Here is a 56,387-nt window from a genome sequence, read left to right as displayed (position 1 = left end):
TTTACTGGATGCCTTGCAGCTGGAATCCATTCTTCTCATGGGCCATAGCATGGGCGGCAAGGCAGCGATGCAGCTTGCCATGCAGCATTCCGAACGCATTGCGCGCCTGATTGTGGTCGACATCGCGCCTGTGGATTACCCACGTCATCACGACGATGTATTCTCCGGCCTGAACAGTCTCAATCTCTCTGAACTTAAGAGCAGGAGCGCGGCTGATAAAGCACTTACTCCCTTCATTGACGACATGAGTGTGCGCCAGTTCCTGCTTCGCAGCCTCTATAAAAACGATGAGGGCAAGTTCGCCTGGCGTTTCAACCTTCAACAGCTTGAGAGTGATTACCGCTTCATCAGCAAAGCACCTGAAGGTGAGAACTATGCAGGCCCGGCGCTATTCATTAAGGGAGCCAACTCACATTACCTGAAGCAAGAGTACGCCTCGGCAGTTACCCGCCGCTTCCCTGATGCAAGCTATAAGATTATTCAGGATACCGGACACTGGCCCCATGCTGAAAAGCCAGAGCTGTTTCTGAGTGTAGTAGAGAGATTTCTTGCGATGACAAGCGAGCAGAAATGACCGAACAGAGACCGTGATCAGCTGCCCTCAAGCGGAAACATTGACGAAGCCACCAGGTGGATAGAGACGGGTGTAAATCCCCATCTCAACCATTTTACGATTGGCCTCACGCAGCTGAGACTCAACCTGCTCACGCTGATAATCCGAAGGCGAGCGAATCGCGCCGGAGTCAGAAGCTGAGGACTCTGTACTGGCCAAACTCGCTGTCGTGATAGAAAACGCTTCAGTACGCGGGCTCGGATTAGCAGAAACCGAAGAGCCTGCAGCGGCAGTAGCACTATAGGCCTTTGCCGACGCAGAAGTCGCAGCTGAAATGACCGAGCCCTGAGTGTCCACAGGCGATGAGTTATCACCCGCATTACTGGCGACAAGTCGCTCCTGAGTCTGCTCCAGCGAGCGCACTTCATCAGACATAGCAGCCTTGCTGCTGGCATCACTTTCACGGGTTGTTTTGGACTGATCCCGGGCAAGCTCTGCCTGCGCTTCAGCCATCATGCGCTGAGCTTCCATCGCCACCTTGTTATCCTGCGAAGAAGGCTCCGAAGGAGCCCGTGCAGCCTTCAGAATTGCCTGCGCTTTCTCAATCGTTTCCTGTGGATCATTGGGAATGGGCGAGGTATCCACGGAAACCTCCCCGCTTGTGGCATAAAGCCGGCCATCGGGGCCGCGGGTATATTCAAACTGTGGAGAGCCGCCATATTTTCCGGCAGCGCTCGCGTGAGCCTGCTCGTGGGCACGAACTTCCTGATCACGCTTCTTGAGATCTTCAACGGATTGCTCTTCGCCAGAGCTCACCAGTTTGGATTCTGCGTCAGAGTCTGCTGATGCCTGACTGGCGGAAGAGGATGATGAAGAAGAGTTACGCGCCTGATTACGCTCGGAGGATCGAATCTGACCTTCCTGGTCACGCATAAACGCTGAGGAATTACCGGAGGTATCCTGCCGGCCATTATTGGCAGGATTTTCGTTTTCGTTGGTCGCACGAACCTGCTGACTGACAGAGACGTCAGTCAAACTCGCGGCAGCCGGTGTTGCCGCTGTCTGGGTCGTGTAGGGCTGATAGCTCAGCCCGTTAGTGATTAACACCCCATGCCTCCAGGAGTATCACACCCGTATGTCGAGCAACGTTCCCAACATACTGTCTGCAACATCCATGACTCTCGCGCTGGCCTGCACCTGGATCTTTCCTTGTGGCAAGCCGAGCAGCCCATCCTGGACATCACCCTCGGGAGTCGTGGATGCAGATGCGATCGACTGAGCGGACTGATCCAGCTGGGAAAACCCACGTTGCATTCCGACCATGCCGGAATCAAATGAACTACCTATCTGCATAAGCCACCTCCATTGGTTAATTTTTATCCAACAAAGGAAGAAAGTAAAGGCGCCAGTGAGAGGTAGGCCGATGCCGTTTCCGGATCAGCTGAAGCCAGAAATGGTACTTCTCCAAGACAAGGCTCTGGCAGCAGCGTATGCAACGTACGAAGATTCTCCTGCTGATAAGGCATCTCTTTATCGACCGTGTTCGCCACCCAACCGGCAATCGTGACTCCCGCCGAGAGTAGTGCCTCCCGCGTAAGGCGCGCATGGTTAAGACAACCGAGCTTGACTCCAATGACCAGAATCACAGGCCACTTTTTACTGATAACCCATTGAGAAAGAGACTCGCCCTGATCATTCAGGGGCAGAAACCAGCCACCAGCCCCCTCGATCAGTCGAAAGTCAGCCTCATGGATCAGCGACGATGATAATGCCTCGCTAACGCCCGCAAGACTTAATGTCAGACCCGCTTCAACCGCCGCAATGTGCGGGGCAATCGCAGGCTTAAAGCACACGGGGTTGTGAAGCTCATAGGCAAGGACAGGATCGCTCTGCCGCTGCAATGCCAGCGCATCGCTATTACGCAGCCCTGACTCTGTTTCCACAGAGCCAGAGGCAATCGGTTTGATGCCCAGGGTACTTAGTCCTTGCTGACGAGCCATGAAGAGCAGCGTTTGCCCGATCAGTGTCTTGCCGGCATCCGTATCGGTACCTGTAACAAAAAAGGTCGCCATCCGGAGCACCTCCTGTAAAAAATCGTTCGGAAGGGAAATAACGTCAGAGGGGCTTTTGCAGGTGGCCGTAGATCACATCATAGCTGGCGATGAGTCGACCGGACGCTCGCGCCTGAGTGGGATAGGCCAGCGCCAGCGCATTCAGCCAGCCACGACCACGCAGATTTTTCTGTACTGGCGCCTTATGTCTGGCACCTATCTGCTTGAGCGCGCGCATTACAGCACCCACGTTTTCAAACTCGCACTCACAGGGTTGCTGCCAGAGTCCGGCTTGCGCCCATTCGCTGCTTTCTCTATGGATGGCGTCGCGCCACTCATTTAGCCCTGCAAACTCATAGAGGCTGTGATGACCGTCCACCGTAACCATTGCCTGACGCAATTCATGCAGCGTGTCCGGCCCCAGCGTGGAGAACAAAAAGGTACCGCCGGGCTTAAGCACGCGCTGCACTTCGGCAAAGACCCGAGCAGGTTCATGACACCACTGAATAGCCAGACTGGAGATCACCCAATCGAACTGCGCACTCGCCAGCGGCAAGGCTTCGGCATCCGCTTGCAGATAATGTGAAGCGACCTGCCGACTCCGAGCGTTCTGCAACATGCCAGTAGCAATGTCCAAAGCAACAACAGGCAGCCCGCGCTGGCTCATTGCTGCAGAGAGCTGGCCGGTACCACAGCCAAGATCTAACCCCACTCCCATGAACTTATGACTGTGCACCAGAAGCTCAGCAGCAATTTTTTTCTGAAAGCTGGCCGCCTGATCATAACTGTTGGCCGCCTGCCCAAAATCCTGAGCAAGTCTCACTTTATCAACAGCGATCATTCCACAGACGCCTCAAGCAGCTGACAGCCCGCCAGCAACACTGCAGCATCCGGCCAGTGCAGCACATGCCCGGCAGCTTCATGAATCGCCACCTGCCCCATGCCGACAAACTCCTGCTGATAGCGGCTGACAGGCACTAATGCATCTTTACCGCCCGCCAGATGCAGGCACGGACAATAGGCTGCCGCTTGCTGCCAAAGGGCTTCATGATCTGGTGCCAACCAGTGCAACTGTTGGGAAAGCAGATCAAAGGAATAAGGCAAAGGTTCGCCAGCAATCGCCTTCAAGGTTGTGGCACGGTCATCCGCCCCTTTGACGACGAGACGTTGAAATTGTCTGAGCGTCAGCTCCGGCTGCGCAGACATACCGTGAATAAAGTGCTGCAAGGTCTCCGCTGACAAACCCAGCGTTGACTGATTCGCAACAAAGGTCGGGGTTGCCGCCATTGTCAGTACACCCGCTACTTTACGCTCGCTCACCTTGTGAGCATCCACCTGGCTCGCCTCCCGAGCAGCAGCAGCCATCGCCAATCGACCACCCAGACTCCAGCCCAGCCACAAAGAGTCAGCAGGGGCCTGCGCCAGCAGCAGATCAACACACTCCTCGAAAGAGGCCACATCGGGTAACGTCAGCGAAATGACCGGATTGGGGTTCGCCTCCTGAATGGGCTGCCAAAGGCAGTCAGGCATACTCCAGCCATTGATCAACACCCAAGTGCGCTTACTCACAGAGTGGCCTCCTGCGCCAGGCGCTGCCATTCAATGGAGAGCTGGCTGACCAGTCTCTCGATCTCGTGAGATTGGTGCTCTGCCGTCAGCGTGACACGCAAGCGGGAGGTCCCCGCAGGTACCGTTGGTGGGCGAATCGCCGTAATCCAGAACCCGGCTTCACGCAGGTTAGTCGCCATTTGCATGGCTAAGGCTTCATCACCAATCAGCAAGGGCTGAATCGGCGTCTCAGACAGCATCAGCGGCAACCCTGCCTCCTGCGCAAGCTGACGGAAGTAGCGCACATTACTCAGCACCTGATCGCGTCGCCATGACTCTTCACTCAACAAGGACAGTGCAGTTAGCGCCGCCGCTGCCATCGCCGGTGGCATGGCGGTGGTATAAATGTACGGACGGGCAAACTGGATCAGAGCTTCAATCAGCGTCTCACTGCCGGCGACAAAAGCCCCCGCACAACCCAACGCCTTACCCAGTGTTGCCATCATTACCGGCACCTGAGCCGGTGAAAGGTTCTGCGCTTCAATCAGACCTGCGCCGGTTTTACCCAGCACACCAAAGCCATGAGCATCATCCACCATTAACCAGGCGGGATAATCCGCACAAACACTGGCAAGCTCGGCCAAGGGGGCACAGTCACCATCCATGCTGAACACGCCATCCGTCACGACCAGCGAGGGCAACTCAGGCTGTTTACCAAGAAGTCGGGCGAGATCATCCACATCATTGTGGCGGTAGCGCTTGAACCGGGCACCGGAGTGTAGACCGCCATCCAGCAGTGAAGCGTGATTCAGTCGGTCTTCCAGCACCTGAGACTCATTGGAAAGTAAAGCTCCGAGCACACCCGTATTGGCCATGTACCCCGTAGAAAAGAGCAGCGCTCGCTCGCGTCCGGTAAATTCAGCCAGCGCCTCTTCCAATGCGTGATGCGCAGAAGAATGCCCACAGACAAGATGAGAAGCGCCGCTCCCCGTGCCGAATCGACGAAGCGCGGCACCGGCACTTTCGATGAGCTTCGGATGATTGGCCAATCCAAGATAATCATTACTGCAAAAGTTCAGCAGCGTTTTGCCCTGCAATTGCACATGCGCTTGCTGTGGGCTCTCAAGGGTCTGACGTTGACGATAGCGGTGCTGCGCCTGCTGCTTTAACAGGCGCTCCTGCAGATCAAAAGGATCAGCTTGCCGCATCATGGAAGAGTGATGCCTGTTGCTGGAGACGCACCTGATTCATCAGCGCACCTTCATGGGCTTCATCAGACAGACCCTCGCGCTCTTCAGGCTGAATGCCCAGTTTGCGGAACAGTTGGCGGTCAGCGTGCGCTTCAGGATTAGAGGTTGTCAGCAGCTTCTCGCCATAGAAAATGGAGTTAGCTCCCGCCATAAAACACAGCGCCTGAATTTGCTCATTCATCTTCTCGCGGCCTGCAGAGAGGCGCACATGAGACTTCGGCATCAGGATGCGTGCGACCGCGATGGTACGAATGAAGTCGAAAGGATCGAGATCCGGCGCATCCGCCAGCGGCGTACCTTCAACCTTGACCAGCATATTAATGGGCACACTTTCAGGATGGTCCGGCATATTCGCCAACTGACGCAGCAGACCGATGCGGTCACGCAGGCTCTCGCCCAGCCCCATGATGCCGCCACAGCAGACCTTCATACCGGCGCTGCGAACGTGCTTCAGGGTATCCAGACGCTCCTGATAGGAACGCGTCGTAATGATGCTGTCGTAGAACTCAGGTGAGGTGTCGAGGTTGTGGTTGTAGTAATCCAGACCCGCTCCCGCCAGCTCATGGGCCTGATCAGGGCTCAGGGTACCAAGGGTCATACAGGTTTCCAGCCCCATGGCCTTAACACCTTTCACCATCTCCAGCACATAAGGTATGTCGCGCGCGTGAGGATTCTTCCAGGCGGCGCCCATGCAAAAGCGTGTGGCGCCTGCGGACTTCGCCTGTTCCGCCTCTTCCAGCACCTTCTTCACTTCCATCAGTTTCTGCTTTTCAAGGCCCGTATCGTAATGGGCACTCTGAGGACAGTATTTACAGTCTTCCGGGCAGGAACCGGTCTTGATACTCAGGAGCGTACTGACCTGCACCTGATTTGGGTCGAAGTTCTGACGATGGGTGCTTTGCGCCTGAAACATCAGATCGTTAAAGGGCAACTCAAACAGGGCCTGAACATCGGCCTCAGTCCAGTCGTGACGAAGGGGGCTGGTTTGGTTCATGATGCTTTCCTGATCACTCGTGCAGCACAGATGCCGGGTCGAGAAGTCCCTACGGAATAAAGGGGCAATCATAGTGAGCTCAAGGAACGAGTCAACTCATGAAAATAAATAAGGTTTACAGAAGATCGTTATTTAAACAGAATTGCACGTTATGCGATCAGACCCTGCCTGCAATACCGCAACTACCCTTTGTGGATCTCTGCGAGGTCTGCCAGCAAGCCCTGCCCCGTAATCTGAACGCCTGCCGACGCTGCGCTCTGCCTTTGAAGGCACAAAGTGAGCTGGAACTGTGCGGTCAATGCCTCTCAGGCCAATCCAGTGCCGACCGGGCTTGGAGCCCCTTTCTTTACGAGCTACCTTTCCCGGCGCTGATCAGTGACTGGAAATACCGCGCCAACCGTGGACAGGGCCGTATCCTCAGCCGACTGTTCTTACAGGCGCTGGCGCTAGAAGCCTGGCCGATGCCGGAGCTGTTAATCCCCGTCCCCTTGCACCCGACCCGTCTACGTGAGCGCGGCTTTAACCAAAGCCAGTGGCTTGCCCGCCGGATCAGCAAAGCCACCGGCATTCCTGTCGCCACGCAGTTGATAGAGCGCAGCCGGGTGACATTGCCTCAGCAGGGTCAATCCGCCAAGGCTCGACGCGCCAATCTTCGTCATGCTTTCCGGCTCACCCGCACACCGGATGTCGCTCATATAGCCATTATTGATGATGTCATGACGACCGGCGCGACAGCGGAAAGCCTGATCCGGATTCTGCGCCGTGCCGGCGTGCAACAAATTGATCTTTGGACTCTGGCCAGAACGCCCTTACCTTCAGAGCACTAGGGTTTGCAATGGCATTGTCATTGCTTAAGCTAGCCAGACCCCTTTCGATTACACAGGATGAGTCAGTGAAGCCAGCTGCCGCGAGCCAGGACCGTACCGTCAGACACCATCGCTTGCTCTCTCCTGCCGTTCGGCTTTGGAGCCTGCTGCTCTTTGTTCTGTGCCTGATCAGCACCAGCGTTCAGGCTCAGCCTGTCTATGCCTGGCAGGTGCGCTCATCGACCGCCACGCTCTATCTTCTGGGCTCGCTGCATGCCTTTCCGCCCAATAGTTATCCGCTTCCCGCGCCGATTGAGGCGGCCTTTGATCTCTCAGATTATCTGGTGGTCGAGATCAACCCGACGGATATGAGCATTCCTGAACAGCAAAAGCTGATTGATCACTACGGGCTTTTACCCCAGGGCCAGACTCTTAAATCCGTATTGCCCAATGCGGTCTGGCTGCATTTGCAAAGTGCCTGTGCGCAACTGCGCCTGCGCTGCGCCCTGATGGAAGACTGGCAACCCTGGCGTGCGGGCACACAAATCGTGCTCTCCAGCGCCAAGGATCAGGGTTTTGACACGGAGTCCGGCATTGATCACTACTTCATGAAGCGTGCGGGCAGCCGCAAGATTCTGGCGCTGGAGACTCTGGAAAGTCAGTTAAAGGCGATCTCATCGCCGGGAATGGACATGCAGATCGAGAATTTGTCATCAACGCTGGATCAGCTCGACAATGAGCCGGACTTCCTGCCTGACCTCTACAGCTACTGGGCAACCGGTGACGGTCCTGGGCTTTATCAGCTGATGCAGAAAGAGACGGTGGAGTCCAAGACACTCAAAGAGTACATGGACATTCTCAATGCCAGGCGCAATATCGCCATGACCGATCAGCTGGAGCGTTTGCTGAAAACCAAGGGTACCTACTTTGTGGTAGTGGGCGCCCTGCATCTGCCTGGCCCTGATGGCATTCTGGAACGACTCAAAGCCCGCCATTATCCCTCACAGCAGCTACAGGCTCCGCGCCTGAAAAGCCGACAGTGAACTGACCCGGAGTCCTGATGCGGTTACACCAGCGGTATCTTCGTCCACTTCGTCTGTTGATTTTGTGCCTGCCACTGTTTCTCGCAGCCTGTGGCAGCAATCCGCCGTTGCCGACCAATACCGGTTACTACTATGTCGTCTCCGGCGATACCTTCTACAGCATCGCCCGGCGTTACGGCACCACTGTGAAAATACTGAGCCGGCTTAACCCCTCGGTAACGCCATCGCGCATAGAGGTGGGCCAGCGCCTGGTCGTCCCCGGCGAAGAAGTGATAGGTAACTTTTCCTTCCCGGTACGCCACGTCGAAGTCTCTTCGCCTTTCGGAGAGCGCAACGGCAGGATGCATAAAGGTGTGGATTTCAGAAGCCCCAGCGGTGCACCGATTCTGGCGGCAGCAGACGGACGAGTCAGCTTCAGCGGCTCCATGCGCGGTTATGGCCGCCTCGTTATCATTGATCACGCCAACGACGTGCAGACCGTTTATGCTCACAACAGTGCGAATCTGGTCCACAAAGGAGAAACCGTTGTCCGCGGACAAACGGTGGCCCGTATTGGCAGCACCGGCAACTCCTCCGGCAACCATGTACATTTTGAGTTACGCATTCATGGCCGCGCTGTGAATCCGATGAGTTATCTGAAGTGAGTTTTCTGAGTGACTGACACCCCATTCAGCTTCCGCTCTATTGGCACCATCCGGTCGCCCTATACCGAAAAATTTGGCATCCCCCGCCAGCCTGGACTGGCGTCAGCGGCACGCCTTGAGCTTTGGCTCAGCCCGGATTTGGGCATGGCCGCCGTAGAAGGGCTCTCTGGCTTCTCACACCTGTGGATACATTTTATTTTCCATGAGCATCTGGAGCGCGGCTGGCAGCCACGGGTCCGGCCTCCGCGTCTTGGCGGCAACCAAAAGCTGGGAGTTCTGGCGACACGCAGCCCGTTTCGCCCCAATCCGCTCGGACTGTCCGTCGTCCCCTTACTGGGCATTGAGGAACATCAGGGTCAGGTCTGTCTGATTCTGGGTGCGGCCGATCTGCTCGATGGCACGCCGGTGGTCGATATCAAACCCTATATCCCCTTTGTGGACAGCATCGCCGATGCGGTGGGAGGTTTTGCCGAAACGCCACCGCCGGCACAAGCAGTGAGCTGGTCTGCCGCAGCGCGCCAGCAAATGGCCGCACTGGAAAATGACTATCCCACACTGCAACCACTGATTGAGCAGGTGCTGGCGCAAGACCCTCGCCCCGCTTACCAGAAGCAAACGGGGCGGGAGTACGGCATCCGGCTGTACGATATCAATATTCGCTTTGTCGCCACGGCAGAGGGGTTTGAGATTATTGAATGCGCAAAGGCGACACCGTGACCTTAGGGTGGCGTCTGCTAAGACGAGTGAGAAGCTGAATAAGTCAGGCGTGGGGAAACCTTCCCCACTCTGCGCCAAAGACTAACGCCGCACCGCCACACCGCCTGAAGGCAGCCAGCGTGATAGCAGCAATCCATCCACGGAAAGCTTGCCCGCTCCCGTCAGCGCCAGTACCGCCAGCATGAAGCCCCAGTGAATGTGCATCCCCAGCAACGCCGGATCATCCCTTACCACCTGATACGACAGCACTGCCATGATGTTCACCAGCAGCATCCCAAAGGCTGAGAAGCGCCCGAACACACCAAGAATCAGTAACACCGAAAACCCAAGCTCACCCGCTGTGCCCATAATCGCCGCCAGCCAGGGGGCCAGTACCGGCACGTGATACTCTTCCTGAAACAGAAACAGGGTGACATCCCAGTTCTGGATCTTGGTTAACCCCGAAAGCAGAAACACCTTGGCGACAAATAGCCGCATAGCCAGCAGCAACAGCGGCCAGAGCCAGACCGTGAGCCGGTCAACCTGTCGGTAAATTCCCGTCAGGGGGGTATGGAATGTTTGCATGACGACATCCTCACTTCACTGTCATGAACGCTGGCATCAGCCAGCCTCGCCCAATGCCATTTGCATAATCGCACGCTGCTGAATTAGCCAGCCAAGCAGTGCCTGAAAGTCCAGATCATCACCGGAACGATGCTCAAGAGCATCACTCAGGGTATGCCCTCTTTGTAACGCGGCCAGCACCTGCGCCTCATCGGAGGACAATGTACGCATGTCCACCTGACCATAGGGCCGGGTTACCGCCACGGCCTGAGCCCCCTGATCAAGATCAGTAAAGGCACCCGAGAATTCCGGCTGGTTAAACTGCCAGATCGACATAATCGGATAGGCCGACTGGATCAAACGAATGGCAGGAGCAAAACGCAGCACCAGCAAACCCAATTGCTCAGGGTCGACCGCTTCGAGACGGCTTAAATCAAAGTCCCGGCTGTCCGGGGCGTAATAGCAGTAATGGCGCGCCCATTCGAGGGAAGCCACATCAATCAGGTAAGGGAGCTGTTCAGCCAGTGGCGTGGTGGCGATAAAGTCCGGCAGCGACACGCCAAAGAGATGCAGGTTGCCACTGATCGAGGCGACATCCGCCAGATAGTGATGACAAAGCAAGCCAAAGGCCTCATCGCCCACAATTCGCTTCACCACCGGATAGGCCGCAGCAAGACTGCTTTTCAGCACCACACGCCGGTTATTGCTGTACACCTCAAGACCATGCCCGGGCATCGGCTTAATGTTCGCTTGCCTCGGTGCTTCTTCCTTAAGAATCGCATCGCGAAGCGCCTGCAGGGTTTCCCGATAAATCAGCATCAGGCGCTCTCCTGCACTTTCGTCATCAGCCGTCTGGCCTTGTCCGCCTCACCTAACAACACTTCCAGCGGCGGCAAATCAAGATCCCACTCAATCAGGGTCGGGCGTGGTCCTAGCGTTGTCAGCGCGTACTGATACAAGTCCCAGACCTCGTCCGAAACTGGCTGACTATGACTATCAATCAAACCGGTATCCGTAGCGGTAAAGCCCGCCAGGTGATACTCACCAATAGCGTTTCTGGGCAACGCATCCATAAACGCCCGCGCATCCTGTCCAAGGTTGCACTGGTTAACGTAGAGATTGTTGATATCGAGCAGGATGCCGCAGTCCGTCGCCTGCACCAGCTGGTGCAGAAACTCGGACTCACTCATCACCGAATCATCAAACTGCAGATAGCTCGAAAGATTCTCCAGCAGAATCGGACGTTTCAGCCGCTCCTGCAGCATCAGGACACGCTCTGTCACCAATGCCAGTGCCGGTCGACTGTAAGGGAATGGCAGCAGATCATTAATCACCTGGCCATCGACCCGGTTCCAACACAAATGCTCTGAAACAGCGGACGGCTCCACTGAGCGGATCAGACTCGCCAGCGCCTGAACGTGATCGCCGTCCAGCGGATCAGGCGAAGCAATACCCAGACCCACCCCGTGCAGGCTTAGCGGGTAATGCTCACGAATTCGTTTAAGAGTATGAAGTGGCGCGCCGCCACCAAAGAAGTTCTCGCTGTGTACTTCCACCCAGTCGATGCTGGGTTGGCCTGCGAGAAAGGCCGAATAGTAGGGGCTTCTAAGCCCGATGCCGACTGCGGTCGGTAGCGTTGTCAAGGACATGGCATCAATCCACCGTCATTGGCAGAGACTGGAAACAGCAGAGTCAGGGCAGAGACCGGGCCACTTTAGGAAGAGACCCGACTCCGCTGCCGGTCTGAATTACTTCAGCATGCCGCCCATGTCTTCGCAGCTGCCTTTGGCAACGTATTTCCAATCACCAGGATCTTTATCCTTGGTCGCCTGACCTGCACAGGCATGGCCATTGGAAGCGCAATCATTCTGACCCGCCATGGCAACGCCGTAGCATTTCTCTTTGTCTGCTGCCTGAGCAGGAGCAGACAACGCGCTCAACGCCAACAAACCTGAAACTGCACCAGCGGCGATCAATTTGGATGATTTCATGGTGTTACCTCTCATAGTTCTCTTTCGTTATTTATGATCTTGTTTTTGCGACAACGATCTTGAGATATAGCTGTTTCACTTACATTGGTTGTGTCGAACACGGGCCCTGTGTCACTACCAACTGATTATTCCCAGTCAGTAGAAGTTATAGACCCACCCCTTGGGCATTGGTTCACTTTTTCTACAATTTTTTTTCGTATTCCTTCCGCAGGGGTACACTACCCTGCTCTGACTCTTACGCCTGCGAGTAGTTGTTATGTTCATAAGTCAGGATGATCTTGAGTTTGATCGTCAGCATATTTGGCACCCCTATACCTCCATGACCCGCCCTGGCCCGGTCTTCGGCGTCCGCGATGGCAAGGGGGTGCACCTCACATTGAACGATGGCCGCACGGTAATCGATGGCATGGCCTCCTGGTGGTCAGCGGTACACGGTTATCGCCATCCCGCACTGGATGCGGCGCTCAAAGCGCAGGTAGACACCTTAAGTCACGTCATGTTCGGCGGTATTACCCATCAGCCTGCCATTACCCTGGCAAGGCACTTGGTCGCGCTGACCCCGGAGGGGCTGGATAAGGTTTTCCTGGCCGACTCAGGCTCCGTCGCCGTGGAAGTGGCGATGAAGATGGCGATTCAGTACTGGCAGGCGCGGGACAAGCCCGGCAAGCACAAACTGGTCAGTCTGCGCCGCGGCTATCATGGTGACACGACAGGCGCCATGTCCCTGTGTGACCCAACCACCGGCATGCATGAACTCTTCAGCGGCAGCCTGCTCGAGCAGTTCTTTGTCCCCGAACCCAAGTGTCGGTTTGGTGAAAGCTGGAACCCTGCGGATACGCAGGCGCTTGAAGCCACGCTGGCGGAGCATCACGAACAGCTGGCCGCGCTTATTCTGGAGCCGATCGTTCAGGGCGCAGGCGGCATGCGGTTTTATCATCCGGAGTATCTGGCAACGGCACGCCGCCTCTGTGATGAATACAATGTTTTGCTGATAGCGGATGAAATTGCCATAGGCTTTGGCCGCACCGGCAAGCTCTTCGCCTGCGAACATGCGGATATCAGCCCGGACATTCTCTGTCTTGGCAAGGCGCTGACCGGCGGATACATGACCATGGCTGCGACGCTGACCACCACTCATGTGGCTAACACGATTTCTGAAGGTGGCGCAGGCTGCTTTATGCACGGCCCGACCTTTATGGGTAATCCATTGGCCTGCAGCGTGGCCAACGCCAGCATCCAGCAACTATTGGACATGGACTGGCGGGCGCAGGTTCAGCGCATTGAACAGGGTCTGAATGAAGGTCTTGCGCCCGCACGCACCCTGAGCGGCGTCGCGGATGTCCGCTGCCTTGGTGCCATTGGTGTCATAGAGCTGGAGACACCTGTGGAAATGAGTCGACTGCAACCGGCACTGGTAGAGCAGGGCATTTGGCTTCGCCCCTTCGGCAAGCTGGTCTACATGATGCCGCCCTTTGTTATCACCAATGATGAGCTGGCGACGCTAACGCAGACCACCTGTCGGGTTTTACTGGATTACCTCTCCGAGACACGCCAGCCCTGAGCACTGCAATAACTCCGTCATTTCTCCTTCGTAGGATGAGGCTTGGCCCCCTTACGAAGGAGACCCACCATGCCGCCCAAAAAGCAGGTACGCACCCTCTGGATTTCCGACACGCATCTTGGCAGCAAAGGCTGTCAGGCTGAGCTTTTGGCGGAATTTCTTAAATCCTATGAGTGCCAGCAACTCTATCTGGTGGGCGATATCATCGATGGCTGGCGCATGCGCAAGCATCTTTACTGGCCACAAAGCCACTCCAATGTCCTGCGACGACTACTGACACTTGCCAAGCGCGGCACCCGCGTTGTCTACATTACCGGCAACCATGATGAATTCCTGCGGCGCTACTCTCCCCTTCTCTTTGGCAACATCGAACTCGCCGATGAGGCGCAGTACACCTCCGCGACCGGAGAGCGCTGGCTGATTACCCATGGAGATCTTTTCGATGTCATTACCCGCTATCATCGCTGGATTGCCTTCCTGGGCGACAGCGCCTACGAAACCTCACTCGTCCTCAACCGCTGGTTTAACGCTCTGCGACGCCGCTTAGGCTGGGGTTACTGGTCGCTGTCCGCGTATCTCAAGCACCGAGTCAAAAAAGCCGTCAGCTTTATTAGCGACTATGAAGAGGCGCTTGCCCATGAATGTCGACGCAGAGGCTTTCATGGTGTTATTTGCGGTCATATTCACCACGCAGAAATGCGTAAGATTGGCGAGGTGCGCTACCTCAACTGTGGCGATTGGGTAGAGTCATGTACGGCAATGGTCGAGGAGCTTGATGGTACTTTACGGCTGATTCACTGGCGTGAGGAACGGCTCAGGCAACAGCCGGATCAGCAGCAACCTCTGGCGCTGGCATCATGATCCAGCACATTCTCATCATCACCGATGCCTGGACGCCGCAAACGAATGGCGTTGTAACCACCCTTCGCGCATTAGAGAAAGAGCTTCAGCGCACCGGCATGCAAGTGACAATTGTGCATCCCGGCCTGTTTAGAACAGTGCCCTGCCCGAGCTACCCGGAAGTCAGGCTCGCCTGCTGTCTGCCTCATCATATCGGCAACGTCCTGCACCAGTGGCAGCCGGATGCAGTACATATTGCCACCGAAGGCCCACTCGGCATTACGGCTCGCCACTACCTCAACCGCCATCAGCTGCCCTACACCACTTCGCTCCATACCAAGTTTCCGGAATATGTGAACACGCGCTGGCCCTGGATCAGCCTTGCTGCAGGCTACCGATTTCTGAACTGGTTTCACCGAGAAAGCCGTCAGGTATTGGTGACGACCCCCCAGCACCGACACGAACTGGTTCAGGCTGGGATGAATCCCTCGCAGCTGACCCCCTGGGGCCGAGGTGTCGATCTGGAGACGTTCTACTATCTGCCGGAGGAAAAGAACCTGACTGAGCCCACTTGGCTGTATGTCGGACGCATTGCGGTGGAGAAGAATATTGAAGCTTTTCTGAAGCTTAACCTGCCGGGGCGAAAACGTGTTGTGGGCGATGGGCCAGCTCGTGCTGAGCTACAACGGCGCTACCCCAAAGCAGAGTGGCTGGGGGTAAAGCGAGGCGAAGCGCTGCGTCAGGAATATGCCCGCGCTAACGCACTGGTATTCCCCTCCAGAACGGATACTTTCGGGCTGGTCATGCTTGAGGCGTTGGCCTGCGGAACACCGGTCGCGGCTTATCCGGTCACCGGACCACGCGATATCATTGAGGCCAACAGCAGCGGCATATTGAGTGAGGATCTGCAGGCGGCAGCGCTGAAGTGTTTAACACTGGATTCACAACAATGCCGCCAAGCCGCCAGTCAGCACAGCTGGGGGAGCTGCGCCGAGCGTTTTATCGGCTCGCTGGTCAGGTTAAGGGAAACACTGAACCGGAACGAAACCAGCCGGTCAGACTGCAACGCGGCTTAACCGCTGGCAAAACTTCATGCGGGAACTCATCGCTGGCGAAAAACACGACCGTTCCCCAGCGCGGAGCCACCTGAGTGATAGGCTGATTATTGGCATCATAGATAACCAGTTCACCGCCATCGCCAGGTTGCCAGTCAGGGTTAAGGTACAGAATAAAGGTCAGGCGGCGCGGGCTTTTGCCCTGAAAATTATCGTAGTGCCGCGCATAGCCTTTGCCCTGAGGATACCGGGCATAGTGAAATTCAAATTCGGTCAGAGCCAGAAATAACCGACGGCTGAACGCCTGCCGCCAGTCAGTGGCCAATGTCAGGAAATGCCGCTGAGCTTCGCTCTCACCGCGCAGCCAGCAAATATCATCGCCACGAATATCGCCACGGGTCTGCTTTTGCTCACCCACTCGCGCCTTGTACATATCCGAATCCTGATAGCGCTGCTGTAAATCGTCATACAGCGACTGCATCAGGTCTTCATTCAGAAAAGCAGCCAGTCCCTCATTCGCTTCATAGATCCCAAAGCCGTTCTGACATAAGTCATCCGCGACCTGATCAAAAGGCGATAGCGTGGAAAGTGAAGTGGTGACAGTCATTAGCGGTGCAGCTCACCCAAGAACAAAAGAGGCGCTATTGTTCTTGGGGATCACAACACAGGAAAGAAAATAAAATTACTGATAACCAGTAATTTTATTGATCAATGAATCCACACAGGATGAAGGACTTAGTATTCATCCTTGTAGGAATCGTAAACATCGCGCGCCAGATCCTCGAAGCGCGTGTACTTACCGATAAATGCCAAACGGCAGGTTCCGATAGGGCCGTTACGCTGCTTACCGATGATAATCTCAGCGATGCCTTTCTCGGGAGAGTCCTCGTTGTAGACCTCATCACGGTATATGAACATGATGACGTCGGCATCCTGCTCGATAGAGCCCGATTCCCTCAGGTCAGAGTTAATAGGCCGTTTGTTAGGCCGGTTTTCCAGACTTCGGTTCAACTGCGAGAGCGCAATCACCGGACAGTTCAGCTCTTTTGCCAGCGCCTTGAGAGAGCGGGAAATTTCCGCGACCTCTTGGGTACGGCTCTCAACATTACCGCCCAAGCGCATTAACTGCAGGTAATCGACCATGATCAGACCCATAGAGCCATGTTCACGGTAGATACGCCGAGCACGAGCACGCATCTCGCTTGGCGTCAGGCCGGGCTGGTCATCGATATACAGCGGTTTGTTGCGCAACATGTGCACCGCGCCGGTAAGACGATTCCACTCTTCCGGGTCCATCTGACCAGTACGCACGTTAGTCAAAGGAATTTTGCCAAGAGATGCGAGCATACGCATCATCAGCTGCTCAGCAGGCATCTCAAGACTGAACACCAGTACCGGCTTGTCGCCTTGCACGACCACGTTTTCAACAATGTTCATGGCGAAGGTGGTTTTACCCATCGACGGACGCGCAGCGATGATGATCATGTCTGAAGGCTGCATGCCAGAGGTCATGCCATCCAGATCCGAGAACCCCGTGGTCGTACCGGTCATCTGGCCGCCCTGCTGATTCAGCAGGTCAATACGCTCAATGGTATTTGCCAGAACCCGATTGGCATCCACCGGGCCAGCAGCCTGAGTCCGAGTCTCAGCAATTTTGAAGATTTTCGCTTCGGCATCGTTCAGTACCTCCTGACCACTTCGCCCCTCCGGGTGATAGGCCAGATCCATGACTTCACCACTGATACCGATCAGCTGGCGCAGCAAGGAGCGGTCGCGGACAATTTCAGAATAGGAACGAATATTCGAAGTACTGGGCGTGTTCTGCAGCAGGTCTCCCAGATAGACAAGGCCACCAGCGCTTTCCAGCTCACCGCGGGACTCCAGCTCTTCAGACAGCGTGATGACATCCAGCGGATGAGACTCAGCGACCAGGTGCGCTAACGCACGGTAGATCATGCGATGACTTTTCCGGTAGAAGTCATCCTCCACCAGATTTTCCGCGACGATGTCCCAGGCCTGGTTATCCAGAAGGACACCACCCAGCACGGACTGCTCCGCTTCTATGGAGTGAGGCGGCAGCTTCAGGGCTTCCGTTTGCTGGTCAACCGAACTTTCCATGGAAAAGACTCATTACAGACATGATGAACCACTGCCAGGCAGTAACAAGCTCATCATGGTAAAAGGTTTTCAGCTCCTGCGCCAAGATTCCGCAGGGCAAAAACACAAACACCCGCCGAAGCGGGTGTCTGGTTGACCATCCGAAGATAATCTTATTCAGCAACAACGATGATAGTCACAGTTGCAGAAACTTCTGGGTGCAGCTGCAGGCTGACTTCGAACTCGCCAGTGTGACGCAGAGCGCCGTTTGGCAGACGAACTTCAGACTTGTCTACAGCGATACCAGCAGCAGTGATGGCGTCAGCCAGATCACGAGTACCGATAGAACCGAACAGTTTGCCTTCGTCACCAGCTTTAGCAACGATAGACAGCTCGATTTCAGCCAGCTGTTCAGCACGAGACTGAGCAGTAGACAGCTTGTCAGCAGCCGCTTTTTCCAGGTCAGCACGACGAGCTTCGAAAGCTTCAACGTTAGCTGGAGTTGCCATTACCGCTTTGCCGTAAGGCATCAGGTAGTTACGGCCGAAACCGGATTTCACTTTAACTTTGTCGCCCAAGCCACCCAGCTTGCCGACTTTCTCGAGCAGAATAACTTCCATCTCGTAAACCTCTGTTTGCAAAATCTGCAGCCTTGGCTGTCAGATTGAGTCGTCTGTCCCGTCACCGAAGTCACGTGACAGATAGTTAGGGTAAAACACAGGACCTTAAACCGGTGCGCTCAATCGCACCCCTGTCGTCACTGCACTTCTGCCTTTTTGTAGCTGGGCATTCCACCATGGCCTGCAGGGTTCCGGTGGAGTCACTCCCAGGGAACGACACCGTCACCATCAGCCCTCAAGGCCAGTAGAGGAACTGACAAGCAAAACGATTTCGTTTTACCTGTGGGCTTTTCGCCCAAGAGCCCGAAAGCTCCTACTGCATACGTCACTTGGACGTACGACCGCTTACGCGATCAAAAAGACAGCAGTTCGATTCAGCCTAAGCTGAACCGGCCTTACTGATGGCTGTCAGTGTAAGGCAGCAGGGCCAGGAAACGTGCACGCTTGATAGCGGACGCCAGCTGACGCTGATAACGAGCACGGGTACCAGTGATACGGCTAGGAACGATCTTGCCGGTCTCAGTGATGTAACCCTTCAAGGTTTCGATGTCTTTGTAATCGATTTCCTTCACGCCTTCAGCGGTGAAGCGGCAAAATTTTCTACGACGGAAAAAACGCGCCATCTGTATAACTCCTTAATTGGTAATAAGCTGCGACTTAGGCGTCAGCTTCTTCGGTCTCTTCAACTTCGTTATCGTTGTTAGAATCTGCTTTAGGGGCAGAATCGTCACGACGAGGACGGCGCTCTTCACGGCTTTCAGCAGCCTTGATAGGAGAAACCTCAGTGACCGCTTCTTTACGGCGAATTACCAGGTTACGGATGACAGCGTCGTTGTAGCGGAACAGCTCTTCCAGCTCGTCCATCACTTCCTGAGTCGCTTCAACGTTCAGCAGAACGTAATGCGCTTTATGGATTTTGTTGATGGGATAAGCCAGTTGACGACGGCCCCAGTCTTCCAGACGGTGGATTTTACCTTCTGCTGCTTCGATCAGAGAGGTGTAACGCTCGACCATTGCAGGTACTTGCTCGCTCTGGTCAGGATGAACCAGAAATACGATTTCGTAATGACGCATGTATGCTCCTTACGGGTTAACAGCCCCCCGGCCCGATTGGGACGAGAAGCAAGGAGGGGTAAAGGGTATTTCAAAGAACGCGATATTCTAGTGATCTCACTCAAGAGTTGCAAGCAAGCTGTTCACTGATTGATCAGGTTCTTCAAATGAGTCAACTTATTGGTTGAAGTCTTTAAGACCGAGCACATCGTGCATGTCATAGCGACCTTTAGGCTGCTGTGACAACCAGATGGCTGCACGCACAGCACCTTTGGCGAAGGTCATACGACTGGACGCTTTATGGGTAATTTCAACGCGCTCGCCCTCACTGGCAAAAAGTACGGTGTGATCACCGACAACATCACCACCTCGCACGGTAGCAAAGCCAATTTCTTTGGCAGGGCGAGCACCCACCTGCCCTTCACGACCGTAGATGGCGTGCTCTTTCAGATCACGATCCAGCGCATCCGCAACGGCTTCACCCAAGGCCAGCGCCGTACCGGAGGGAGAGTCCACTTTATGACGATGGTGGGTTTCAATAATTTCGATGTCGTAGCCTTCGCCCAGGGTTTTAGCTGCCAGCGCCAGCAGCTTCAGCACAACATTCACACCAACGCTCATGTTGGGCGCAAAAACGATCGCGGTTTTTTCCGCAGCCTGATCAATCAGGGCTTTTTGCTCATCTGTCAGACCCGTCGTACCAATGACCAGTGCTTTGCCATGCTCTGCACAGAAAGCCAGAGTCTGTTCGGTAACCTTGGGACTGGTGAAATCGATTAGTACATCAAAGTCATTCACCGCTGCAGCCAATGAGTCGACGGCAGTGAGGTTCAGCTTGCCAACACCCGCAATTTCACCAACGTCAGCACCTACCAGAGAGCTGCCGGGAGAGAGGATACCCGCGCCCAGTGTCGCACCTTCAGTCTGGGCAATAGCGTCGATGAGGTTACGGCCCATACGGCCAGCCGCGCCCATGATGGCGATACGAGTCATGCCTTGAATCCTTTGCTGTACCAATAGAAAGAGTAAGAAAAATGCCGTGCAGTATAAAAGAAAAGGGCGACTAACGCCGCCCTTTCCCATCATGCTCAAAACAGAGCCTGTGAAGACTTCGAATTATTTCATGTCTTCGAAGAACTTCTTGACGCCATCAAAGAAGGATTTGGTCTTGGGCGCATGGCGCTCATCCTGATCCTTCAATGTCGCTTGGAACTCTTCCAGCAGCTCTTTCTGGCGAGCCGTCAGATTAACAGGCGTTTCAACCATAATGCGACAGATCAGATCACCGGCTGAACCACCGCGCACTGGAACCACCCCTTTGCCACGCAAACGGAACTGTTTGCCTGTCTGGGTCTCTGCGGGGATTTTAAGACGTACACGCCCATCCAGTGTCGGCACTTCCAGTTCACCACCCAAAGCAGCATCAACAATGCTGACTGGCACTTCGCAGTACAGATTTTTACCATCACGCTCAAAGATCGGATGTTCACGCACCGAGACCTGAACGTAGAGATCACCTGCCGGCCCACCCAAGGCTCCCGCTTCACCTTCGCCTGTCAGGCGAATGCGATCACCGGTATCGACGCCGGGAGGAATCTTCACATCCAGCTTCTTGGTGTGCTCAACACGGCCACGACCATGGCAATCAGTGCAAGGATCACTGATCACCTGACCTGCTCCATGACAGGCCGGGCAGGTTTGCTGGACCGCAAAAAAGCCCTGCTGCATGCGAATCTGGCCAGCACCACCACAGGTGGTACAAGTCTGAGGCTTAGTGCCTTTCTTGGCACCAGAGCCATCACAGGTTTCGCACTCTGCCAGGGTAGGAATCGTCAGTGTTTTCTTGACACCTTTTACCGCCTCTTCGAGGTCCAGCTCAAGGTTGTAGCGCAGGTCAGAGCCACGCTGCGGACCGCCACGGCCACCGCGACCAAAGCCGCCGCCACCGCCGCCTCCAAAGATATCGCCAAAGACATCGCCGAAAATGTCCTGGAAGCTACCGCCACCAAAACCGCCACCGCCGAAGCCGCCGCCGTTTTGATCAACACCTGCGTGACCAAACTGGTCGTAGGCCTGTTTTTTCTGGGCATCAGAAAGCACTTCGTAAGCTTCACTGACTTCCTTGAATTTACTCTCGGCTTCTTTGTCATCCGGATTGCGATCCGGGTGGAACTTCATCGCCATGCGCCGGTAGGCTTTTTTGATGTCCTGTTCGGAAGCATCGCGCTGCAGTCCCAGCACTTCGTAGTAATCGCGTTTAGACATGATTCATTCGCTGGTTAGCAGAACCGGCACCGCCGGTGATTCCAATGGAAAAGGCGCAAATGAATTTGCGCCTTGTTCGGTAAGCCTTCGGACCGGGAGACTCCCGGTCCGAGCGCAACAAGAATATTACTTCTTGTCGTCTTTCACTTCTTCGAACTCAGCATCAACTGCATCGTCCTGCTTGGCACCGGCATCCGCCGCCTGCTCACCACCGGCAGCTTCGCCCTGGGCTGCAGCTTCGGCGTACATTTTCTGAGCAAGTCCGGAAAGAGCTTCGGTCAACGCTTCGGTTTTGCTGGTGATGGCATCTTTATCATCACCCTTCAGCGCTTCCTCTACCGCGACAATCGCTGCCTCGATAGCGGTTTTCTCTTCCTCGGTGGCTTTGTCGCCAGCATCTTTCAGCGTTTTGCGAGCGGTATGAACCATGCCGTCAGCACCATTACGTGCCTGCACCAACTCCTCGAACTTCTGGTCTTCCGCTGCGTTAGCTTCCGCGTCCTGAACCATTTTTTCGATTTCATCATCGCTCAGACCAGAAGAGGCCTTGATGACGATAGACTGTTCTTTGCCGGTCGCCTTGTCTTTGGCTGACACGTTCAGAATACCGTTCGCATCGATGTCGAAGCTGACTTCGATCTGTGGCACACCGCGTGGAGCAGGTGGAATGTCCGCAAGGTCAAAGCGACCCAGAGACTTGTTCTGACCTGCCTGCTTACGCTCACCCTGCAGAACATGGATAGTTACTGCAGTCTGGTTGTCGTCAGCCGTTGAGAACACCTGTGACTTACGAGTCGGAATAGTGGTGTTCTTGTCGATCAGCGCGGTCATCACGCCGCCCATGGTTTCGATACCCAGTGTCAGCGGGGTAACGTCCAGCAGCAGAACGTCTTTCACGTCACCGGACAGAACCGCACCCTGAATAGCAGCACCCATGGCCACCGCTTCGTCAGGGTTCACGTCACGACGTGGATCCTTGCCGAAGAACTCTTTAACTTTCTCGAACACCATTGGCATACGAGTCTGACCACCGACCAGGATGATCTCGTCAATTTCAGAGGCTTTAAGGCCAGCATCTACCAGCGCAGTGCGGCAAGGCTCCAGAGAACGCGCCACCAGATCTTCTACCAGCGACTCAAGCTTGGCACGGGTCACCTTGATGTTCAGGTGCTTAGGACCAGTGGAGTCAGCGGTGATGTAAGGCAGGTTCACGTCGGTCTGCTGGGCAGAAGACAGCTCAATTTTAGCTTTTTCAGCGGCTTCTTTCAGACGCTGCATGGCCAGAGGGTCGCCTTTCAGATCGATGCTGCTTTCTTTCTTGAATTCGCTCGCCAGATAGTCGATCAGCACCATGTCGAAGTCTTCACCACCGAGGAAGGTATCACCGTTGGTGGACAGAACTTCAAACTGCTTCTCGCCGTCAACATCAGCGATTTCAATGATGGAGATATCGAAGGTACCACCACCTAGGTCATAGACAGCAATTTTGGAATCGCCGCCCTGCTTGTCCATACCGTAGGCCAGTGCAGCAGCGGTAGGCTCGTTGATGATACGTTTTACATCCAGACCTGCGATGCGGCCAGCATCTTTGGTAGCCTGACGCTGAGAGTCATTGAAGTAGGCAGGTACGGTGATAACCGCAGCAGTCACTTCTTCGCCAAGGTAATCCTCAGCGGTTTTCTTCATCTTCTTCAGAACTTCAGCGGACACCTGAGGAGGTGCCATTTTTTTGCCTTTAACTTCAACCCAGGCATCGCCGTTGTCAGCGCCTACAATTTTGTAAGGCACCATTTTGATGTCTTTCTGTACGACGTCATCGGAGAACTTACGACCGATCAGACGCTTAACTGCGTACAGCGTATTGTGCGGGTTGGTAACCGCCTGACGTTTAGCTGGCTGACCGACCAGCACTTCGCTGTCATCGGTATAAGCTACCAGCGAAGGTGTAGTACGTGCACCTTCAGCGTTATCGATTACCCGAACCTTTTCCCCCTCCATGATGGCAACACAGGAGTTGGTGGTTCCCAGGTCGATACCAATAATCTTACCCATAATTCATAAACCTCAGAATGCGTAATTCAGGAAGGGGTCTCGCCCCGTCTCTCTCTCTTGATTGCTTAGATTGGTGCGCCGTAAATAATTTCAAGTCACTTTTTTGACTTTTTGCGCAAATCAATCTTTACCCTGAGACACGACCACCATGGCAGGGCGAAGCAGACGTCCATTCAGGGTGTAACCCTTCATCATGACATCGACGACTTTGTTTGCCGCGATCTCAGGATGGGGCACCATGCTGACCGCCTGATGCAGTTCAGGGTTAAAGCCTTCTCCCTGAGGGGCGACCTGCTCCACCTGGAATTTCTTCAGGGTGTTAACAAACAGATCCAGCGTCATCTCGACGCCTTCACGCACAGCTTTCTGGTGCTCGTCATCACCGTAAGCAGCAATGGCGCGCTCAAGGTTATCAACGACGGGCAGCAACTCACCGGCAAACTTTTCCAGTGCATAACGATGCGCTTTTTCAACATCCTGCTCAGCGCGACGACGAATATTCTGCATCTCAGCATGCGCACGAACCGTCTGATCCTTGGCTTCAGCGACTGCGGCTTGCAGCGCTGCGATTTCATCTTCAGCACTTGGCTCAGAAATTACTTCAGGCTCAACACCACCCTGAGCTGTTTCCAACTCTTCGGCCACAGGTGCGTTCTGATCCTGTGCTGGAGTCTCGTTCTGTGCCATGGATATCTCCTAACTCGTTAAATTGGGAATTCAAAAACGTTATTTCTCAGGCGCTGGCGGCCTCTGGCCAGCCGTGCGCTTCGTTGCCCAGGCAACACGATGGGCACCAATATGGGGGCACATCAGCGGGCTTCAACACCTCTTTGGGCAAATTTTCATCAGCCTATTGCCAAGTGGAAATCACTGGCTAAACTACTGGTTATAAATCCAGTCTTGGTAAGGAGCCCTCATGCTCTGTCAACTTTCCATCAAGAATGTCGCTATCGTCGAACACCTGGACCTTGAGCTACCTAACGGTCTGCAAGCCATCAGCGGTGAGACCGGTGCGGGCAAGTCCATCATGCTGGACTCGCTGGCTCTCGCATTGGGGGGACGTGCAGATGCAGGCTGCGTCCGCCATGGCGCAGACAAGGCAGACATCAGTGCCGGTTTCGATATCAGTCAGGTCCCTGCAGCTCAGGAGTGGCTGCGCAGTCGTGACATGTACGAGGAAAACCTGTGCATCCTGAGACGCACAGTCACCACTGAAGGACGCTCTCGAGCCTGGATTAATGGCCAGCCCAGCAACCTGCAGGATCTTCGTGACCTCGGCAGTTATCTGGTAGAAATTCACGGCCAGCATGCTCATCAGCGCTTGCTTGATGCAACTTCTCATCTTTTCCTGCTGGATGATTACGCGCATCTGGAGGAAGAACGTCTGGCGCTGACATCCAGCTACCAGCAATGGCAGCAGCTTAGTAAACGCCTGAATACATTGCGTGAGCGTAGCGATGAGGATCAGGCTCGTGTGCAGCTGCTAAGTTATCAGGTTGAGGAACTTCAGCAGCTCAGTTTGCAAGAAGGCGAACTTGCAAGTCTCGAAGAAGAACAGAAACTCCTTGCTAATGCTGAACATAACCTGAGCCTGGGGCAGTCTCTTTGTGAACTTACCCGTGACAGTGATGACTCTCTTGTCGACCAGATACGTCGCGCTCGCTCTCTGCTTGGTCAGATGCAATTAAAAGAAGAAAGTCTCAGCGAAATCGACGCAATGCTAGACAGCGCGGCTATTCAATTGGAAGAAGCGGCTAATAGCATCAACCACGCACTGGACAGTTACGAGCTCAGCCCGGAACGCCTGCAGGAAGTAGATCAACGCTTACACCAAACCTACACGCTGGCCAGAAAGCACCGCACAGACCCCAACGAACTACTCGTGTTTCAACAAGAGCTTGAACATGAGCTTTCACTGCTGGATGTGAATGAAGATGACTTGCTGCAGCTTGAAGGCGATGTTCAGGCCGCCTATCAGAATTATCTGGCTAAAGCAGAGAGCCTCAGCGAGAAGCGGCAACAGTCGGCTCTGCGATTGGCCCAGGAAGTGATGGAGCAACTAAAAGCGCTGAGCATGCCCCACAGCCACTTTGAAGTGGCTGTGACGACGTTGGGTGAAAAGCACGCCAGCATTAACGGCATAGATCGTGTTGAGTTTTTGTTGAGTGCGAATCCCGGACAGCCAGCACGCCCACTTCAGAAAGTGGCCTCAGGCGGTGAGCTCTCCCGGATCAGTCTGGCCATTCAGGTTGTGGCGGCCAAAGCCAGCACCATGCCAACCCTGATATTTGATGAAGTCGATGTGGGGATTGGCGGCGCAGTCGCTGAAGTGGTTGGCAAGCTACTGCGTCAGCTGGGTGAGCGGGTCCAGGTACTTTGCGTGACTCACCAGCCACAGGTCGCGGCCCAGGCCCATCATCATCTCTTTGTCAGCAAGGATGTGCGCGGCGGTATGACTAATTCCCGTGTCGATACCCTTAGTGATGAAGAGCGCATCAATGAAATTGCACGCATGCTTGGCGGGTCTGAACTGTCACACCATGCAAGAGCTCATGCAGAGGCAATGCTTAATCAGCTTCCGCACTGATCAGGCATACCAGCCAACAGAAACACCCCATAAAAAAAGCCCGCATGCAGCGGGCTTTTTTGTTGAGATCAGCAAGCTGAACTCGGTAAAGAGCTAAGCATTAATGTTCAGCGTCTTTATGAATACCGTAGAGGTAGATCGTCCGATCTGTCAGGGTAAAGCCGTTTTCCTCAGCAATTTCCTGCAGACGCTTGTTGATGATCGGATCAGAGAACTCACGAACGATACCGGATTTAACACAAACGATGTGGTCGTGCTTGTCATCAGCGGACAGTTCAAATACCGAATGACCACCTTCAAAGTGGTGGCGAACAACAAGACCTGCAGCTTCGAACTGGGTCAGCACACGGTAAACAGTAGCCAGACCGACATCTTCACCCTGCTCCATAAGGATGCGGTAGATATCCTCTGCACTCCAGTGGTCCTGCTCTCCGGCCTGCTCCAGAATCTGATAAATTTTGACTCTAGGTAAAGTAATTTTGAGGCCTGCTTTGCGCAGCTCTTGATTTTCTAGTGGCATAAGCAAATTCTCTGTGCTCTTCGCAGTCGGTGGCAACATCATGTATTATTCCGTGCCAACGAAGATATTGGAAGTCAAAACGCAATGCAAAAAGCTCTCGTACTCAGTTGCGTCCTGCTCCTTGGTGGTTGCTCTCTCTTCCCGGGCCTTCATCGTATCGAAGTACAGCAGGGGAACATGGTCACTCAGGACATGCTGAACAAGCTTCGTCCCGGCATGACTGAACAACAGGTCCGTTTTGTCATGGGCACCCCTCTTCTGGTCGACTCATTCAACCAGAACCGCTGGGACTACCTCTACCGTCTGGAAAAACCTAACGGTGACACGGAAAGCAAAACCGTCAGTCTTTACTTTAATAACGGTAAGCTTGCCAACATACAGGGCACCATGCGACCCGGCGCTGCTGCTGAAAGCGCCTCATCGAGTGCTCAATAAGATTCGCGCTGCCATCACCTGACATATCGTGTCATTCGGCGAGGCATAGCCGGCAGGTTTCAATACTGCCGGTTTCGCTGCGCTATCACTATCGCCGTTTTTGACGGTGACATATCCTTTGACAACTCACTGAGCTTCTTTATCGGCCTTAGCCTTGGCGGCCCGGTTCGCTCTCGCCTGCTTGGGATCAATAATGAGCGGTCGGTAGAGTTCTACCCGCTCCCCGTCACGCAGTGCTTGCTCCTTGGGCTTTTTGACAGCTTTACCAAAGATACCCATGGGCTGTGTTTCGGGGTCAATTTCAGGGTAATAATCCACGATACCGGACTGCACTACCGCCTGATAAAGCGTGCAGCCTTCCTCCACCTGAAGAGGGATGATCATCTGGTCATCCGCCAGCGCATAAGCAACTTCAACGTTGATCAATTCATGACTTGCCACAGACTTTCTCCGCACGCTGACAAAATGCATCAACCATCGTTGTTGCAATCTGGTTGAAGACCTTACCCATCGCCATACCAGCCAGCTTGTTAGCAAATTCAAAGGTCAGTGTTAGTGAGACCTTGCAGGCATCTTCCGCCAGCGGCTTGAAATACCACTCACCCACCAACGTTTTAAATGGTCCCTCAACCAGCGAAAGCGTAATCCGCTCAGGCGGTTGCAGGGTATTTTTCGTGGTAAAGCGATAATGAAAGCCAGCCTTGGCAACTTCAATGGACGCCGTCATTTCCTGACTATCCTCAGAAATCACCGTGGTACCAGAGCACCAGGGTAAAAACTCCGGATAGGCTTTGACGTCATTCACGATATCAAACATCTCTTGCGCGGAATGCATCACTAACGCACTGCGCTCAACCGTTGCCATGAAACCTCCTCAAGTGCGACGGGCCAGAACCTGACCCGTCGTCTTCAGCAAAAACGCTTACGAAAAGAAGAGCTGGTTCACCAGAACAATCACCACCAATACTGGGGCAATATAACGAACGGTGATACGCCAGGCCTGATACTGCCCCTCGGACAGTGACAGTTCTTCCTGCGTAAAGCGACGCAGCATCACGTAACCTGCGAAGATGGCGATCAACAGGCCACCCAGCGGCAACATGATGTTGGCAGTAACGTAATCGAGGGTATCAAAGATTCCCTTGCCCATCAGCAGGTGGACATCACTCCATACATTGAACGACAGCAGTGCAGCGATCCCCAGCAGCCAGCCCGCCAGCCCCAGAACCAGACACGCCAGAGGACGCTTGATGTTGAAACGTTCCACCACGAACGCGATAGATGGTTCCATTAGCGAGAGCGCGGAGGTCCAGGCGGCGATACCCACCAGGACAAAGAACAGGAAGCCAAAAATCTGGCCCATGGGCATATTGCCAAAGGCCACTGGCAGGGTGACGAACATCAAGCCAGGACCAGCGCCTGGATCCATATTGTTAGCAAAAACAATCGGGAAAATCGCCAAACCGGCCACCAGTGCCACCAGGGTATCCAGTACCACCACTGTTAGAGCAGTGCTGCCAATACTGGCTTTCTTGGTCATGTAGGAACCATAAGCGATCATGGTGCCCATCCCCAGACTCAGGGTAAAGAAGGCATGACCCAGAGCAACCAGAACAGCATTCGCCGTTAGTTTCTCAGGCGAGAAGTCAAACATGAAGTGGAAGGCTTCGCCCATATGGCCGGTACTGAAGGCATAGCCAAAAACGACCAGCAGCAGAATGAACAGAGCAGGCATCAGGATGCGGATAGCCCGTTCCAGACCATCGTTCACGCCACGCACCAGAACCACCATACTTGCGAAGGCAAAGATGGAGTGCCAGATCAGCATCCGCTTAGGATCAGCCAGCATGCCACTGAAAGCATCACCCACCTGATCGGCACCAGCGCCGTTAAAGCTGCCCTGAGCCATCTCGGATACGTAAGAGAACACCCAGCCACCGACAACGGAGTAGAAGCCAAAGATCAGAAATCCGGCCAGCGCTCCCAGTAAGCCAACCGCCTGCCAGGCTTTGGGCTGACCTGACTCTTCAGCGACATCACGCAGAGAATTCACAGGGCTCTGACGACCACGACGACCAATCAGTACTTCTGCCATCATCAACGGCAGACCGATCAACGCGATACAAATCAGGTACACCAGCACAAAGGCGCCGCCGCCATTTTCACCAGTGATATAAGGGAACTTCCAGATATTACCCAGGCCGACCGCCGAACCGGTCGCCGCCATAATAAACACCCAGCGACTGCCCCACATGCCGTGGAGAGACTCTTTTTTCAACATCGTTTTATAGTTTCTTCTACAGGTTGGAAAGGGGGCGGATTTTGCTGGAGCTATATCTTTAAATAACTCACAGGAAAAGCCCCGCCCTTCTCAGGAAGCCTGTCCCCTCAGGACTGGCGTTGACGAACGGCCTCAAACAGACAGACGCCTGTTGCCACCGAAACGTTAAGACTACTCACCTCCCCTGCCATGGGGATGCTGACCAGCGAATCACAAAGATCACGAGTCAGACGGCGCATTCCATTTCCTTCTGCGCCCATGATGAGGGCCATTGGCCCCGTCAGTGATGCCTGATAAACCGTTGAATCAGCTTCGCCTGCTGTTCCGATTAACCAGACACCGCGTTCTTGAAGATTTTTGAGGGTACGCGCCAGGTTAGTGACCTGCACGTAAGGCACGGCTTCAGCCGCTCCACATGCCACCTTCACCACAGTTGAGTTCAGAGGCGCAGACTTATCCTTGGGCGCAATAACTGCATGGATTCCCGCGGCATCCGCAGTGCGCAAACAGGCCCCAAGGTTATGAGGATCCGTGACACCATCCAGCACCAACAGGAACGGGGTTTCCTGCAGTTCATCCATGTAGCGCTCAAACCAGTTTTCATTCTGAGCACGCTGAGGCTCAACCCTGGCAGCAACGCCCTGATGAACACCATCAATGGTTTTATCCAACTCTTGCCGGGGCACATGACGGACCTTCACGAATTTTTCAGCGGCAATTTCAAGAATGCTCTCGATACGCTGATCCTGACGGCCTTGCTGAATCAACAACTCATGGATACGACGAGAGTCCCGCTTGAGCAGCGTTTTAATACTGTGCAGGCCGAAGACCCATTCCCATTGCTGTGACATAGTTTGAACTCAGTAACGTTAAATCAGGAAACCTCAAAACCCCACAAGCCTGTGCTTATGAGGTCAGCGCCTACTTATTATCGGCGCTCTTTTTCTTGCGTTTGGACTCTTTGGCTTTACGCTTTGCCTTAATAGCCGCTTTGATTTTGGCTTTGCGTGCTTTTTTATTGCCACCACCTTCGCTTGCAGGCCCCTGAGCAGAATCACCTGCACCCGAGGTTTGACCGCGACCGGCAGGCTTTGCAGCCCCCGCTTTGGAGGCACCTTTGCCACCTGCACTTTGGCGCGATGATGAACTCCGTGACCGGCCAATCTTGACTGCACCCGTTTCGGTAGGAATGTCGCCGGTTTTCAGACGATCCCGAATAGAACGCGCCAGTTTTTTCGAGGGGCCACTCACCAGTTCAAAGTCGATCTTCCGCTCATCGAGATCCACACGGCTAACGCGCACGCGCACCGAATCGCCCAGGCGGAAAGATTGCCCTGTACGCTCACCTTTAAGACGCTGGAACGCGGCATCAAAGTGGTAATAGTCGCCAGGCAAGCCACTGACATGAATCAAACCTTCAACGTAGACATCCGCAAGCTCGACAAAAACACCAAAGTTGGTCACTGCCGTGATCACGCCATCATATTCTTCACCAACACGGTGGCTCATGTATTCACACTTAAGCCAGGCCACCACATCGCGAGAGGCCTCATCGGATCGACGTTCAGTGCTGGAGCAGGACTCTCCAAAGGCCACCATCGCATTCAGGTCATAGGGGTAACCTTTCAGTGACGAGCTGTCATTTTCACGACGCAGCAGCGCACGAATCGCTCGGTGCACCAGCAAGTCCGGATAACGACGGATAGGTGAAGTAAAGTGGGTATAGGCCTTAAAGCCCAAACCGAAGTGCCCTTCGTTAGCAGGACTGTAAACCGCCTGACTCATCGAACGCAGCATCATGGTCTGGATCACGCTGAAGTCAGGACGGTTTTCAATACTGGCCATCAGCGCCTGATAATCCGCAGGCTGTGGTTTATCACCACCTCCCATATTCAGGCCCAGCGGACTCAGGAAGGAACGCAGCTTCTCCAGGCGCTCAGATTTCGGCCCTTCGTGAATACGATAAAGCGCGGGCACTTTCGCTTTTTCAAGGAAACGTGCTGCACAGACGTTGGCGCACAGCATGCATTCTTCGATCAGTTTATGCGCTTCATTACGAATGACAGGGACCACCTGATCAATCTTGCGACCTTCACCAAACACAATACGAGTTTCGGTCGTTTCAAAGTCAATCGCTCCACGTTCGGCACGCGCCTGACGGAAAGCGTGATACAGGTCGAACAAGGTCTCCAGTGGCTTTACCAAAGCCTTGTAGCGCTGGCGTAGCTCCTGCCCTTCTTCAGAGTCAGGTTTTTCCAGAATCTGACTGACCTTGGAATAGGTCAGACGTGCCTGTGACTGAAATACCCCCTCATAGAATTTATAGCCACTGATACTTCCGCGCTCACTGACGGTAGCTTCGCAAACCATCGCCAAACGATCGACCTGCGGATTCAGTGAGCACAAACCGTTGGAGATTTTCTCCGGTAACATGGGCACGACCTGACCGGGAAAATAGGTCGAGTTACCACGACGCTGGGCCTCTTCATCCAACGAAGTGCCGGGGCGGATGTAATGAGAAACGTCGGCAATGGCAACGAATAGACGCCAGCCGCCGCTCTTTTTACGCTCGGCATAAACAGCATCGTCAAAGTCACGTGCATCTTCACCATCAATGGTTACCAACGGCAGATGACGAAGATCCACACGACCTTCTTTATCCGCCTCGCTGACCTCTTCAGAAAGCTTATCCATCTCAGCCGTGACTTCTTCTGGCCACTGGTGAGGAATACCGTAGTTGTGGATAGCCACCTGAGTTTCAATGCCCGGGGCCAGATGATCACCGAGAATTTCGATGATACGGCCCACCGCATGGCTTCGCTTGCTGGGATATTCATCAATCTCGACCAGAACCACCTGACCCTGATGGGCACGGACGCTGCCGTCCGCTTTGATCATGATGTCCTGAGAAATTTTGCTGTTATCCGGGGTAACAAAGGCATTGCCGTACTCTTCAAAGTAACGGCCAACCAAACGCTCAAAACGGCGTTCAGTAACCTCGACAATATCCGCTTCGCGGCGGCCCTTATAATCTTCGCCACGAATACGTACCAGAACACGATCACCGTCAAAAACGGAGCGCATCTGACGTTCGTGGACGTATAGATCGCTGGAACCATCATCGGGAACCACAAAGCCGAAGCCATCACGGTGACCCATGATACGTCCGGCAATCAGGTCCATCTTGTTGATAAGGCCGTAGCCTTCCTTACGGGTAAACAACAGCTGACCGTCTCGCTCCATCGCTTTAAGGCGACGGCGCAGACCTTCAATCTGATCCTCATCCGTTAATCCCAGAGCATCGCACAACGCCATATGGGTCGCAGGGCCGGGATAGTCCTGCAAGAACTCAAGCAGAAACTCACGGCTAGGTACCGGATTTTCATACTTTTCGGCTTCCCGCTTGGCATAGGGATCTTCGTGGGCAGGGTGTTGAGGATCGGTCACAGACGATCTCCTGGTTGAAGGTGCTTTATTCTTGCTGAATATCGCACCTGTGCTGAAAGCACAAGGGGGAGCTGAACTCCCCCTTGTCAGCCTCAGGCGTTGAAAGGATCGCGAAGAACAATGGTTTCTACACGGTCTGGACCGGTAGAGATCACATCGACAGGCACGCCGACCAGCTCTTCAAGACGGCGAATATAGTTACGCGCGGCTTGTGGCAGGTCTTCAAGACGCTGAATACCGAAGGTGGTCTCACTCCAGCCTGGCATTTCTTCGAAGACAGGAACAACAGAAGCATAGCCTTCGCTATCAACCGGATTCACCACTTCGTTACCATCGGCATCGTGATAATGGGTACAGATTTTGACGGTCTGCAAACCATCAAGAACGTCCAGCTTGGTCAGGCACATGCCACTGATGGAGTTCACCTGTACAGACTGGCGCAGAGCAACTGCATCAAACCAGCCACAACGACGCGCGCGGCCAGTAGTTGCACCGAACTCATGACCACGCTCAGCCAGACGCGCACCCACTTCATCGAACAGCTCGGTGGGGAAAGGACCAGAACCAACGCGCGTGGTGTAAGCCTTGGTGATACCCAGAACGTAGTCCAGATACAGAGGACCGAAGCCAGAACCCGTCGCAGTACCACCCGCCGTGGTATTGGAGGAAGTTACGAAAGGATAGGTGCCGTGGTCGATATCCAACAGGGAGCCCTGAGCACCTTCAAACATAATGTTGTGACCTTCACGGCGGCATGCATGCAGGTCGGTGGTGACATCCGTCACCATTGGGCGAATCTCTTCTGCCATTTTCAGGCAGTCAGCCAATACGGTGTCATAATCAACCGCTTCAGCCTTGTAGTATTCGGTCAGAACGAAATTGTGATATTCCAGCACTTCTTTCAGTTTCAGAGAGAAGCGGTTGGCATCCAGCATGTCAGCTACGCGCAGACCACGACGAGCCACTTTGTCTTCGTACGCGGGCCCGATACCACGACCGGTGGTACCGATCTTGTTATTGCCACGCGCAGTCTCACGCGCAACGTCCAGAGCAACGTGATAAGGCAGAATCAGCGGACAAGCAGGGCTGATACGCAGACGCTCACGAACAGGCACACCGCTCTCTTCCAGAGTACGCATTTCTTTCAACAGTGCTTCGGGAGACAGCACGACACCGTTAGCGATGTAGCACATGACATTATCACGCAGGATACCGGAGGGAATCAGGTGCAATACGGTTTTCTTGCCGTCGATCACCAGTGTGTGACCCGCATTGTGACCGCCCTGAAAACGCACAACAGACGCTACTCGCTCTGTCAGCAGATCAACGATCTTACCCTTGCCTTCATCACCCCACTGGGTGCCCAGCACAACAACATTCTTACCCATAGTTCTCAATTCTCAGCAATCAGTTCGCGTCACCAGTAGCCAGGTCAACGACCTGCCACTGTTGTCCATCCCATTGGAGCTGTCGATCACAACGAAGCTCCTGGGGGTTGTTATCCATTCCGGGCATTCCTGCCACTACGCGCTCTCCTTGCTTGCGCAGCTGATTTACCGCAGCAAGCAAAGCCGCGTCCTGCTGGGCAGGCGCAAAAATGCCTCTGGGCAATTCGCTTTCCAGCTGTTCAGACAAGCTGACCAGCACCATCAGATCGGCAGAGAAGCCCGTCGCGGGACGCGCGCGGCCAAATACCTTACCGATATCATCGTAACGTCCGCCTTTTGCCACAGGCTGGCCATAGCCTGGAACATAAGCCGTAAAGATAATCCCTGTGTGGTAGTTGTAACCACGCAGCTCGCTAAGATCGATGTAAATATCAATCCCAGTGTAGCGTTGACGGATCGTCGTCGCGATTTCCGCCAGATTCTCAAGTGCAGCAAGTACGTTGGCAGGCGCTTCAGACAGCACACTACGCGCCTCATCCAGTACCTGCAGACCACCGTTCAGGCGTACCAATGCCTGCAACCAGCCCGCCATGCGTGCATCGGAAATCTCACGTTTGACGAAAGCTTTCAGTTCAATTTCGGCCTTGCGCTGCAGAATCTCGGTCAGCTGCTGTTCCTGGTTTTCATCCAGCCCCGCCGCCTTAACCAGTTCGCGATAGATACCCGCCTGATTCAGATCCAATGTGATACTGCGCTTAACCCCCACGGCATCCAGGGTTTCGATCATCAGCTGAATCACTTCAACGTCAGAAGCCGCGCCATCATGGCCATACAGCTCAGCGCCAACCTGTAACGGATTACGGAATGCCTGAAGGAAAGCAGGACGGGTATGCAGCACATGGCTGGAATAACAGAGACGCACCGCACCTTGCTGATGCAGGCAATGAGCATCAATGCGGGCAACCTGCGGAGTAATGTCCGCGCGGATTCCCATCATACGACCTGTCAGTTGATCCGTAACCTTGAAGGTCAGCAGATCCAGATCATGCCCAGTACCAGTAAGAAGGGAGTCGAGATACTCAATGAGTGGAGTCATGACAAGGTCATAGCCCCAGCTACGGTAAAGATCGAGCAACTGTCGACGAACAGCCTCGATACGCTCAGCTTCGGGTGGAAGCACTTCCTTAACGCCGTCGGGTAGTAACCAGCGATCAGCAAACGTCATTGAAATCTCCAGACACCAGTGTGCTCAATGAACCCAGTACAGCAGGCATACACCTGTCAGCATGCTAAGCCCGCCCCAGAGGCGAAGTCGCGCATCAGACTGCAGCACCAGCTGCGCCATGACCTGCTTCCAGCTTCGGGGAGAGAGAAAAGGAAGAACCCCTTCCATTACCAACATCAGGCAAAAGGCGATAGCCAATGACTGCCAGAAATCGTTGTTCATTGAGTGTCCGCATGTAGCCCTGCGCCGAATTATGGCGATTTACAAACGCTGGGCACAAAAAAAACCGGGCTAAAAAGCCCGGTGACTAATACTACCACGATTTGGCTGGTCCGGAATCACCTCAGTGCGATTTCTGACCAGAAAATCCTATTACGGCAGTGAGGGCGCGGGAGCAGAAGACTGCTCTTTACCCATCGGGTCTTTCAGATAGCGGAAGAAGTCGCTATCTGGCTTGACCACCATGACATCACCTGGCTGACCCAGCGAGGATTTGTACGCATTGATACTGCGATAGAAGGAGTAAAACTCCGGATCCTGCTTGTAGGCCTTGGAATAAATCTCGGCAGCCTGGGCATCACCTTCACCGCGGATACGCTCAGAGTCACGATAGGCATTGGCCTTGATAATCGTACGCTGACGATCAGCATCAGCACGGATACCTTCCGCCAGCTCCTTACCGCGTGAGCGCAGTTCACGTGCTTCACGTTCACGCTCGGTACGCATACGCTCATACACAGACTGACTTACCTCTGATGGCAGGTCGATTTTCTTGATACGAATATCCAGAACTTCGATACCCAGCTCATCCTGCGCAGCCTGATTCACCTTCTTGGTCAAAGAGGTCATCACTTCATCCCGCTCACCGGAGACGACCTGATTCAGGGTACGCTCACCGAACTGATTGCGCAGGCCGGTATCGACACGCGCCGCCAGAATTTTGGTCGCCTGGAATTCATCACCAGAGGTAGCGGTGTAGTACTTCTCAACGTTCTGAATCTTCCACTTAACAAAGGAGTCTACAATCAACGCCTTTTTCTCAAGAGTCAGATAACGCTGAGGCGTGGAGTCCATCGTCAGTACACGGCCATCGAATACGCGCACGTTATCGATGAAAGGCACTTTCGCATGCAACCCTGGAGCAACATCCGCATCAACAACCTCACCGAAGCGCAGCACGACCGCACGTTCCGTAGCGTCAATAACGTACAAACTCTTAACACCCACAACCAGCACGGCCAGCAGCAGAATGATCGACAGAAAGGATTTATTAGACATTAACGTCCCTCCCGGCTGCTTTGCGTGGCTTGACGCTTACGAAGCTGATCAATAACGGCATCGGTAAGCTGCTGGATATCAGTGTTACTCAACTGACTGGACTGAGATGCTGCCTGACGCGCGGATTTAGTGCTCTGGCTGGCTTCGGTCAGTTTGTCGAGCGGCAGGTACATCATGCTGTTACCGCCATTTTGATCACTGTCCACAACAACCTTGGCGCTGTTGCTGTAAACCTCTTGCATCGCATCAAGGTACAGACGTTCCCGCGTTACTGCCGGAGCCTGCTGATACTGGGTCATCAGTTTGAGGAATCGTTCTGCATCACCTTGTGAACGAGCGATAACCTCATCGTGATAGGCATTGGCTTCTTCCAACACACGCTGTGCAGCACCACGAGCCTCAGGAATGACGCCATTAGCGTAGGATTCTGCCTCGTTTTTGACACGCTGCTCATCTTCACGCGCCTTGATGACATCATCAAATGCCGATTGGACCTGCTTGGGCGCCATGGCATTTTCAATGTTCACACGACTGATCTGCAGCCCCGTGCCGTAGGCATTCACGTACTCCTGAAGGCGTGCCTTCACTTCCTGTGCCAGATTATCGCGGCCTTCGGTCAGGATGGAATGCATCTCAGAACTACCCACCACATGACGCAGTGCACTTTCAGTTGCCTGAGCCAGACTGGATTCAGGGTCGCGCACATTAAGCACAAAGGCATTAGGATCAGAAACCACATATTGCACGGACATGTTCACTTCAACGATATTCTCGTCTTCAGTCAGCATCTGCGCACTGTGATCCAGCGAGCGCACGCGAGTCACGTTCACCTTACGCACGTCATCCACCATCGGCGGGTTCCAGTGCAGACCAGGAGTAACTGTCTCGTGATATCGACCGAAACGAAGCACCACGCCACGTTCCTGTTGGTCGAGGGTATAAAAGCCCATGGCTACCCAGCCGATAACGACCACCGCCAGCACCAGTACAAACAGGGCCATATTGATACCACCGGAAGGGGGACGCGAGCCACTGCTGGGCTTGCCTCCCATAATCCGACGCATCTGGTCCTGAACCTTGCGCATTACTTCATCGAGGTCAGGGGGTCCTTGATCGCCGCCGCCCTTGTTACCGTTGCCACCATTACGGTTGCCGGATCCCCAAGGATCTTTAGGATCATTACCGTTCCCGCCGGGCTCATTCCAAGCCATAGGGTTCTCCGTATTACTTTTTCAAATTATTCGGATGACAGTAAACATTTAGCACAAACTAAGGAAGTGCAGCAGTCTACGAATCAGAAGAACTCCTCGCAAGTTTCCTTCTGTTGCCGCAAACCAAAGCGTTCTGCAGCAATATCACAGCGCCTGAGCATCTGCAAAAAGTCGCTCAGAGGCAAACGGACCTCCAGAAGGTTACTGCCTTTATCGTCCCATTGCTCATCCAGCACCGCGTTTTGCTCGAACAACATGGCTCGCAACGCACCTTCAGCCGGAGTTAATGTCAGCGTCTTGTGGACCAGATCATCCGCCAGCAACTCAGAAATGGCCTGCATCAAAAATTCAGTTCCCTGATCTTTTGCCGCAGACATCCAGACCGCTCGCGGACGCCCCTGGTCATCTCGATCAATATGGGGCTCAACCTGCTCTAACAAGTCGACTTTGTTATAGACCATAAGGCTCGGCACTTCATCCGCACCGATCTCAAACAGGACTTCATTGACTGCTTGCAGATTACGCTCACGCTCCTCATTGGCTGCATCCACCACATGCAACAGCAGTGTCGCTTCTGTGGTTTCCTGAAGCGTGGCCTGAAAAGCATCAACGAGCTTGTGAGGCAAATGCCGGATAAATCCGACCGTATCGGCAAAAATTGTCGTTCCAACATCCGGCACCTGCAGACGGCGCAGAGTCGGATCAAGCGTTGCAAACAACTGGTCGGCCGCATAGACGCCAGCAACTGACAAGGTATTAAAGAGGGTCGATTTACCCGCGTTGGTATAACCCACCAGCGAAACCGTGGGAATATCCGCACGACGACGAGCGCGGCGCCCTTGATCACGCTGCTTGCGCACTTTCTCAAGTCGCTTGTGAATATACTTGATGCGCTCACGCAGCAACCGACGGTCGGTCTCAAGCTGCGTTTCACCCGGGCCACGAAGACCGATACCACCCTTCTGACGCTCAAGGTGAGTCCAGCCGCGCACCAAACGCGTAGACATGTGCTCAAGCTGCGCCAGCTCAACCTGCAATTTACCTTCATGGGTACGTGCACGCTGGGCAAAAATATCCAGAATCAGGCCGGTGCGATCCAGTACGCGACACTTGAGTTCAATCTCAAGATTACGCTCCTGAGCAGGGCTCAGCGCATGGTTGAACAGCACGACTTCGGCTTCCTGATCGACAACAATCTGTCGAATCTCTTCCACCTTGCCTGAACCAGCATAGAACTTGGGATTGGGGGAACTGCGTGAACCGGTCACCAGCGCAACAGGGGTTGCACCTGCGGAGCGGACCAGCTCCTGAAATTCGGCGGGATCTTCCCGTTCTGCATCTTCATACATATCCAGGTGAACGAGAACGGCACGTTCACCTGTATTGGGGCGTTCAAAGAACAATTATCACCTCACATCAACCGGCAGGAACGTCATCCACTCCCGGCAATTTCACCGGACGAGCCGGTACAACCGTCGAGATGGCATGCTTATAAACCATCTGACTTACAGTGTTCTTCAACAGGATTACAAACTGATCGAAGGACTCGATCTGACCCTGCAGCTTGATACCGTTAACCAGGAAGATGGAAACCGGTACACGCTCTTTGCGCAGGACGTTCAGGAAAGGGTCTTGTAGAGATTGCCCTTTTGACATTTCTGGAGCTCCTTAATATGTGGAGTAGTGGTCCAAGTCTGACCAAAAAACAAAAAAAAGGGGTACGAATAAAGGCGTACCCTCTTTGGGTACTAGTACTTATACACCTAAGTGAGGCCTGCTTCCAGCAATTTCAAGACATTGCTTTTCGCGGTTGCAGCAGAGCTGTCAACCCACTTTGCAGCCTCGAAACTGCGCAGCCAGGTGAGCTGTCTTTTCGCCAACTGGCGTGTTGCAGCGATGCCTTTTTCAACAAACTCATCGTGACTGCCATCGCCCTGCAAGTAACTCCAGGCCTGACGATAACCCACACAGCGAATGGAGGGTAAGCCGGGGTGAAGGTCATCCCGCTTCATTAATTCCCGGACTTCATCCAGAAAGTTCATCTCCAGCATCTGCCGAAAGCGAAGTGCAATCCGCTCATGCAACACATGACGCTCAGCAGGGCTGATGGCAATTTGAGTTACCTGGTAGGGCAAGCAATAAGCCTCCTGCTCTCGCCAATGCTGACTGAGAGGCTTGCCAGTGAGTTCATAAACTTCCAAAGCCCGCTGAAGGCGTTGGGGATCCGTTGACCGGATCCGTGCTGCAGACTCCGGGTCAACCTCAGCCAATTGCTGATGAATAGACTCCCAGCCCTGAGCCTCTGCCTGCGCCTCCATCCGGGCTCTTAAGCCAGCATCCGCCGCTGGCAAGTCAGCCATTCCCTTAATAAGGGCGTTGTAATAAAGCATGGTACCACCCACCAGCAGAGGAACGCGTCCATTCGCCACACTTTTCGCCATCAATCTCAGCGCATCAGCACAGAAGTCCGCAGCGGAGTAGGCTTGCGCCGGATCGAGAATATCCACTAAGGCATGAGGAAAACGAGCCAACTCTTCAGGCGTAGGCTTGGCGGTGCCGATATCCATGCCACGATAGATCAGCGCAGAGTCGACACTGATAATGTCACATGGAAAACGCTCCGCCAGCTCAAAGGCCAGTGCGGTTTTCCCCGCGGCAGTGGGGCCCATAAGGAATATCGCCGGAGGAAGGCGTGAATCAGTCATGCAAGGGAGATCCAGGATTCAAAAGGGCTATGGTATCACTGCCCGCGCATAAAGAGGCGATCGAGATCCTTCATACTAAGCTGTGTCCAGGTCGGGCGACCATGATTACACTGACCACTACGCTCAGTTCGCTCCATATCCCGTAGCAAACCATTCATCTCATCCAGCGTTAGCTGGCGATTGGCGCGGACGGACCCGTGACAGGCCATGGTGCCCAGCAACTCATTAATATGAGCCTCAACCCGACTACTCTGACCAATATTCAGTAGATCAGATAGCACATCAGTAACCAGTTTTGGCACATCGGCCTGACGCAGCAGCGCTGGAACTTCACGCACCACCAGTGTTTCCGTTCCCATTCGCTGTAAGCCAAAGCCTAAACGCTGAAAAAACTCCTGCTGCTCTTCCGCACTATCGGCCTCGCGCTCGCTTACAGCAAGAGACACAGGCACAAGCAAAGGCTGAGATTTCACCCCCTCACCTTGCCAGGCCACTTTCATTCGCTCATACACGATACGTTCATGGGCAGCATGCATGTCCACAATCACCATGCCGTGCTGGTTTTGCGAAAGGATGTAAATACCGTGCAGCTGCGCCATGGCAAAACCCAAAGGAGGCAGATGCTCATCCACCTTTGGCAAGGCTACCCCCCCTGATGAGGACGAAGCCGTGAAGGCAGCAATCGGGTCAAAAGCGGAGGAGGAGTCTTGCGCAACGGCTGACGAATAACTCGCGTCCCCGGACACTTCCTCGCCACCCTGTTCAGGATGCAGACGCGCATAACCCGCCATCTGCTCACGGATTTGGGCACCAGTAGGACGGGAGTCAGGCAAATTAAGTGGCATGTATCCCTGCCCACCGAACTCACCTGCTGCCTGCCCATGCACCACCGGCGCAGGGGTAGCATCAAGCGTAACCGCATCAGTGGCAGCATTAGCATCGGGTCGAACTTCCGCCAGAGCACGATGGAGACTGCTGAAGATAAAATCATGCACCAGACGCCCATCGCGGAAGCGCACCTCATGCTTGGTCGGGTGCACATTGACGTCAACCACGGCCGGATCCACATAGAGATAGAGCACAAACACCGGATGACGGCCGTTATAAAGCACATCCTGATAGGCCTGACGAATCGCGTGAGCAACCAGACGATCACGAATCACGCGTCCATTAACGAAGAAATACTGCTGATCCTGCTGGCTGCGTGAAAACGTCGGCAAACCGACCCACCCTTGAATTCGCAGGGCGTTATTGTTGATATCCACCACCACCGATTGCTGGAGAAACTGATTCCCCAGCAACTGAGCAATACGCCGCTCCCGTTCCATTTCGGTTCGTGCAGGCGGCAAGGCAAATACGGTCTTTTGATTGTGCCGCAGGTGAAAGCCGACATCGAAGCGGCTCAGTGCCAGACGCCGAACCACCTCTTCCAGATGACTAAACTCGGTTTTCTCAGTGCGCAGGAATTTGCGTCTCGCCGGCGTATTAAAGAAAAGATCGCGCATCTCAACCGTCGTCCCCTGAGGGTGCGCGGCTGGCGAGACTTCCGGCGTCATATCGCGACCTTCGGTGACAACCTGAAAGGCATGCTCAGCGCCTTCAGCGCGTGACGTTAAAGTCAGGCGTGACACTGAACTCACCGAGGCCAGAGCCTCACCACGAAAACCGAGACTGGCAACTGCCTCCAGATCCTCCAGCGTGTGAATCTTGCTCGTCGCATGACGACTAAGCGCCAGCGGCAGATCCTCTGCCATGATGCCCACGCCATTATCACGAATCTGGATCTTTTTGACGCCACCCTGCTCTACATCCAGATCAATACGGGATGCACCGGCATCAAGACTGTTTTCCAGTAGCTCCTTGACCACGGAGGCTGGTCGCTCAACAACCTCACCAGCAGCAATCTGGTTAGCCAGGCGTGGACTAAGACTATGAATGCGACGGAATGACTCTGACATGAGGTACCAAATTTCGGGGAATCAGGAGTTAGGTATTACCAGTTTCTGGCCGACTTTGATCGTCGAACGCAATGTCAGCTGGTTTTCATCCAGCAGACGACGAAGAGAAATACCATTTTTTGCAGCGATTGCTGAAAGTGTATCGCCCGAGATCACCCGATACAGGCGATTACCCGCTGAGGCGCCAGTGCCCGTGCCAGAGGGCGGTGGCAGACCGGGATTCTTGATTTTGGCGGCAATCCAGGTGTTTGGCTGGGGCTGTTCGTAGAAATGCTGTTTGATACCACGGAAGATCGCCTCAGCCATGCGCTGCTGGTACTGCGAACTCTTGAGATTATTCGCTTCTGTAGGATTGGAGATAAACCCGGTTTCCACCAGAATCGAAGGAATATCAGGGGACTTGAGCACCACAAAGCCTGCACGCTCCACATGATTCTTGTGCAATTTGGCAAAACCGCCCACATGCTTGAGAACATCTTTTCCCAGATTGTCGCTCATCTTCAGCGTGCTGGTCATGGACAGGTCCAGCAGAACGCCCGCCAGCACCTCATCCTTGTCATCAAGACTGACATTGCCCACGCCACCAATCAGGTCAGAACTGTTCTCCTGCTGAGCCAGCCAGCGACCCATTTCACTGGTCGCTCCACGCTCGGACAGCGTCCACACGGACGCACCTCGGGCAGAGGTATTTTTAAAGGCATCAGCGTGAATGGAGACAAACATATCCGCGTTGGCATCCCGCGCCAGCAGGGTACGCTTGCGAAGCTCAATAAAGTAATCACCACGACGGGTCAGATAAGGCGTGAAACCCGGCTCCTGCGCCAGTAATGCTTCGAGCTTACGAGCAATCGCCAAGACGACATTTTTCTCTCGCAGACCACCTGCGCCGATAGCCCCGGGATCCTCACCGCCGTGACCTGCATCCACCGCAATAATGATATTACGATACTCCGGTGCCTGAACGGCCTGCGGTGCAGGTGTTGTTGGTGCTGCGGGCAGAGGATCAGATGAGGACTTCACCGGCGTAGGGGTGGCCGGAACAGGAATAGCCTTATCGGCACTTTGTGGCGTCTGGATGTCGACAACCAGCCGGTTGCCGTAGGTCGCATTGGGAGCCAACGTAAAGTGCTTGAAGCCAAGCCGCTGGCTTAGGTCCATCACAATCCGAAGATTGTTGCCCTGACGCACACCGGTACGAATTTCTTTGATAGGAGAGCCTTGCAGGGCGAGGCCGCTCAAAGATGCGTTGAAAGTACTGTTATCAACATCGATCACCAGACGGTCAGGGTTTTCAACCATGAACGCCTGGTACTGAATAGGCGCACTCAGATCAAATACCAGACGGGTATTATCCGGAGCCTGCCAGAGCCGCACGCCATTGATGGTGGCGCCAAAGGCGCTCACACTCAAGAAGGTACAACACAGCAAAAGTATCAGCCGCTGTAGAATCCTAGTCATCATGCTGTGCGAAACTGCTACCGCCTCTCAAGAAGAAATACTTCACACCTTACTCAGCACCGGACTCGGGCTTAAGGGTGCGCAAACTGGTCACGATCTGCTGGCCACGTGACGTATTGGCCACCATTTGCACGTTGCGTCCATCCTGCCATCGCGTCAGGGAGATTTCCACATCCGCCGCAGGAAGAACACCCGCCCCTTTTTCAGGCCACTCCACCAGACAGAGATGCTGAGCATCGAAATAATCCCGAATCCCCATAAACTCAAGCTCTTCGGCATCGGCCAGACGATACAAATCAAAGTGATAACTGACCGGCTGAATATGCTCGTAAGGCTCTACCAGCGTATAGGTTGGGCTCTTAACGGCTCCCTGATGCCCCAGCGCCTGAATAATGCCACGGCTCAGGGTCGTTTTTCCCATCCCCAAATTACCGTGCAGATAGACAACGCCACCCTCACGCAAACACGTGGAGAAAGAAGCCGCCAGCGCCAGCATGCTAGGCTCATCAGCACAATTCCAGAAATACATCATCGCCAGGGAATACCCTTCTCATCCGACTTATAAGTGTTAACTCAATTTTTGCCTGACAACGTGATGTGTCAGGCGTTGACTAGCGGCCGTAACTGCTCGATCAAATCAGAAGTCACCATTCCGCGCTGTCCGCCTTTTGATGCTTCATCGCCTGCGACACCGTGCAGGTAAGCGCCCAAAGAGGCCGCCTCAAAACCCGAGAACCCCTGCCCCATCAGTGCAGCGATCACGCCCGCCAGAGCATCCCCCATACCAGGCGCACTCATGCCGGGATTGCCGGTTGTCACCAGACGAGGCAATTCGGACTTATCGACAACCCAGGAGCCTTTGCCCTTTAGCACAACAACGGCATGATACTGCTGCTGCAGTGCCTTAGCGTGAAACAGGCGATCCGCCTGAATATCACGATTGGCAACATCCAATAGCCGCGCAGCCTCACCCGGATGAGGCGTCATTACCCACGGAGTCTGAGGCTGCCAGCCTCTCTGTTTAAGCAAGGTCAGCGCATCAGCATCGATTACCAGCGGCTTTTTGGCTGCCAGCGCTTGCTGTAAAAGTTGCTCCGCCCATGCATCCTGCCCAAGCCCAGGACCAATCAGAATCACATCACATCGAGTCATCCAATCAATGGCTTCCAAACCATTGCGGACACCTTTGACCATCAGCTCGGGCTGAGCAGTGATAAATGCAGGCACATGAGTTTCACGCGTCACCACACTCACCAATCCGGCACCGCTTCTCAGAGCAGCACGCGCACTCAGCAATGCGGCACCCGCCATACCCAAATTGCCGCCGACGACCAGCACATGACCAAACTGGCCTTTATGACTGTCTGCAGAGCGATGGGGAAGATAAGGCGCAAAAGGAGCAAACACGCGCCCCTGCGGTTTCACACCTGCGTGGCGCGAACTGTTTATGGTCGCAGCGCCAAGATCAGCAAGACTAACCACACCGGCATGCGCAACACCGGTTCCGGTCAATAGGCCAGGCTTCATGGCAATAAAAGACAACGTGCGTGCAGCAATAACCGCTTCACCCACCACGTGCCCTGTATCCGCATTCACACCGGAAGGCACATCAACAGCCAGTACAGGCACCTGCGATGAGTTCATCCAGCGAATAATGGCGGCAGCACTCGCTCGCGGCGCTCCCTGAATACCTATACCCAGCAATGCATCGATCAGCAGATCGCCTTCCACTGCCAGCGTCTCCGAAAAGCCGCCAATGGTCAGTGCCGAGAAGGACGATGACTGCAACCATTGCCAGGCTTCAGCCGCTTCGCCTTTGAGACTTTGCTGCCAGGCATTGGGCTCATCACTGAGAATAAGCTGTACCCTGAAACCTGCCTCCAGCGCCAGACGCGCCAACGCAACGCCATCGCCGCCATTATTACCAGCGCCAGCCACAATGCTCAGATGGCTCATACCTGGCCAATGCTGCTGCACATGCCGCAACAGTGCCGTCGCGGCCTCCTGCATCAGACTAAAACCGCTGAGGTGACGCTCTGATGCTGTCAGTTCATCCAGTCGTTTAAGGCTTTGCGCCTCAAACAGTTTCGACGACCAGCCGGAGTCCTGGGAATCAGAAGAAATCGGAGGGTTCTGCACGCAATCCGCCCTAGCCTTGAGCATCCAGATTCAGAAAGTGCTGACGGTAATGACGAAGCTCTTCAATGGACTCAAGAATATCGTCCAAGGCCTGGTGGGAACCTTTCTTTTTCAGGCTGGAAAGCACATCAGGACGCCAGGCGCGTGCCAGCTCCTTCAGTGAGCTCACGTCAATCAGACGGTAATGCAGATACTCATCCACTTCTGGCAGATAGCGGGCAATGAAACGGCGATCTTGCCAGATTGAGTTACCGCACAATGGCGCAGTGCCCTCGGCAACATGCTCACGCAGGAAGTTCAGCAGCGCACGCTGCAGACCGGCCTCATCCATCGCACTGGCTTTAACCTTGTCCGTCAGGCCAGACTCGCCGTGAGTCTTGGTGCACCACTCGTCCATGGTGTTGAGCAGATCATCGGACTGGTGAACCACCCAGACCGGTCCCTGCGCAATCACATTCAAATCATGATCGGTTACCAATACCGCCAGCTCGAGAATACGGTCCTGCTCCGGGTTCAAGCCCGTCATTTCCAGATCCATCCATACCCAGCGCTTCTCATGCGACATGGTGTTTCTCCTGATCAGTTACCATACAGTTGATAAGTAATGGCGTTAGTGTAACAGCCTGCAACCTTCTTGACTGCCGTATTGGACAGAAGGTTGGCTCCTTGAAGGTGACACCGTGCACCGGCTGCGGCAAAATGCCTGTTCAACCGAATAACGGCCAGAGGCCTGATGAGCAAGCGTAATCTTACCCGCCGCCAAAATTGGCGCATCAAGAAAATTCAGCAAGAGCGCGTAGAACGGGCCCAGAAAAAGGACGACCGGTTCTCTGCGGAGCTGACGGCCGGAGAGCTTGGCGACGAGCAGGAAGGCATCATCGTTGCTCATTATGGACGCCAGACCGATGTTGAAGGCATCAGTGGTGACTATAAAGGCAAGATCATTCGCTGTTATCTGCGCGCCAACCTTGAGCCTTTGGTCACAGGAGACCGGGTTATCTGGCGGCCGGGCAATAGCGATGGAGTGGTCGTCGCAAACCTGCCACGCGCCTCGGTTCTGAAACGACCCACACCTCACGGCGAGCTGAAGTCCGTCGCGGCGAATATTGACCTGATCGTCATTACCTTTGCACCTGAGCCCACCCCCTACGCCAACCTTATTGATCGCTATTTGGTCGCCGCTGAGCTGAGCAACATTCGCGCAGTCCTCCTGCTTAACAAGACAGACCTGGTGAACGACAGCAACAGCGAATCACTGGAAAGACTCAAGCACCGCTACACCAGCATTGGTTATAAGGTGCTCGAAGCCAGCACCCGCTCCAGTGAAGGGCTGGCAGAGCTGCAGCAAGAGCTGGATCAGCAGATCAGCGTATTCGTAGGTCAGTCCGGCGTTGGTAAATCCTCCTTGATCAATGCCCTGCTGCCGGGCGTGGATCTGCGTGTCGGCGCGCTGTCTGAGGCCTCGCGCAAGGGGACTCACACCACAACGACCGCGCGACTGTTTCACTTTCCCAGCGGCGGCGACCTGATCGACTCCCCCGGAATTCGTGAGTTTGCCCTCTGGCATTTGACCCCGGATGAATTACTGGAAGGTTTCCGCGAGTTTCGCCCCTTCCTTGGCCATTGTCGCTTTCGCGATTGTCGCCATGATCGCGAGCCCGGCTGCGCCTTGCGTCAGGCCTTGGAAAACGGCGACATTAACCCTTCGCGCATGCAGAGCTATCAGCAGATTCTGCAATCCCTTGACAGCGAAGCCCAGCTACGCCTGGAGACGGAGTAATGAGCGAATCCCCCTTCGGGCTGGATGCCTGGGTGGACTACTTGCAAGACAAGCCCTTGCCGGTGATGGCCCACAGCCGTCAAATGCTGAGTAAGCGCCTGTCCATTCCCAACGTAGCGCTGATGGATCTTTCCCCGGCGCTGCAGGCTGATCCGGTGCTGAGCCTGCACATTCTGCGTCGTGCCAATCTTCTAAATCGTAATCAGGATACGGATATCCGCACTCTTGATCATGCCCTGAGCAGCCTCGGGCTGGTCAAAATTCGCGAGCTGATTGACGAAGTCCCGGTGCTGCAGATGAACACCAAAAGCGTGGCTCATCGCCAGTACCTTTACAGTATTGCCAACTCCATTCATGCCGCGATTCAGGTGCGCGACTGGGTCATGCAGGCCCGTCCTGCTCAGGTCGGACACCTGTATGCCGGCGCCCTGCTCTATGGCTTTATTTACTGGTCGCTGTGGCGTTTCGCGCCCCATGCAGCCAGCGCCATTTATGATCTGATTTATACCCGTCACCTGGATCAGGTTCAGGCAGAAATTGAAGTACTGGGTTGCCCGGCACAAGAACTGGCCCATGCACTGGCGGTGAAATGGCAGCTACCTGAAATTGTGGTCAGCGCCCTGAACCATGACATCAACCCGGATAAACGCGTGCTGGTGATGCTGGGCAAAAAAGCCCGGGGTGATGAGCTGACACTGGATCAGGAACGGGCAATCAACCATGTGCTGCATGCGCCCTGGATGCCGATCAAACTCGCCAACTGGCTCACTCACAGCATTCATTTTGGCTGGTACTCCCGGCAAGCTCGTCGCATCACCTTGCTGGTCGCCGACTTTCTTCGACTTAACCGGGACCAGGCCTGCGCCCGCATTCACCGCAATGCAGTCTACGCAGCCCGGCAATACTCCACGCCGGGGATTATTCCCCCTGCGGCACGCTTACTGATGGCTCCGGATGATCATCCGCTCGACTACCATATGCCCACAGACAAGGTGGTCACGCGCAATGGCACCAGCAACGACACGAAAGACGATGCCATTCTTCCCGGCAAACTGCTGGACGAGGCCTACTTTCAGCAGCAACTGTATCAACTGAACAATGCCGACAAGCATGCCGGCTCGCTCGGCGAACTCATACAAACGCTCAATCATGGTCTGCACAAGGGCGTAGGCTTGCCGCGCTGCCTGATTCTGATGGCGAACCAGCAAGGCTCACAGCTGCAGTCCCGCTTCAGTGCCGGTTCAGACCTGCCCGCTGAATGGCATGACTATGCCGTATCACTGGACAACCCCAGTATTTTTCAGAAATTGTGCGATCAGCCCGGTGCCCTGTGGGTAACCCGCCGTAATCGGGCCAAGGTCGACCCCTTACTGCCACTGGACTTCAAGGGCATTTGCCACCAAGAAGAGTTCTTTCTGATGTCTCTTTTTCTCGGCAAGAAACCCATCGCGGTAATCTACGCCGATGCAGGCGCACAGGGCGAGGTCAGACCCTTGCACTACAACGCCTACCGTCAGTTGATTCAAGCTGCAGGCCGTGGACTGAGCCGTTATTACCGCGCCCGCCAGCAAACGAGGTCATGACCATGAGCACACCCGTTCTACTTGAAGCTGAGGCGCTACACCAACAGTTGAATGCGCCCAAGCTGCTGATTCTCGATCTTTCCAGTGAAGACAACTATCTGGCAGGCCATATTCCTGGTGCGGTGCACTTTCCTCCCTCCTGGCTGTTACGCGGTGAAGGCGATGTGCCCAACTACGTGCCGACAGAGAGCCAGCTCAGCGAGCGCCTCTCCAGTCTTGGACTCGCGCCCGATACTTGGGTCGTCGCTTATGATGATCAGATGGGCCCGTGGGCCGGTCGCCTGATGTGGACGCTACATTTACTTGGCCATAAACAGGTTTCCGTGCTGAACGGCCACTTACCTGCCTGGAAGGCCGCGGGTTATGAGCTGGAGCAAAAGCCCAATGGGCGTGAGTCCAGTCTCTTCACGGCGACTTTTCATGAACCGATTCGCACGACCCGCGATATGCTGCTAGAGCATGACCATCTGACGGTCTGGGATGCGCGTGCATTTGAAGAATACACCGGTGAAAAGGCGGTGAACGTCAAACAGGCAGGCCATATTCCCGGCGCTATTTGGCTGGAATGGACGGAACTGCTGGAAAGCAAAGAACTGCCTCGTCTCAAGCCAGAGGCAGAACTGAAAACGCTGCTGGAGTCCCGCGGACTCAGCCAGGACAAAACCATCGTTACCCACTGCCAGACTCACCGCCGCTCAGGCCTGACCTATCTGGCAGCCCGGTCACTGGGCTATCCCCATATTCATTGCTATGACGGCTCATGGTTCGAATGGGGCAACCACCCCGACAGCCCGGTCGTTAAAGGTCCTCATCCTCACAACGGGACCACCGATGCATCTGCACCTCTGGCTTCTGGAGATTAATGTGAAGGCCGCTTTCTTTATCTTTTTGCAGCATATTGTCCCGCAACACGGTCTCTCCCGCCTGATTGGCTGGTTTGCCGCAAGCCGTATTGGCTGGCTGAAAAGCTTTATTATTCAGCGCTTTGCCAGCCACTATCGGGTCAACATGCATGAAGCTGCCGAGCCCAGCCTGGACGCTTATCCAAGCTTTAATGCCTTCTTTACCCGCGCACTTCGTGATGATGCACGCCCCTTCCCGGAAGATGAGTCACTGATTCTCTGCCCGGCGGATGGCGCAGTCAGTGAAATGGGCCCACTTCATCAGGGGCGCATCATGCAGGCCAAGGGTCGTTCTTACAGCCTGACAGCCCTGCTGGGCGGCAGTGAGGAGCGAGCCGCACCGTTCAAGAACGGCAGCTTCGCGACCGTGTACTTGTCGCCCCGTGACTACCATCGCGTGCATATGCCTCTGGGCGGCACGCTGCGTGAAACGGTCTACATTCCCGGTGATCTTTTCTCCGTGAACCAGACCACCGCTGACAACGTCGATAACCTCTTTGCTCGCAATGAACGCCTGGTATGCCTTTTCGATACCGAGCGCGGCCCAATGGCCGTCATTCTGGTAGGTGCCATGATCGTCGCCGGTATTGAGACAGTATTCTCAGGCCAGGTTGCCCCAGTGACCAAAGGGCCGCAGTCCGTTTCCTACAAAGAACTGCCTGCTCCTGTGACCCTGAATCGTGGCGATGAACTCGGTCGCTTCTGGCTGGGGTCAACGGCCATTGTGCTCTTTGGAGAAAATGCGGTGGAGTGGATGGACGGCTGGTATGCCGGTCGCGCGACACGCATGGGCGAAGCCATGGGAATTCCAGCAGATCGCACTGAGGCCAGCACTGTCGCCAACCAAGACAACTCGACCGAATAAGCTGCCGTACATAAATATAACGACTATAAAAAAGCCGCTCTGACAGCGGCTTTTTTTCATTGGAGTACCAAGTCTGACATCAGAGCCGTCTAAAACTGAACGGCAATACCTGATCAATATCCGTTTGCTCATCCAGCAGCATCAATAGTCGATCCACCCCTAGCGCCACACCAGCACAAGCAGGCAAACCGGACGCCATCGCTGCCAGCAGCTTCTCATCAACGGGTAACTGCGGGCGATCAATCTGCTGACGAAGCGCATTATCTGCAGCGAAACGGCGCCGCTGCTCTTCAGCGTCAGTCAGTTCGTAATAGCCATTACACAGCTCAATACCGCGAATATAGAGCTCAAAACGTCGCCCAACCTGGTTACCGAAGTCATCTTCTGCAATTTGCGCCAGCGCCGCCTGAGACGCCGGAAAGTCATAGACAAAAACAGCCCCTTGCTTGCCAAGCTCAGGCTCAATCACATGACTCATTAACAGCTCAAGCCAGGTATCCCGACGCTCATCCTCAAAAGCAAACTCAAGATGCGCTGCAGCTAATGCACGAAGTTCATCAATACTCGCCTGATGCGGATCGATACCGACCAGGGTTATAAAGGCATCCCGATAGCTGATTCGCGAGGGTTGATCCTGCCCCCCCACGGCCAGCCACAAGGCTTCAACCTCATCCATCAGCTGGTGATCATTAAAACCGGGACGATACCATTCCAGCATGGTGAACTCAGGATTGTGCCTGCGTCCCGCTTCACCATTACGAAAGACTTTCCCCAGCTGATAAATAGCCCCGGAGCCTGCCGCCAGCAGACGCTTCATGGCATATTCCGGAGAGGTTTGCAGATAAAGCGTCGCGGCAGAGCCTGGCCCTTCCGGCACAAACTCGGCCGTCATTGGCGTCAGGAAAGGATCAGTAATACCCGCAGCGCCCAGCAATGGCGTGTCGACCTCCATTACCGAACGCTCATCAAAGAAACGCCGGACGGCCCTGAACAGGGCGGCCCGGCGTTGTAACCCGGCGATGGTAGCGCCGGGTTGCCAATCCGAAGAGGACATGGCAATTAGTCTTTAGCGCGGCTGACGTATTCGCCAGTGCGGGTGTCGATACGCAGAGTCTCGCCTTCGTTAATGAAGAGAGGAACGCGTACGCTGGCACCGGTTTCCAGTTTGGCAGGTTTGCTTCCGCCCTGGGCCGTGTCACCTTTCAGGCCTGGGTCAGTTTCAACAACCTGCAGGTCAACAAAGTTAGGAGGAATGATCGCCAGCGGAGCACCATTGAACAGCGTTACAGTACAAACGCTCTGTGCCTTAATCCACTTAACCGCCTCAGCCACCGCGTTCTTGTCGGCAGCGTACTGCTCGAATGAACCATCGGTTTTCATGAAGTGCCAGAACTCACCGTCTTCGTACAGATATTCCATATCCGTATCGACAACATCAGCGGCTTCGATAGTCTCGTTGTTCTTGAAGGTACGTTCCCAGATACGGCCGGTTCGCAGGTTACGCAGCTTAACGCGTGTGAAGGCCTGGCCTTTACCGGGTTTTACGAACTCAACGTCCTGAAAGGCACAAGGCTCGCCGTCGAGCAGGACTTTAAGACCGTTTTTGAATTCGTTGGTAGAATAATTCGCCATTGCTGTCTCACTATTAATTTCACAACGTCCCTGACGGGATTGGGCCCGATGATACCTCAAACCGAAATAAACGTGCAGAATTTATCCCTGCAATCGTCCTCCAGAGCGCTCTGGCAGGAGGAAATGGCAGCGATCATCCGCGATCCTGCAACATTATTAGAGCAACTTGAGCTGCCTCAAAACCTGCTTCCAGAAGCGGAGTCAGCTCATGCACTTTTCCCCCTGCGCGTCCCCCGGCCCTATTTACGTCGTATACGCAAGGGTAATCTTAACGACCCGCTGTTGAAGCATGTTTTACCTCTTGGCGCTGAACATGCTCAGGTTCCGGGCTTTTCGACAGATCCGCTTGCGGAGCAGCAACACAATCCACGGCCCGGTGTCATTCACAAATACCATGGTCGTGTCCTGATGATTGCCAATGGCAGTTGTGCGATTAATTGCCGCTATTGTTTCCGGCGTCATTTTCCCTATGAGGACAATCGCCTGGGTAAGGCCCAGTGGCAGCAAAGTCTGGAATACATCCGTCAGGATTCAAGCATTACGGAAGTCATTCTGAGTGGCGGTGACCCACTCACCATGACCGATGAGCGCCTTGCCTGGTTACTGGAAGAACTCGCGGCAATTCCCCATCTGCGCCGACTGCGCATTCATTCACGACTGCCACTGGTGATCCCCTCTCGTGTCAATGAAAGGTTAATTAGGAATTTGGAGGATTTTCCTCGCCCGGTAACTCTGGTAAACCATATCAATCATGCGCAGGAAATTGATGATGAGGTTGTCGGGGCCATGAAAAAGCTTCGACAAGCGGGGGTTCATCTTCTGAATCAGGCGGTTCTGTTGCGAGGGATTAACGACCGTCTGGAAACTCAGGAACACCTTTGGGAACGAGTGTTTGAGGCAGGCATTTTGCCGTACTACCTTTTCACTCTGGATGCAGTACAGGGTGCAGCGCATTTTGATGTACCCGACACGGAAGCGGTGGCGCTCTTTACAGCGCTTCAGGCCCGGCTGCCCGGCTATCTGGTTCCCAGACTGGCCAGAGAAATTCCCGAACGTGCGAACAAAACCCTGCTTTTTGCCACCTAGTAAACAGGTCGTATCGCAGATACTCATCTCCTGCTGTTACATTCTGGAAGGCATGCTAGTATGCCGTAATCAAACTATTGGCAAGACAAACGGATAGTTCATGAGTCTTCAACGCGATTGTTTGCATATAGTTACCCAGTCTCCGCTTGATGAGCCATTCCAGCAGGTTCTGGATAACATCAGACAACGCGCCGAAAATCTCGGCCTGTTTGTCCAGGAAGAAGGGTTCGTGAATGAACCCAGCTGTGGCGAGTTCGATATTTTGCTGCTGGCTGCAGCTGAGGTCACGACCGAAGTCGAGGATTGGCTGCGCCGCCAGCGTCGCACGCTGAAAGACCAGCCCCTATTGCTACTCAGTACCTCCAAAGCGGCTGATGTACTGACCGATTGCAGCCTGCGCCTACAGGACTTACTACCTCCAAATGATCAGCTCAGTCTGGGCTTTCTCACCGACATGTTGCAAAGCTGGCGCCAGCAAATGCGTCTGCGTCGTCAGCGTAAAAGTGAGCTGGAACAGCTACACGCCATGCTGGATATCGAAAGAAATCCGGTGGCGCTGGTACGCTACCCTCACCATACCTACGCTAACCAGGGCTATCGTCGCCTGTGGCAAATCACCGATGACCTGCATCTGGAAGATATGGATCTGGCCGAGGTGTTTTCCCCCTCAGCCTTAACCACACTGCATGAACACCTGCCCAACTGGCGCACCGGGGAAATTCTTCCTCTGCAGCTCAGTGATGATCAGCATCTGGGCAATCTTGAGTTTCAGCTGCAATGCCTCTCACCGTCACCGGACAATGTTTTTCTGGTACGAATGGTGAGTGGTGAGGCGACGCTCCATGAGGAAGCTGCCGACGATATTCTCAATCGAGCCTCCTACGACCGTCGCGCCCTGCTTGATCGTGTTGAGCACATTCAATACCGCGCCGATCATCAGTCAACCCAATGGGCGCTGGTGGTGGTTCGTCTGGATGGCTGGCAGCTGACCGATGACTTGGATGAGCCTACAGCGGAAACCCAAAGTGCGCTGAGCTATATCGAAGAGCACTTGAGTGATATTACCGAGCTGCATGTCGGCTGCTCGGATTCCCGTCATCTCTGTTTCCTGCTGCCCTTCGAGAAAAACAAGGCCATCCTTAATGAAGGCCAGGCCTTCTTCCAGCGCGTACGCCCTTTATTACCCGGGAATAACAATGCCAACGCTCTGACCTGCGCGGGCCTTGTGACTATTCAGGGTACGCTGCCGAATGCCGAAACGCTGTTGCATCAGGCCTCTCATGCCTGTGCCCAGGCACAACGCCAAGGCCAGGCACTGGTGGTTTACTCATCCCAGCGCACCGCACCAGGCGGTCAACAGGCAGCCAGTCAGGTTCGCCAGATTGTCCGTCGCGCAGTGGATCACAACCATTTCACCCTGTTCTTCCAGCCTATTCTGAACCTGTTCTCACCCGGCGATGCCAGCTATGAGGCATTGCTGCGCATGAGTGATGATCAGGGCCAGTGGGTCACACCGGTTGAATTGCTGAATCAGGCCGAACAAACCGGGCAGGCATTGCTTATTGACCAGTGGGTTGCCGAAACCCTTTGCAAACAGCTACAGACTCAGGAATCCCCCCTGCGCGTCTTCATGAACATCAGCGCCCAGGCCATTTCTGACCCGGCCTTCTTTGATTGGCTGGAAAGCACGCTGAAAGATCTGCCAAGCCAGCACGAAATTGTAATGCAGATTTCCGAAGTGGATGTCTGGGCTGCCGGCCTTAATGCAGCGACCTTCTGCAAAAAGCTGAATGATCATGGCGTCAAGCTCTGCCTCAAGCATTTGGGTATGACGACCCATGGTGAGCAACTGGCAGGTCAGTTTGATTGCGATTACTACAAGCTTCACGGACCGCTGATTCGCAATATTAACCAGAGCGATACGCTGGCGCGTGTTAGCCGCCTGACCTCACCTCTGGCGAAAGAGCATAAAGCGATCATCGGCCCTATGGTCGAGAATGCTGCCTGTCTGAGCATACTTTGGCAGGCGGGCATCAAGTACATTCAGGGCCACTATCTGCAACCCCCGCATCAGCACATGGACTATGTTTTCTCCAGCGAAGACTAATCGCTAAAGAAAACATGAGAATAAAAAAGGAGGCCTTGGCCCACTGCTGTCCCATAGTTTTTGATCATAAAGGGATCCTCATTTGAGGATCCCTTTTTTGTGGCTCTGGTGGAGTGG

57 protein-coding genes (1 of these 57 running past the window's edge) are annotated in these 56,387 nt (G+C 54.4%); 16 read left to right on the top strand and 41 right to left on the bottom strand.

The genetic code is table 11. The annotated features are described in order from the left end of the window. Nucleotides 1–574, top strand: the 3' portion of a protein-coding gene (locus ACKC9G_RS07510; RefSeq protein WP_411404324.1) for an alpha/beta fold hydrolase. It extends 209 nt beyond the left edge of the window; 574 of the gene's 783 nt are visible here — the last part of the coding sequence; its start codon lies beyond the left edge, outside the window; the stop codon is at nucleotides 572–574. Between the two features lie 27 nt (nucleotides 575–601). On the opposite strand, the gene ACKC9G_RS07505 is transcribed toward ACKC9G_RS07510, so the two are convergent. From ACKC9G_RS07505 to bioB, 7 genes are read right to left on the bottom strand one after another with little or no spacing between them, the layout of a single operon-like run. After that, nucleotides 602–1,660, bottom strand: coding sequence for a putative metalloprotease CJM1_0395 family protein (locus ACKC9G_RS07505; protein WP_411404323.1), 1,059 nt, complete (start codon nucleotides 1,658–1,660; stop codon nucleotides 602–604). An 18-nt stretch (nucleotides 1,661–1,678) separates the two neighbouring features. Continuing rightward, on the bottom strand, nucleotides 1,679–1,906 hold the full coding sequence (locus ACKC9G_RS07500) for a hypothetical protein (protein WP_411404322.1): 228 nt from the start codon (nucleotides 1,904–1,906) through the stop codon (nucleotides 1,679–1,681). 23 nt (nucleotides 1,907–1,929) lie between these two features. Next, entirely contained in the window at nucleotides 1,930–2,625 is a 696-nt protein-coding gene (bioD, locus tag ACKC9G_RS07495; protein ID WP_411404321.1) for a dethiobiotin synthase, read from the bottom strand. Between the two features lie 43 nt (nucleotides 2,626–2,668). Next, nucleotides 2,669–3,445, bottom strand: coding sequence for a malonyl-ACP O-methyltransferase BioC (bioC, locus tag ACKC9G_RS07490; RefSeq protein ID WP_411404320.1), 777 nt, complete (start codon nucleotides 3,443–3,445; stop codon nucleotides 2,669–2,671). Next, on the bottom strand, nucleotides 3,442–4,173 hold the full coding sequence (locus ACKC9G_RS07485; RefSeq protein WP_411404319.1) for an alpha/beta fold hydrolase: 732 nt from the start codon (nucleotides 4,171–4,173) through the stop codon (nucleotides 3,442–3,444). The genes bioC and ACKC9G_RS07485 overlap by 4 nt, the downstream gene beginning before the upstream one ends. Then, nucleotides 4,170–5,363, bottom strand: coding sequence for an 8-amino-7-oxononanoate synthase (bioF, locus tag ACKC9G_RS07480; protein WP_411404318.1), 1,194 nt, complete (start codon nucleotides 5,361–5,363; stop codon nucleotides 4,170–4,172). Before bioF ends, ACKC9G_RS07485 begins: the two co-directional genes overlap by 4 nt. After that, on the bottom strand, nucleotides 5,347–6,396 hold the full coding sequence (gene bioB, locus ACKC9G_RS07475) for a biotin synthase BioB (protein ID WP_411404317.1): 1,050 nt from the start codon (nucleotides 6,394–6,396) through the stop codon (nucleotides 5,347–5,349). The genes bioF and bioB overlap by 17 nt, the downstream gene beginning before the upstream one ends. 98 nt (nucleotides 6,397–6,494) lie before the next feature. Between bioB and ACKC9G_RS07470 the strand changes: the two genes are divergently transcribed. From ACKC9G_RS07470 to tsaA, 4 genes are all read left to right on the top strand, one after another. Then, complete coding sequence (locus tag ACKC9G_RS07470; protein ID WP_411404316.1) at nucleotides 6,495–7,223, top strand: ComF family protein; 729 nt, start codon at nucleotides 6,495–6,497, stop codon at nucleotides 7,221–7,223. 65 nt (nucleotides 7,224–7,288) lie between these two features. After that, nucleotides 7,289–8,245, top strand: a complete 957-nt coding sequence (locus tag ACKC9G_RS07465) for a TraB/GumN family protein (RefSeq protein ID WP_411404315.1) — start codon at nucleotides 7,289–7,291, stop codon at nucleotides 8,243–8,245. A gap of 17 nt (nucleotides 8,246–8,262) precedes the next feature. Further along, nucleotides 8,263–8,889, top strand: coding sequence for a peptidoglycan DD-metalloendopeptidase family protein (locus ACKC9G_RS07460; RefSeq protein WP_411404314.1), 627 nt, complete (start codon nucleotides 8,263–8,265; stop codon nucleotides 8,887–8,889). A gap of 9 nt (nucleotides 8,890–8,898) precedes the next feature. Next, nucleotides 8,899–9,606, top strand: coding sequence for a tRNA (N6-threonylcarbamoyladenosine(37)-N6)-methyltransferase TrmO (tsaA, locus tag ACKC9G_RS07455; protein ID WP_411404313.1), 708 nt, complete (start codon nucleotides 8,899–8,901; stop codon nucleotides 9,604–9,606). Between the two features lie 81 nt (nucleotides 9,607–9,687). Here tsaA and ACKC9G_RS07450 read toward each other — a convergent pair whose 3' ends face one another. From ACKC9G_RS07450 to ACKC9G_RS07435, 4 genes are all read right to left on the bottom strand, one after another. After that, a complete protein-coding gene (locus ACKC9G_RS07450) occupies nucleotides 9,688–10,170 on the bottom strand; it encodes a DoxX family protein (protein ID WP_411404312.1) in 483 nt (160 codons plus the stop codon). 36 nt (nucleotides 10,171–10,206) lie between these two features. Continuing rightward, nucleotides 10,207–10,968: a putative DNA-binding domain-containing protein gene (locus tag ACKC9G_RS07445; protein ID WP_411404311.1), complete on the bottom strand. Its 762-nt coding sequence runs from the start codon at nucleotides 10,966–10,968 to the stop codon at nucleotides 10,207–10,209. Continuing rightward, nucleotides 10,968–11,798, bottom strand: coding sequence for a DUF692 domain-containing protein (locus ACKC9G_RS07440; RefSeq protein ID WP_411404310.1), 831 nt, complete (start codon nucleotides 11,796–11,798; stop codon nucleotides 10,968–10,970). The genes ACKC9G_RS07445 and ACKC9G_RS07440 overlap by 1 nt, the downstream gene beginning before the upstream one ends. Nucleotides 11,799–11,897: 99 nt before the next feature. Continuing rightward, nucleotides 11,898–12,140, bottom strand: coding sequence for a DUF2282 domain-containing protein (locus tag ACKC9G_RS07435; RefSeq protein ID WP_411404309.1), 243 nt, complete (start codon nucleotides 12,138–12,140; stop codon nucleotides 11,898–11,900). A gap of 256 nt (nucleotides 12,141–12,396) precedes the next feature. On the opposite strand from ACKC9G_RS07435, the gene bioA reads away from it, so the two are divergent. From bioA to ACKC9G_RS07420, 3 genes are all read left to right on the top strand, one after another. Further along, a complete protein-coding gene (gene bioA / locus ACKC9G_RS07430; RefSeq protein WP_411404308.1) occupies nucleotides 12,397–13,701 on the top strand; it encodes an adenosylmethionine--8-amino-7-oxononanoate transaminase in 1,305 nt (434 codons plus the stop codon). Between the two features lie 69 nt (nucleotides 13,702–13,770). Continuing rightward, nucleotides 13,771–14,562, top strand: coding sequence for a UDP-2,3-diacylglucosamine diphosphatase (locus ACKC9G_RS07425; RefSeq protein ID WP_411404307.1), 792 nt, complete (start codon nucleotides 13,771–13,773; stop codon nucleotides 14,560–14,562). Further along, nucleotides 14,559–15,617, top strand: a complete 1,059-nt coding sequence (locus tag ACKC9G_RS07420; RefSeq protein ID WP_411404306.1) for a glycosyltransferase family 4 protein — start codon at nucleotides 14,559–14,561, stop codon at nucleotides 15,615–15,617. Before ACKC9G_RS07425 ends, ACKC9G_RS07420 begins: the two co-directional genes overlap by 4 nt. Here ACKC9G_RS07420 and ACKC9G_RS07415 read toward each other — a convergent pair. The 9 genes from ACKC9G_RS07415 to grpE all read right to left on the bottom strand — a co-directional run bounded on the left by ACKC9G_RS07415 (nucleotide 15,556) and on the right by grpE (nucleotide 24,370). Continuing rightward, the gene (locus ACKC9G_RS07415; protein WP_411404305.1) at nucleotides 15,556–16,203 is read right to left on the bottom strand and encodes a 2OG-Fe(II) oxygenase; all 648 of its coding nucleotides are present in this window, start codon (nucleotides 16,201–16,203) and stop codon (nucleotides 15,556–15,558) included. The two genes, ACKC9G_RS07420 and ACKC9G_RS07415, sit on opposite strands and share 62 nt — an antisense overlap. 128 nt (nucleotides 16,204–16,331) lie before the next feature. Continuing rightward, nucleotides 16,332–17,714 carry a replicative DNA helicase gene (dnaB, locus tag ACKC9G_RS07410; protein WP_411404304.1) on the bottom strand — a complete coding sequence of 461 codons (1,383 nt, stop codon included), beginning with the start codon at nucleotides 17,712–17,714 and terminating at the stop codon, nucleotides 16,332–16,334. A gap of 152 nt (nucleotides 17,715–17,866) precedes the next feature. Continuing rightward, complete coding sequence (gene rplI, locus ACKC9G_RS07405; protein ID WP_411404303.1) at nucleotides 17,867–18,313, bottom strand: 50S ribosomal protein L9; 447 nt, start codon at nucleotides 18,311–18,313, stop codon at nucleotides 17,867–17,869. A gap of 395 nt (nucleotides 18,314–18,708) precedes the next feature. Continuing rightward, nucleotides 18,709–18,936, bottom strand: coding sequence for a 30S ribosomal protein S18 (gene rpsR / locus ACKC9G_RS07400; protein ID WP_411404302.1), 228 nt, complete (start codon nucleotides 18,934–18,936; stop codon nucleotides 18,709–18,711). A 34-nt stretch (nucleotides 18,937–18,970) separates the two neighbouring features. Beyond that, nucleotides 18,971–19,387 carry a 30S ribosomal protein S6 gene (gene rpsF, locus ACKC9G_RS07395; RefSeq protein ID WP_411404301.1) on the bottom strand — a complete coding sequence of 139 codons (417 nt, stop codon included), beginning with the start codon at nucleotides 19,385–19,387 and terminating at the stop codon, nucleotides 18,971–18,973. A gap of 156 nt (nucleotides 19,388–19,543) precedes the next feature. Next, complete coding sequence (gene dapB / locus ACKC9G_RS07390) at nucleotides 19,544–20,359, bottom strand: 4-hydroxy-tetrahydrodipicolinate reductase (protein ID WP_411404300.1); 816 nt, start codon at nucleotides 20,357–20,359, stop codon at nucleotides 19,544–19,546. Between the two features lie 123 nt (nucleotides 20,360–20,482). Then, nucleotides 20,483–21,631 (bottom strand): molecular chaperone DnaJ, encoded by a 1,149-nt coding sequence (dnaJ, locus tag ACKC9G_RS07385; RefSeq protein WP_411404299.1) that lies wholly within the window; start codon nucleotides 21,629–21,631, stop codon nucleotides 20,483–20,485. 126 nt (nucleotides 21,632–21,757) lie between these two features. Then, a complete protein-coding gene (gene dnaK, locus ACKC9G_RS07380) occupies nucleotides 21,758–23,683 on the bottom strand; it encodes a molecular chaperone DnaK (RefSeq protein ID WP_411404298.1) in 1,926 nt (641 codons plus the stop codon). 120 nt (nucleotides 23,684–23,803) lie between these two features. After that, nucleotides 23,804–24,370 (bottom strand): nucleotide exchange factor GrpE, encoded by a 567-nt coding sequence (grpE, locus tag ACKC9G_RS07375; protein ID WP_411404297.1) that lies wholly within the window; start codon nucleotides 24,368–24,370, stop codon nucleotides 23,804–23,806. 229 nt (nucleotides 24,371–24,599) lie between these two features. Between grpE and recN the strand changes: the two genes are divergently transcribed. Further along, on the top strand, nucleotides 24,600–26,270 hold the full coding sequence (recN, locus tag ACKC9G_RS07370) for a DNA repair protein RecN (RefSeq protein WP_411404296.1): 1,671 nt from the start codon (nucleotides 24,600–24,602) through the stop codon (nucleotides 26,268–26,270). A gap of 100 nt (nucleotides 26,271–26,370) precedes the next feature. Here the strand turns inward: recN and fur are convergent, their stop codons facing one another. Beyond that, nucleotides 26,371–26,790 (bottom strand): ferric iron uptake transcriptional regulator, encoded by a 420-nt coding sequence (fur, locus tag ACKC9G_RS07365; protein ID WP_411404295.1) that lies wholly within the window; start codon nucleotides 26,788–26,790, stop codon nucleotides 26,371–26,373. Nucleotides 26,791–26,874: 84 nt separating this feature from the next. Here fur and ACKC9G_RS07360 point away from each other — a divergent pair, with 84 nt between their 5' ends. Continuing rightward, nucleotides 26,875–27,225 carry an outer membrane protein assembly factor BamE gene (locus ACKC9G_RS07360; protein ID WP_411404294.1) on the top strand — a complete coding sequence of 117 codons (351 nt, stop codon included), beginning with the start codon at nucleotides 26,875–26,877 and terminating at the stop codon, nucleotides 27,223–27,225. 126 nt (nucleotides 27,226–27,351) lie between these two features. On the opposite strand, the gene ACKC9G_RS07355 is transcribed toward ACKC9G_RS07360, so the two are convergent. The 18 genes from ACKC9G_RS07355 to orn form a co-directional block, all read right to left on the bottom strand. After that, complete coding sequence (locus tag ACKC9G_RS07355; protein WP_411404293.1) at nucleotides 27,352–27,696, bottom strand: RnfH family protein; 345 nt, start codon at nucleotides 27,694–27,696, stop codon at nucleotides 27,352–27,354. Beyond that, on the bottom strand, nucleotides 27,653–28,090 hold the full coding sequence (locus tag ACKC9G_RS07350) for a type II toxin-antitoxin system RatA family toxin (RefSeq protein ID WP_411404292.1): 438 nt from the start codon (nucleotides 28,088–28,090) through the stop codon (nucleotides 27,653–27,655). Before ACKC9G_RS07350 ends, ACKC9G_RS07355 begins: the two co-directional genes overlap by 44 nt. A gap of 57 nt (nucleotides 28,091–28,147) precedes the next feature. Next, nucleotides 28,148–29,506, bottom strand: coding sequence for a sodium-dependent transporter (locus ACKC9G_RS07345; RefSeq protein WP_411404291.1), 1,359 nt, complete (start codon nucleotides 29,504–29,506; stop codon nucleotides 28,148–28,150). Between the two features lie 107 nt (nucleotides 29,507–29,613). Beyond that, entirely contained in the window at nucleotides 29,614–30,357 is a 744-nt protein-coding gene (gene rlmB, locus ACKC9G_RS07340) for a 23S rRNA (guanosine(2251)-2'-O)-methyltransferase RlmB (protein ID WP_411404290.1), read from the bottom strand. A 70-nt stretch (nucleotides 30,358–30,427) separates the two neighbouring features. After that, entirely contained in the window at nucleotides 30,428–32,953 is a 2,526-nt protein-coding gene (gene rnr, locus ACKC9G_RS07335) for a ribonuclease R (protein WP_411404289.1), read from the bottom strand. A 92-nt stretch (nucleotides 32,954–33,045) separates the two neighbouring features. Then, nucleotides 33,046–34,341 (bottom strand): adenylosuccinate synthase, encoded by a 1,296-nt coding sequence (locus ACKC9G_RS07330; RefSeq protein WP_411404288.1) that lies wholly within the window; start codon nucleotides 34,339–34,341, stop codon nucleotides 33,046–33,048. Between the two features lie 19 nt (nucleotides 34,342–34,360). Then, the gene (locus ACKC9G_RS07325) at nucleotides 34,361–35,566 is read right to left on the bottom strand and encodes an ATP phosphoribosyltransferase regulatory subunit (RefSeq protein ID WP_411404287.1); all 1,206 of its coding nucleotides are present in this window, start codon (nucleotides 35,564–35,566) and stop codon (nucleotides 34,361–34,363) included. Nucleotides 35,567–35,590: 24 nt separating this feature from the next. Further along, nucleotides 35,591–35,788, bottom strand: coding sequence for a DUF2065 domain-containing protein (locus tag ACKC9G_RS07320; protein WP_411404286.1), 198 nt, complete (start codon nucleotides 35,786–35,788; stop codon nucleotides 35,591–35,593). A gap of 150 nt (nucleotides 35,789–35,938) precedes the next feature. After that, nucleotides 35,939–36,844 (bottom strand): protease modulator HflC, encoded by a 906-nt coding sequence (gene hflC, locus ACKC9G_RS07315; RefSeq protein WP_411404285.1) that lies wholly within the window; start codon nucleotides 36,842–36,844, stop codon nucleotides 35,939–35,941. After that, on the bottom strand, nucleotides 36,844–38,055 hold the full coding sequence (gene hflK / locus ACKC9G_RS07310; RefSeq protein WP_411404284.1) for an FtsH protease activity modulator HflK: 1,212 nt from the start codon (nucleotides 38,053–38,055) through the stop codon (nucleotides 36,844–36,846). The genes hflC and hflK overlap by 1 nt, the downstream gene beginning before the upstream one ends. Nucleotides 38,056–38,138: 83 nt before the next feature. Further along, nucleotides 38,139–39,458, bottom strand: a complete 1,320-nt coding sequence (hflX, locus tag ACKC9G_RS07305; RefSeq protein ID WP_411404283.1) for a ribosome rescue GTPase HflX — start codon at nucleotides 39,456–39,458, stop codon at nucleotides 38,139–38,141. A gap of 13 nt (nucleotides 39,459–39,471) precedes the next feature. After that, nucleotides 39,472–39,711, bottom strand: coding sequence for an RNA chaperone Hfq (hfq, locus tag ACKC9G_RS07300; protein ID WP_411404282.1), 240 nt, complete (start codon nucleotides 39,709–39,711; stop codon nucleotides 39,472–39,474). 107 nt (nucleotides 39,712–39,818) lie between these two features. Next, nucleotides 39,819–40,760, bottom strand: coding sequence for a tRNA (adenosine(37)-N6)-dimethylallyltransferase MiaA (gene miaA, locus ACKC9G_RS07295; RefSeq protein ID WP_411404281.1), 942 nt, complete (start codon nucleotides 40,758–40,760; stop codon nucleotides 39,819–39,821). A gap of 35 nt (nucleotides 40,761–40,795) precedes the next feature. Further along, nucleotides 40,796–42,718: a DNA mismatch repair endonuclease MutL gene (gene mutL / locus ACKC9G_RS07290; RefSeq protein ID WP_411404280.1), complete on the bottom strand. Its 1,923-nt coding sequence runs from the start codon at nucleotides 42,716–42,718 to the stop codon at nucleotides 40,796–40,798. 21 nt (nucleotides 42,719–42,739) lie between these two features. Further along, nucleotides 42,740–44,179, bottom strand: a complete 1,440-nt coding sequence (locus ACKC9G_RS07285; protein ID WP_411404279.1) for an N-acetylmuramoyl-L-alanine amidase — start codon at nucleotides 44,177–44,179, stop codon at nucleotides 42,740–42,742. 46 nt (nucleotides 44,180–44,225) lie between these two features. Continuing rightward, nucleotides 44,226–44,708, bottom strand: coding sequence for a tRNA (adenosine(37)-N6)-threonylcarbamoyltransferase complex ATPase subunit type 1 TsaE (gene tsaE, locus ACKC9G_RS07280; RefSeq protein ID WP_411404278.1), 483 nt, complete (start codon nucleotides 44,706–44,708; stop codon nucleotides 44,226–44,228). Nucleotides 44,709–44,776: 68 nt separating this feature from the next. After that, nucleotides 44,777–46,315 (bottom strand): NAD(P)H-hydrate dehydratase, encoded by a 1,539-nt coding sequence (locus tag ACKC9G_RS07275; protein ID WP_411404277.1) that lies wholly within the window; start codon nucleotides 46,313–46,315, stop codon nucleotides 44,777–44,779. A gap of 10 nt (nucleotides 46,316–46,325) precedes the next feature. Further along, nucleotides 46,326–46,880 (bottom strand): oligoribonuclease, encoded by a 555-nt coding sequence (gene orn / locus ACKC9G_RS07270; RefSeq protein WP_411404276.1) that lies wholly within the window; start codon nucleotides 46,878–46,880, stop codon nucleotides 46,326–46,328. A gap of 168 nt (nucleotides 46,881–47,048) precedes the next feature. On the opposite strand from orn, the gene rsgA reads away from it, so the two are divergent. From rsgA to asd, 4 genes are read left to right on the top strand one after another with little or no spacing between them, the layout of a single operon-like run. Beyond that, nucleotides 47,049–48,095, top strand: a complete 1,047-nt coding sequence (gene rsgA / locus ACKC9G_RS07265) for a small ribosomal subunit biogenesis GTPase RsgA (RefSeq protein WP_411404275.1) — start codon at nucleotides 47,049–47,051, stop codon at nucleotides 48,093–48,095. After that, nucleotides 48,095–49,678, top strand: a complete 1,584-nt coding sequence (locus tag ACKC9G_RS07260) for an HDOD domain-containing protein (protein ID WP_411404274.1) — start codon at nucleotides 48,095–48,097, stop codon at nucleotides 49,676–49,678. The genes rsgA and ACKC9G_RS07260 overlap by 1 nt, the downstream gene beginning before the upstream one ends. Before the next feature lie 2 nt (nucleotides 49,679–49,680). After that, entirely contained in the window at nucleotides 49,681–50,541 is an 861-nt protein-coding gene (locus ACKC9G_RS07255; protein ID WP_411404273.1) for a sulfurtransferase, read from the top strand. Further along, entirely contained in the window at nucleotides 50,510–51,445 is a 936-nt protein-coding gene (gene asd, locus ACKC9G_RS07250) for an archaetidylserine decarboxylase (RefSeq protein WP_411404272.1), read from the top strand. Before ACKC9G_RS07255 ends, asd begins: the two co-directional genes overlap by 32 nt. Before the next feature lie 79 nt (nucleotides 51,446–51,524). Here the strand turns inward: asd and epmA are convergent, their stop codons facing one another. Both epmA and efp read right to left on the bottom strand, forming a co-directional pair. Then, entirely contained in the window at nucleotides 51,525–52,499 is a 975-nt protein-coding gene (gene epmA / locus ACKC9G_RS07245) for an EF-P lysine aminoacylase EpmA (RefSeq protein WP_411404271.1), read from the bottom strand. 5 nt (nucleotides 52,500–52,504) lie between these two features. Further along, nucleotides 52,505–53,077, bottom strand: coding sequence for an elongation factor P (gene efp / locus ACKC9G_RS07240; protein WP_411404270.1), 573 nt, complete (start codon nucleotides 53,075–53,077; stop codon nucleotides 52,505–52,507). Between the two features lie 48 nt (nucleotides 53,078–53,125). On the opposite strand from efp, the gene epmB reads away from it, so the two are divergent. Next, nucleotides 53,126–54,163 (top strand): EF-P beta-lysylation protein EpmB, encoded by a 1,038-nt coding sequence (gene epmB / locus ACKC9G_RS07235; RefSeq protein WP_411404269.1) that lies wholly within the window; start codon nucleotides 53,126–53,128, stop codon nucleotides 54,161–54,163. A 100-nt stretch (nucleotides 54,164–54,263) separates the two neighbouring features. After that, the gene (locus tag ACKC9G_RS07230; protein WP_411404268.1) at nucleotides 54,264–56,270 is read left to right on the top strand and encodes an EAL domain-containing protein; all 2,007 of its coding nucleotides are present in this window, start codon (nucleotides 54,264–54,266) and stop codon (nucleotides 56,268–56,270) included. Nucleotides 56,271–56,387: the final 117 nt, after the last annotated feature.

It is taken from the genome of Pokkaliibacter sp. CJK22405, from assembly GCF_046614695.1.
Taxonomy (GTDB): Bacteria; Pseudomonadota; Gammaproteobacteria; order Pseudomonadales; family Balneatricaceae; genus Pokkaliibacter.
Note: the sequence above shows the minus strand (reverse complement) of the source record. Positions and strands in the feature narration are given on the sequence as shown.

What these genes read in the sequence shown, in the direction of transcription:
- ACKC9G_RS07500 (WP_411404322.1), bottom strand. Translation starts at nt 1,906, where the DNA reads ATGCAGATAGGTAGTTCATTTGATTCCGGCATGGTCGGAATGCAACGT.
- bioD (WP_411404321.1), bottom strand. Translation starts at nt 2,625, where the DNA reads ATGGCGACCTTTTTTGTTACAGGTACCGATACGGATGCCGGCAAGACA.
- bioC (WP_411404320.1), bottom strand. Translation starts at nt 3,445, where the DNA reads ATGATCGCTGTTGATAAAGTGAGACTTGCTCAGGATTTTGGGCAGGCG.
- bioF (WP_411404318.1), bottom strand. Translation starts at nt 5,363, where the DNA reads ATGATGCGGCAAGCTGATCCTTTTGATCTGCAGGAGCGCCTGTTAAAG.
- bioB (WP_411404317.1), bottom strand. Translation starts at nt 6,396, where the DNA reads ATGAACCAAACCAGCCCCCTTCGTCACGACTGGACTGAGGCCGATGTT.
- ACKC9G_RS07470 (WP_411404316.1), top strand. Translation starts at nt 6,495, where the DNA reads ATGAAAATAAATAAGGTTTACAGAAGATCGTTATTTAAACAGAATTGC.
- ACKC9G_RS07460 (WP_411404314.1), top strand. Translation starts at nt 8,263, where the DNA reads ATGCGGTTACACCAGCGGTATCTTCGTCCACTTCGTCTGTTGATTTTG.
- ACKC9G_RS07450 (WP_411404312.1), bottom strand. Translation starts at nt 10,170, where the DNA reads ATGCAAACATTCCATACCCCCCTGACGGGAATTTACCGACAGGTTGAC.
- ACKC9G_RS07445 (WP_411404311.1), bottom strand. Translation starts at nt 10,968, where the DNA reads ATGCTGATTTATCGGGAAACCCTGCAGGCGCTTCGCGATGCGATTCTT.
- ACKC9G_RS07440 (WP_411404310.1), bottom strand. Translation starts at nt 11,798, where the DNA reads ATGTCCTTGACAACGCTACCGACCGCAGTCGGCATCGGGCTTAGAAGC.
- ACKC9G_RS07435 (WP_411404309.1), bottom strand. Translation starts at nt 12,140, where the DNA reads ATGAAATCATCCAAATTGATCGCCGCTGGTGCAGTTTCAGGTTTGTTG.
- bioA (WP_411404308.1), top strand. Translation starts at nt 12,397, where the DNA reads ATGTTCATAAGTCAGGATGATCTTGAGTTTGATCGTCAGCATATTTGG.
- ACKC9G_RS07425 (WP_411404307.1), top strand. Translation starts at nt 13,771, where the DNA reads ATGCCGCCCAAAAAGCAGGTACGCACCCTCTGGATTTCCGACACGCAT.
- ACKC9G_RS07420 (WP_411404306.1), top strand. Translation starts at nt 14,559, where the DNA reads ATGATCCAGCACATTCTCATCATCACCGATGCCTGGACGCCGCAAACG.
- ACKC9G_RS07415 (WP_411404305.1), bottom strand. Translation starts at nt 16,203, where the DNA reads ATGACTGTCACCACTTCACTTTCCACGCTATCGCCTTTTGATCAGGTC.
- dnaB (WP_411404304.1), bottom strand. Translation starts at nt 17,714, where the DNA reads ATGGAAAGTTCGGTTGACCAGCAAACGGAAGCCCTGAAGCTGCCGCCT.
- rplI (WP_411404303.1), bottom strand. Translation starts at nt 18,313, where the DNA reads ATGGAAGTTATTCTGCTCGAGAAAGTCGGCAAGCTGGGTGGCTTGGGC.
- rpsR (WP_411404302.1), bottom strand. Translation starts at nt 18,936, where the DNA reads ATGGCGCGTTTTTTCCGTCGTAGAAAATTTTGCCGCTTCACCGCTGAA.
- rpsF (WP_411404301.1), bottom strand. Translation starts at nt 19,387, where the DNA reads ATGCGTCATTACGAAATCGTATTTCTGGTTCATCCTGACCAGAGCGAG.
- dapB (WP_411404300.1), bottom strand. Translation starts at nt 20,359, where the DNA reads ATGACTCGTATCGCCATCATGGGCGCGGCTGGCCGTATGGGCCGTAAC.
- dnaJ (WP_411404299.1), bottom strand. Translation starts at nt 21,631, where the DNA reads ATGTCTAAACGCGATTACTACGAAGTGCTGGGACTGCAGCGCGATGCT.
- dnaK (WP_411404298.1), bottom strand. Translation starts at nt 23,683, where the DNA reads ATGGGTAAGATTATTGGTATCGACCTGGGAACCACCAACTCCTGTGTT.
- grpE (WP_411404297.1), bottom strand. Translation starts at nt 24,370, where the DNA reads ATGGCACAGAACGAGACTCCAGCACAGGATCAGAACGCACCTGTGGCC.
- recN (WP_411404296.1), top strand. Translation starts at nt 24,600, where the DNA reads ATGCTCTGTCAACTTTCCATCAAGAATGTCGCTATCGTCGAACACCTG.
- fur (WP_411404295.1), bottom strand. Translation starts at nt 26,790, where the DNA reads ATGCCACTAGAAAATCAAGAGCTGCGCAAAGCAGGCCTCAAAATTACT.
- ACKC9G_RS07360 (WP_411404294.1), top strand. Translation starts at nt 26,875, where the DNA reads ATGCAAAAAGCTCTCGTACTCAGTTGCGTCCTGCTCCTTGGTGGTTGC.
- ACKC9G_RS07355 (WP_411404293.1), bottom strand. Translation starts at nt 27,696, where the DNA reads ATGCATTTTGTCAGCGTGCGGAGAAAGTCTGTGGCAAGTCATGAATTG.
- ACKC9G_RS07350 (WP_411404292.1), bottom strand. Translation starts at nt 28,090, where the DNA reads ATGGCAACGGTTGAGCGCAGTGCGTTAGTGATGCATTCCGCGCAAGAG.
- ACKC9G_RS07345 (WP_411404291.1), bottom strand. Translation starts at nt 29,506, where the DNA reads ATGTTGAAAAAAGAGTCTCTCCACGGCATGTGGGGCAGTCGCTGGGTG.
- rlmB (WP_411404290.1), bottom strand. Translation starts at nt 30,357, where the DNA reads ATGTCACAGCAATGGGAATGGGTCTTCGGCCTGCACAGTATTAAAACG.
- ACKC9G_RS07330 (WP_411404288.1), bottom strand. Translation starts at nt 34,341, where the DNA reads ATGGGTAAGAATGTTGTTGTGCTGGGCACCCAGTGGGGTGATGAAGGC.
- ACKC9G_RS07325 (WP_411404287.1), bottom strand. Translation starts at nt 35,566, where the DNA reads ATGACGTTTGCTGATCGCTGGTTACTACCCGACGGCGTTAAGGAAGTG.
- ACKC9G_RS07320 (WP_411404286.1), bottom strand. Translation starts at nt 35,788, where the DNA reads ATGAACAACGATTTCTGGCAGTCATTGGCTATCGCCTTTTGCCTGATG.
- hflC (WP_411404285.1), bottom strand. Translation starts at nt 36,844, where the DNA reads ATGTCTAATAAATCCTTTCTGTCGATCATTCTGCTGCTGGCCGTGCTG.
- hflK (WP_411404284.1), bottom strand. Translation starts at nt 38,055, where the DNA reads ATGGCTTGGAATGAGCCCGGCGGGAACGGTAATGATCCTAAAGATCCT.
- hfq (WP_411404282.1), bottom strand. Translation starts at nt 39,711, where the DNA reads ATGTCAAAAGGGCAATCTCTACAAGACCCTTTCCTGAACGTCCTGCGC.
- miaA (WP_411404281.1), bottom strand. Translation starts at nt 40,760, where the DNA reads ATGACTGATTCACGCCTTCCTCCGGCGATATTCCTTATGGGCCCCACT.
- mutL (WP_411404280.1), bottom strand. Translation starts at nt 42,718, where the DNA reads ATGTCAGAGTCATTCCGTCGCATTCATAGTCTTAGTCCACGCCTGGCT.
- ACKC9G_RS07285 (WP_411404279.1), bottom strand. Translation starts at nt 44,179, where the DNA reads ATGATGACTAGGATTCTACAGCGGCTGATACTTTTGCTGTGTTGTACC.
- tsaE (WP_411404278.1), bottom strand. Translation starts at nt 44,708, where the DNA reads ATGATGTATTTCTGGAATTGTGCTGATGAGCCTAGCATGCTGGCGCTG.
- orn (WP_411404276.1), bottom strand. Translation starts at nt 46,880, where the DNA reads ATGTCGCATGAGAAGCGCTGGGTATGGATGGATCTGGAAATGACGGGC.
- rsgA (WP_411404275.1), top strand. Translation starts at nt 47,049, where the DNA reads ATGAGCAAGCGTAATCTTACCCGCCGCCAAAATTGGCGCATCAAGAAA.
- ACKC9G_RS07260 (WP_411404274.1), top strand. Translation starts at nt 48,095, where the DNA reads ATGAGCGAATCCCCCTTCGGGCTGGATGCCTGGGTGGACTACTTGCAA.
- ACKC9G_RS07255 (WP_411404273.1), top strand. Translation starts at nt 49,681, where the DNA reads ATGAGCACACCCGTTCTACTTGAAGCTGAGGCGCTACACCAACAGTTG.
- asd (WP_411404272.1), top strand. Translation starts at nt 50,510, where the DNA reads ATGCATCTGCACCTCTGGCTTCTGGAGATTAATGTGAAGGCCGCTTTC.
- epmA (WP_411404271.1), bottom strand. Translation starts at nt 52,499, where the DNA reads ATGTCCTCTTCGGATTGGCAACCCGGCGCTACCATCGCCGGGTTACAA.
- efp (WP_411404270.1), bottom strand. Translation starts at nt 53,077, where the DNA reads ATGGCGAATTATTCTACCAACGAATTCAAAAACGGTCTTAAAGTCCTG.
- epmB (WP_411404269.1), top strand. Translation starts at nt 53,126, where the DNA reads ATGATACCTCAAACCGAAATAAACGTGCAGAATTTATCCCTGCAATCG.
- ACKC9G_RS07230 (WP_411404268.1), top strand. Translation starts at nt 54,264, where the DNA reads ATGAGTCTTCAACGCGATTGTTTGCATATAGTTACCCAGTCTCCGCTT.